Annotated in this window: 35 protein-coding genes (2 of these 35 cut by a window edge); 25 read left to right on the plus strand and 10 right to left on the minus strand. The window is 47.7% G+C overall.

Features of this window, described 5'->3' with window-relative positions:
* From clpX to F453_RS15870, 4 genes are all read left to right on the plus strand, one after another.
* Positions 1-1,001, plus strand: partial view of an ATP-dependent Clp protease ATP-binding subunit ClpX gene (clpX, locus tag F453_RS0108505; protein WP_018967640.1) — the 3' portion only. Its footprint begins 232 nt before the window's first position; the window shows 1,001 of its 1,233 coding nt (coding positions 233-1,233); the start codon falls outside the window, past its left edge; the stop codon is at positions 999-1,001.
* 120 nt (positions 1,002-1,121) lie between these two features.
* Positions 1,122-3,299 (plus strand): DNA helicase RecQ, encoded by a 2,178-nt coding sequence (gene recQ, locus F453_RS0108510; RefSeq protein WP_018967641.1) that lies wholly within the window; start codon positions 1,122-1,124, stop codon positions 3,297-3,299.
* A 560-nt stretch (positions 3,300-3,859) separates the two neighbouring features.
* Complete coding sequence (locus F453_RS0108515) at positions 3,860-6,556, plus strand: fimbrillin family protein (RefSeq protein ID WP_018967642.1); 2,697 nt, start codon at positions 3,860-3,862, stop codon at positions 6,554-6,556.
* A 13-nt stretch (positions 6,557-6,569) separates the two neighbouring features.
* Positions 6,570-6,716 carry a hypothetical protein gene (locus F453_RS15870; protein WP_169333985.1) on the plus strand — a complete coding sequence of 49 codons (147 nt, stop codon included), beginning with the start codon at positions 6,570-6,572 and terminating at the stop codon, positions 6,714-6,716.
* A 229-nt stretch (positions 6,717-6,945) separates the two neighbouring features.
* On the opposite strand, the gene F453_RS16235 is transcribed toward F453_RS15870, so the two are convergent.
* Both F453_RS16235 and F453_RS0108525 read right to left on the minus strand, forming a co-directional pair.
* The gene (locus F453_RS16235; RefSeq protein ID WP_081619147.1) at positions 6,946-7,173 is read right to left on the minus strand and encodes a hypothetical protein; all 228 of its coding nucleotides are present in this window, start codon (positions 7,171-7,173) and stop codon (positions 6,946-6,948) included.
* 362 nt (positions 7,174-7,535) lie between these two features.
* Positions 7,536-9,119 (minus strand): HNH endonuclease signature motif containing protein, encoded by a 1,584-nt coding sequence (locus tag F453_RS0108525; RefSeq protein WP_018967644.1) that lies wholly within the window; start codon positions 9,117-9,119, stop codon positions 7,536-7,538.
* 423 nt (positions 9,120-9,542) lie between these two features.
* Between F453_RS0108525 and guaB the strand changes: the two genes are divergently transcribed.
* The 7 genes from guaB (at position 9,543) to F453_RS0108565 (ending at position 19,754) form a co-directional block, all read left to right on the plus strand.
* Entirely contained in the window at positions 9,543-11,027 is a 1,485-nt protein-coding gene (guaB, locus tag F453_RS0108535; RefSeq protein ID WP_009237358.1) for an IMP dehydrogenase, read from the plus strand.
* Between the two features lie 103 nt (positions 11,028-11,130).
* Positions 11,131-12,555, plus strand: a complete 1,425-nt coding sequence (locus F453_RS0108540) for a peptidylprolyl isomerase (protein ID WP_018967646.1) — start codon at positions 11,131-11,133, stop codon at positions 12,553-12,555.
* 30 nt (positions 12,556-12,585) lie between these two features.
* Positions 12,586-14,037: a peptidylprolyl isomerase gene (locus F453_RS0108545; RefSeq protein ID WP_025789978.1), complete on the plus strand. Its 1,452-nt coding sequence runs from the start codon at positions 12,586-12,588 to the stop codon at positions 14,035-14,037.
* Positions 14,034-15,920: an OstA-like protein gene (locus tag F453_RS0108550; protein ID WP_026292525.1), complete on the plus strand. Its 1,887-nt coding sequence runs from the start codon at positions 14,034-14,036 to the stop codon at positions 15,918-15,920. Before F453_RS0108545 ends, F453_RS0108550 begins: the two co-directional genes overlap by 4 nt.
* A gap of 137 nt (positions 15,921-16,057) precedes the next feature.
* Entirely contained in the window at positions 16,058-16,366 is a 309-nt protein-coding gene (locus F453_RS0108555) for a membrane protein (protein ID WP_025789977.1), read from the plus strand.
* A gap of 86 nt (positions 16,367-16,452) precedes the next feature.
* Positions 16,453-18,273, plus strand: coding sequence for a DNA mismatch repair endonuclease MutL (mutL, locus tag F453_RS0108560; RefSeq protein WP_018967650.1), 1,821 nt, complete (start codon positions 16,453-16,455; stop codon positions 18,271-18,273).
* 329 nt (positions 18,274-18,602) lie between these two features.
* Positions 18,603-19,754: an OmpA family protein gene (locus F453_RS0108565; protein ID WP_018967651.1), complete on the plus strand. Its 1,152-nt coding sequence runs from the start codon at positions 18,603-18,605 to the stop codon at positions 19,752-19,754.
* A gap of 263 nt (positions 19,755-20,017) precedes the next feature.
* Here the strand turns inward: F453_RS0108565 and F453_RS0108570 are convergent, their stop codons facing one another.
* Positions 20,018-20,569: a hypothetical protein gene (locus F453_RS0108570; RefSeq protein WP_018967652.1), complete on the minus strand. Its 552-nt coding sequence runs from the start codon at positions 20,567-20,569 to the stop codon at positions 20,018-20,020.
* A 915-nt stretch (positions 20,570-21,484) separates the two neighbouring features.
* Between F453_RS0108570 and F453_RS0108575 the strand changes: the two genes are divergently transcribed.
* Complete coding sequence (locus F453_RS0108575; protein ID WP_018967653.1) at positions 21,485-23,797, plus strand: TonB-dependent receptor; 2,313 nt, start codon at positions 21,485-21,487, stop codon at positions 23,795-23,797.
* A 61-nt stretch (positions 23,798-23,858) separates the two neighbouring features.
* A complete protein-coding gene (locus F453_RS0108580) occupies positions 23,859-25,100 on the plus strand; it encodes a DUF4374 domain-containing protein (RefSeq protein WP_025789976.1) in 1,242 nt (413 codons plus the stop codon).
* A gap of 332 nt (positions 25,101-25,432) precedes the next feature.
* Here F453_RS0108580 and F453_RS0108590 read toward each other — a convergent pair whose 3' ends face one another.
* Genes F453_RS0108590 through F453_RS0108610 form a run of 5 tightly spaced genes read right to left on the minus strand, consistent with a single transcriptional unit; the run spans position 25,433 to position 34,939 of the window.
* Entirely contained in the window at positions 25,433-26,878 is a 1,446-nt protein-coding gene (locus F453_RS0108590; RefSeq protein ID WP_018967656.1) for a sialate O-acetylesterase, read from the minus strand.
* Complete coding sequence (locus F453_RS0108595; RefSeq protein ID WP_018967657.1) at positions 26,875-28,554, minus strand: glycoside hydrolase family 26 protein; 1,680 nt, start codon at positions 28,552-28,554, stop codon at positions 26,875-26,877. The genes F453_RS0108590 and F453_RS0108595 overlap by 4 nt, the downstream gene beginning before the upstream one ends.
* A 15-nt stretch (positions 28,555-28,569) precedes the next feature.
* Positions 28,570-29,856, minus strand: a complete 1,287-nt coding sequence (locus F453_RS0108600) for a glycan-binding surface protein (RefSeq protein ID WP_018967658.1) — start codon at positions 29,854-29,856, stop codon at positions 28,570-28,572.
* Positions 29,857-29,878: 22 nt separating this feature from the next.
* The gene (locus tag F453_RS0108605) at positions 29,879-31,636 is read right to left on the minus strand and encodes a RagB/SusD family nutrient uptake outer membrane protein (protein ID WP_018967659.1); all 1,758 of its coding nucleotides are present in this window, start codon (positions 31,634-31,636) and stop codon (positions 29,879-29,881) included.
* An 18-nt stretch (positions 31,637-31,654) separates the two neighbouring features.
* Positions 31,655-34,939, minus strand: a complete 3,285-nt coding sequence (locus tag F453_RS0108610) for a SusC/RagA family TonB-linked outer membrane protein (RefSeq protein WP_026292526.1) — start codon at positions 34,937-34,939, stop codon at positions 31,655-31,657.
* Between the two features lie 687 nt (positions 34,940-35,626).
* Here F453_RS0108610 and F453_RS0108615 point away from each other — a divergent pair.
* The 12 genes from F453_RS0108615 (at position 35,627) to lipA (ending at position 55,308) form a co-directional block, all read left to right on the plus strand.
* Positions 35,627-36,841, plus strand: a complete 1,215-nt coding sequence (locus F453_RS0108615) for a TlpA disulfide reductase family protein (protein WP_018967661.1) — start codon at positions 35,627-35,629, stop codon at positions 36,839-36,841.
* Between the two features lie 1,536 nt (positions 36,842-38,377).
* Positions 38,378-38,995, plus strand: coding sequence for a fumarylacetoacetate hydrolase family protein (locus F453_RS0108620; protein ID WP_018967662.1), 618 nt, complete (start codon positions 38,378-38,380; stop codon positions 38,993-38,995).
* Positions 38,996-39,204: 209 nt separating this feature from the next.
* Positions 39,205-42,756 carry a type IX secretion system sortase PorU gene (gene porU, locus F453_RS0108625; RefSeq protein WP_026292527.1) on the plus strand — a complete coding sequence of 1,184 codons (3,552 nt, stop codon included), beginning with the start codon at positions 39,205-39,207 and terminating at the stop codon, positions 42,754-42,756.
* A gap of 212 nt (positions 42,757-42,968) precedes the next feature.
* Positions 42,969-44,156 (plus strand): type IX secretion system outer membrane channel protein PorV, encoded by a 1,188-nt coding sequence (porV, locus tag F453_RS0108630; protein ID WP_018967664.1) that lies wholly within the window; start codon positions 42,969-42,971, stop codon positions 44,154-44,156.
* Between the two features lie 280 nt (positions 44,157-44,436).
* The gene (gene ispF / locus F453_RS0108635; protein WP_018967665.1) at positions 44,437-44,916 is read left to right on the plus strand and encodes a 2-C-methyl-D-erythritol 2,4-cyclodiphosphate synthase; all 480 of its coding nucleotides are present in this window, start codon (positions 44,437-44,439) and stop codon (positions 44,914-44,916) included.
* Between the two features lie 376 nt (positions 44,917-45,292).
* A complete protein-coding gene (locus tag F453_RS0108640) occupies positions 45,293-46,213 on the plus strand; it encodes an NAD kinase (RefSeq protein WP_009237331.1) in 921 nt (306 codons plus the stop codon).
* A gap of 131 nt (positions 46,214-46,344) precedes the next feature.
* Positions 46,345-48,027, plus strand: coding sequence for an ABC transporter ATP-binding protein (locus F453_RS0108645; protein WP_018967666.1), 1,683 nt, complete (start codon positions 46,345-46,347; stop codon positions 48,025-48,027).
* 21 nt (positions 48,028-48,048) lie between these two features.
* Positions 48,049-49,002, plus strand: a complete 954-nt coding sequence (locus tag F453_RS0108650) for a hypothetical protein (RefSeq protein WP_018967667.1) — start codon at positions 48,049-48,051, stop codon at positions 49,000-49,002.
* Entirely contained in the window at positions 48,980-51,124 is a 2,145-nt protein-coding gene (locus F453_RS0108655; RefSeq protein WP_018967668.1) for a hypothetical protein, read from the plus strand. Before F453_RS0108650 ends, F453_RS0108655 begins: the two co-directional genes overlap by 23 nt.
* A 237-nt stretch (positions 51,125-51,361) precedes the next feature.
* Positions 51,362-51,745 (plus strand): VOC family protein, encoded by a 384-nt coding sequence (locus tag F453_RS0108660; protein ID WP_018967669.1) that lies wholly within the window; start codon positions 51,362-51,364, stop codon positions 51,743-51,745.
* A gap of 908 nt (positions 51,746-52,653) precedes the next feature.
* On the plus strand, positions 52,654-54,126 hold the full coding sequence (locus F453_RS0108675) for a PepSY-associated TM helix domain-containing protein (protein ID WP_025789974.1): 1,473 nt from the start codon (positions 52,654-52,656) through the stop codon (positions 54,124-54,126).
* A gap of 261 nt (positions 54,127-54,387) precedes the next feature.
* Positions 54,388-55,308, plus strand: a complete 921-nt coding sequence (gene lipA, locus F453_RS0108680) for a lipoyl synthase (RefSeq protein WP_018967673.1) — start codon at positions 54,388-54,390, stop codon at positions 55,306-55,308.
* 341 nt (positions 55,309-55,649) lie between these two features.
* On the opposite strand, the gene F453_RS0108685 is transcribed toward lipA, so the two are convergent.
* Together F453_RS0108685 and pyrH are read right to left on the minus strand one after the other, a co-directional pair.
* A complete protein-coding gene (locus tag F453_RS0108685; RefSeq protein WP_018967674.1) occupies positions 55,650-56,948 on the minus strand; it encodes a DNA recombination protein RmuC in 1,299 nt (432 codons plus the stop codon).
* A 290-nt stretch (positions 56,949-57,238) separates the two neighbouring features.
* Positions 57,239-57,671, minus strand: partial view of a UMP kinase gene (gene pyrH, locus F453_RS0108690; protein WP_025789973.1) — the 3' portion only. 272 nt of this gene lie beyond the right edge of the window; only the last 433 of its 705 coding nucleotides appear in the window; its start codon lies beyond the right edge, outside the window; its stop codon occupies positions 57,239-57,241.

Here is a 57,671-nt window from a genome sequence, read left to right on the forward strand (position 1 = left end):
AAGACGAGGCCAAACGCTACCTTTCGGTGTCGGTTTACAACCATTATAAACGCTTAGAACAGCCCATAGGCGACGATGGCGTGGAGATAGAGAAAAGTAACATCATCATGGTGGGTAGCACCGGAACGGGAAAAACCCTCATGGCGCGAACCATCGCCAAACTTCTTGATGTGCCTTTTACCATCGTAGACGCAACGGTGTTTACCGAAGCGGGATATGTGGGCGAAGATGTTGAGAGCATACTTAGCCGACTTTTGCAGGTTGCCGATTACAATGTGGCTGCCGCCGAACGAGGTATCGTCTTCGTAGACGAGATTGACAAGATTGCCCGAAAGAGCGATAACCCCAGCATAACACGTGACGTGAGTGGCGAAGGCGTGCAACAGGGATTGCTAAAGTTGCTCGAAGGAACCACGGTTAATGTTCCGCCAAAGGGTGGACGTAAGCACCCCGACCAGGATTACATACATGTAGACACGCGTAACATATTGTTTATCTGTGGCGGAGCATTCGATGGCATCGAGCGGAAGATTGCGCAACGCCTCAATACGCATGTGGTGGGCTACAATTCGGTGCAGAACGTGCGCAAGATAGATAAGGGCGACTTGATGAAATACATTCTTCCGCAAGACCTCAAGTCGTTTGGGCTGATACCCGAAATCATTGGTCGTTTGCCCGTGCTTACCTATCTTAACCCGCTAGACCGTGAAGCCTTGCGTCGAATATTGGTAGAACCAAAGAATTCTATCATCAAACAGTACGAGAAACTGTTTAAAATGGACGACATCAAGCTGAGTTTCGCGACCGAAACGCTAGACTACATCGTGGATAAAGCCGTTGAATACAAGTTGGGTGCACGCGGATTGCGCTCCATTGTCGAAGCAGTGATGATGGATGCCATGTTCGAAGTGCCGTCTAAGAAGGTGAAAAGCTTCGACGTGACCTTGCAATATGCCAGAGAACAACTAGACAAGTCGGGCCTGCAAGAACAGGCTAGCTGAACGATAGGGCTGTGAACGGACGGCATTGGAATATAAAATTCCTCACGCACACAATGTCGTCCGCTCACAAAACCCACCGTGAAAGCCAATAATCTCACATCTGTGAAACCTAGACCATTTATGACTAAGGACGTTAATCTTACAGAACCGCTCAAACAATATTTTGGTTTCGACTCGTTCAAGGGCGACCAAGAGGCCATTATCCGCAACCTTCTTGCGGGTAACGACACCTTTGTGCTGATGCCAACAGGTGGTGGTAAAAGCCTGTGTTATCAGCTGCCGTCGCTGTTGATGGAAGGAACAGCCATCGTTATTTCGCCACTCATCGCGCTAATGAAAAACCAAGTGGATGTGATGAACGGCATGAGCGAAGACGGATGCACAGCACATTATCTCAACTCGTCGCTCAACAAGGCCGCCATTCAGCAGGTAATCAACGACGTTAAGCGTGGCGCAACGAAGCTTTTATATGTTGCTCCCGAATCGTTGGGTAAAGATGAGAATGTGGAATTTCTGCAATCGATAAAGGTTTCGTTCTATGCCGTAGACGAAGCGCATTGTATCTCGGAGTGGGGACACGACTTCCGCCCCGAGTATCGTAATATCCGACCCACCATTTCGCGTATCGGACAAGCGCCAGTGATAGCCCTTACGGCGACGGCCACCGATAAAGTGCGCTCCGACATTAAGAAAAACTTGGGCATTGGCGAAGCTTTGGAGTTCAAAAGCTCGTTTAATCGTCCCAACCTCTACTACGAAGTACGCTCAAAAACGCAAGAGGTAGACCGCAATATCATCATGTTTATCAAGCAGCATGCGGGTAAAAGCGGCATTATCTATTGTCTTTCGCGCAAGAAGGTAGAAGAGTTGTCGGCCATATTAAAGGCCAACAACATCAAGGCCGAGCCTTATCACGCAGGCTTAGACAGTGCTACGCGCTCGCAAACGCAAGACGATTTCCTGATGGAGCGTATCGATGTGATTGTGGCCACCATCGCTTTCGGCATGGGAATAGATAAGCCCGACGTGCGCTTCGTTATCCATTACGACATCCCGAAAAGTCTCGAAGGATATTACCAAGAGACGGGTAGGGCTGGCCGAGATGGTGGAGAGGGGCTCTGCATCACGTTCTATTCCAATAAAGACCTGCAAAAGCTGGAGAAGTTTATGGAAGGGAAACCCGTGTCTGAACAAGACATTGGGCGGCAGCTGCTGCTAGAAACGGCCGCTTACGCAGAGTCGTCGGTGTGCAGGCGCAAGATGTTGCTTCACTATTTTGGCGAAGAATACACCGAAGACAACTGTCATAACTGCGACAACTGTTTGCATCCCAAAACCAAGAGAGAGGCAAAAGAGGCTTTGCTCATTGTGCTTAAGGCCGTGATGGCCGTAAAAGAAAACTTCAGAAGCGATTATATTATCGACTTTGTGAAGGGTAGGGCAACCGATGATTTGGTGTCGCACAAACATAACGAGCTGGAAGAATTCGGTGCGGGAGAAGATGAAGACGATAAGATTTGGAATCCCATCATCCATCAGGCGCTTATCGCTGGCTATCTGAAAAAAGACGTAGAGAACTATGGCTTACTGAAAGTGACTGCTGCAGGGCGACGTTTTATCAAGCAACCGCAATCGTTTATGATTGTAGAAGATACCGATTTTGATGATGATTTCGATGAAGAGGCACGTGACAGCTGTGGTTCCACCCTCGACCCGGAACTTTATCTCATGCTTAAACAGCTACGTAAAGACGTGGCCGAAAAACACAACGTGCCGCCATACGTCATCTTCCAAGATGTGTCGATAGAGCAAATGGCCGTGGCTTATCCCATAACGCTCGAAGAATTGCAGAATATTCCTGGTGTGGGTGTTGGCAAGGCCAAACGCTATGGCGATGCTTTCTGTGAGCTGATCAAGAAACATTGCGAAGATAACCAAATAGAAAGACCCGAAGAATTAAGAGTAAGAACCGTAGTCAAAAAATCTATGAACAAGGTAAAAATCATTCAAAGCATCGACAGGCAAATAGCTCTCGATGACATTGCAAACGCCCTAAACCTTGGTTTCGACGACCTGTTGGGCGAGATTGAAACCATTGTGAACAGCGGAACGAAACTAAATATCGACTATTTCCTTGATGAGGTGATGGACGAAGACCGCGTAGACGACATCTACGACTATTTTAGGACGAGCGAAACAGACGACCTTGAGACGGCTGCCGAAGAACTAGGCGGAGACTATACCGAAGAGGAGATAAGGCTGGTACGCGTCAAATTCCTTTCGGAAATGGCGAATTAAGCTCGGGAAATATCGTTATGTCCTTGTCGATTTCTAGTAATCGATTGAGGGCTAAACGCCTTTCGTTGATTGTTTTATAATCTTTAAAGCGGCCTGTTTTTAGCTTTTACGGCACAATAGGCCTTTCATATTGTTGCTGCCACTCGTTAGTAGTATACTATCGTCCCATCGATAGCGTCGCTACCAACGAGTGGCAGTTGCTGTATTAACGCCTTAGTATTCCCCAATGGAAATGTAACTTTATTGTGTGGGGAAAAGAACAAATTAAAACTGGATGTGTAAATAAATCAAACTATTTATACAATAAAGGTGGGAAAAGTAAGAAAAGATTTTCCTGTATTATTAAAAATGATTAATTTTGCACCCGATTATGTATGGTAATACAATATTGAGCTGAGTAGGTATGGCTCAATCAGGTAACATAACAGGATAAGAATAATTCTTTATTATTAAAAATTAGAGTAGGATAATAAGTGCATGTTTACCTGTATGTTGTTTGCTTATAACTGGTAATTATATATTTATTACAAAAACGTACTTAGTAGGTACTTATTCAGGAAATGAACAAATTTAGAAAGTTGTTGGTATGGGCGTTTGCTTGTACCGTAGTTTGGGGAATAGTAGGTTGTGCCGATGATGTGGCCAACAGCAACCAAACGCAGAATGGAGACATAAAAGTGGACTTCCAAGTGTCGAGTGCGCAAGAAGAAATGTTGCTGAATACGCAAGCTTCAGTTACTCGTGCCGCCGTACAGGAAAAGCCATATAACAGCGAATTGGAGTTGCAAGACTTTGCCCCACGTGTGCACAAGGCTGATCCACACAATGGTCCTGACGTATATTTAATTGAATCTACTGTAGAAGGAATCGATCCGACGATGCCTGAGACAAGCACTCGTGGCAACGTGGTGACAGAAATTAAGCAATCGTTTTCTACATTGGGATATCGTGGAGATAGCCCAAACACGATTTCAAAAACGCCTAATTATTTTTATAATGAGGAGACTTTGAAGACTGGCGCATTGGTAAAGCCTATATATTGGGCTTGGAATCAACGCTATGCCCGTTTCTATGGCGTTTATCCACAAGTAAAAAATGGTGATCAAAGTCTTGTTTTGTCACCTCAAAATCATGAGGGTACGCCTTATGTAGACTTTACGGCTAACACCGATATAAAGCAACAAGTGGATTTGATGACAGCCTATTCGGGTGATGTTGTTTATGAAGCTCAAGGTGTGGCACCAAATTCCAGCCTCAAGTTTTATCATGCACTTACGGCAATTTCTTTCTCTGTGGGGAATAACCTTTCTTATCCCGACAAGATAAAGAAGATTGAAATAAAGAACGCCATTAGCAAAGGCCGTTTTGTTATGCAAACGGCTGCCAATGGAACGGGTTCAAAATGGGAGGAACTTTCCGAGCGTAAAACCTTTACACTTGGCGATATTGATGTTCAAACAAAGAATGTACCTGGACAACGAATCGTGGGTGATGGCACCGATAACTACACGTTCTTGATGATCCCACAGAAATTGGATAATGTGGAAGTTGTGATTACTTTGGAACAAGGTAAACAAATCACCGTAAAATTAAGTGGAGAGTGGAAGCAAGGAACCAGCAAAGTTTATCGCATTTCGAATACAGAGAGTGGCTGGGAATATACACTTTTGACAGATAGTCCTGCTGCAGCTGACGCTTCTGCTACTGCTTCAGGCAATTATGGTATAATTAGCTTCCGCAAAGACCGTGCAGGAGGAAGACAAGCTGTTAAGTGGAAGGTCGTTGGATATAGTACTGATGGTGGAGCAACTTTTAGCGCGACAAAGCCAGCTTGGTTAACTTCATTGAGTAAAACAGAAGGAGATGGTGGCGAATTTAGAGAAACGGGTAATGCTAAATTCGATAAGAACAAAACTGTCTTTGACTTGCAAGGGCTTATACTTAGCATGCAGGAAGAGCCTCAAAGGGGTACGTCGACCGACCCATACGACCTTTCGACGCATGATGTGAATGGTGTTTCTACCAGTAAGAATACGGCCAACTGTTATGTTATTAGTGCACAAGGATATTATAAGCTACCCTTGGTATATGGTAATGGCATCAAAGATGGACAAGCCAATACTAAAGCTTATAATCCAGGTATAACAGGAACAAAGGTTTTGAGTAGTTTTGTTGACCATAAGGGACAAAGTATAACTTCTCCATACATAACAACCAGCAATGGCGGTAAGTACACTGCCACCGAGGCAAAAGTTGTATGGGCTGATACGGATGGGTTAGTTGTTGACCCTAAAATCTCTAACGGTTATCTTACCTTTCGAGTTCCTAACACCTTCCAGAATGGAAATGCTGTGGTGGCTGTTCTTGATGATGGTAACCAAATCTTGTGGAGTTGGCACCTATGGTTTGCTCCTGCCTTTGTGTTAGACCCTATTACCGTAAAGAATAAGCAAGGTATATCTTATACTTTCCCCTTCGAGAACATTGGATATAAGTATACAAAGTACAGCGGCCCTGCCAAACAGCAGCGCTCTGTAATAGTGAAAGTTGAACAAGAGGTAAAGAACAAGGGCGTAAAAGCAACCGCTACATTCACCATTACGCAAAATGGAGCGGGCGCAGAGCGTTTTGGTCGCTCTATGCTTTATCAGTTTGGACGTAAGGATCCCTTCCCTGCAACAGACGAGTCGATGCCTGTTGGCTCAATAAGAAGAAATCCTAACAAGAGAATAACAAATATCTCTATATGCAATACAATATTGAATCCGAACTTGTTCTATACCAATCATCCCGATGACACTGATTGGAATAATAACTTCTCATACGTTAATTTGTGGTCGGCTGCTAATAAGGTTAAGACTCTTAACGATGATAAGGTTGTTAAAACGATTTACGACCCAAGTCCAGTAGGATTTGTTGTTCCTGCATCAAATGCCTATACAGGTTTTACTACTTCTGGCGGTAGGGCTACAACTGTGAGCAATTTTAATGTAACAGGTAGTTGGAACAATGGCTGGAACTTTAAAGCAGAGCAAGGCCAATCCATCTATTTCTCTCAAACAGGATGGATAGGATCGAGTGATGGCGCACTTTATACAAGTGCTTACGGATATTATTGGGTGGCTGTTCCTTCTTCTTATGATCCAGATAAAACAAGTCATGCTTTGCAAGTATTGTCAGGTGTAGTAGATCCAACTACAACACCTTACCAAAAGGCAAATGCTTTCGCGGTTCGTCCAATGAAAGAAGTAAACTAATAAAATGTGTACAATGATGAAAAAGATATATATTGCACCCAAGATAGAGAACTATTGTATGATGCAAGAGACACCTCTACTTGCGGCCAGTCCGAAGGTTGGCAACCCTCCTGTTGTTGTTCCGCCGACAGAAGACGGTGAAGAAGAGTATGAAGGATAAATAAAGAAACCGAGCTTATGCATCCAAGCGTAAGCTCGGTTTTTTACATCACAAACGCGAATTTAGGATAAGAGCCGTTTGCTATGTAAATTATCGCGTAGCGCTAGTTGGCGAGATAGCTGTTTGTTTTTGATCTAATCTTGCTCAATAAAGCATCGTATCTTATCCCGAATTCACGTAACGTTTGATACTAGTTTGGCACGATCTAGGCGGTTCATTTCACAGCCTATCACCGCCACCAACTCACCCTTCCTGTCTCCAAACGCCATCTTTCATTCCCCACCAGATAAGCCCTTGTAGTGAGCTTTTTAAGCTTCCGCCTTGTTACAGTTAAGTTGGACTCCTGTTCCAGATAAGTTGGAACAATGTTCCAATTCAACTGGAACAGCATTCCAGATAACATGGAACAGCGGTCCAAAACATATTTAACACGACGGTTAATGTAAAAATGCGTCATCAGAGTTTAGAAGGCGCATTCCCGAAACGATGAAAATGCGAACGACGGAATGGCTAATTGGCAAGTTTGGGATAAGAAACCATGCCCTCAGAACAAGATTGGACAGGTAAAGTAATAGCTATCTTGCCAACAAGCGCTACGCAACAGAAAGCATAACGATTGTGTTTTATCTCGAACTCGCGTATCTTATGTATAGCAAAACAGGGGTTTTGAAGATAAAGAATAAGGGTATAGAAACGCGTTCTATACCCTTATTTGTTATCTTTTGATGTGCAACTAAAGTGCTGCTTGCCATTTGCAATATGCCGAACTACATTTGTAGAGCGGTTTATCGCGAACTGTTTGAAAAGCTATGTCAATCTTTATTTCACCACAACTTTTTTCTTGCCGACAATATAAATGCCTTTGGGCAGACCTGTTAAGGCTTCGTCTTGCAGCACCTTGGCACGCAACAAACGGCCGTCGATAGAATAGACGTTTACCCATTTCGTGTCTACTTGTGGCAGATTACGAATGTCTGTCGTAGCAGAAGAAACGTATAGCTGTATGGGTTGTTGCTTGTTCGTCTGCATATAGCATCCAAAACGTGGTTGTTTGTCGTTGTAATTAATCATGCGCTCAGCTGCTTTCTTGTTGCTAATAACAACATTGCCCCCATTGTCTATGCTTATTTGCCATTGAGCACTGGCTGCCGTTGCATCTTTTGCATTGTTCAGCGCGTTCTTTGGACCTGTATAAGCCATGTACATTTTCTCAGTGGCGTCAAACCAAGTGTAGCTTCCAGCCAATTCGCCAAGTGTCAATGTGTATGGCTTTCCATTGGTATTCACTTCTGTTGTGATGGTATTTCCTGCAATCTCTACCTTAACAGCCGTTCTAAAAGCTTTGTTTGTTGCGCTCAAAGCCATCTTAGCCGCTTCGTTAACGAAGAGATAGTACTTGCCCGCTTGGAAATCGCTTGTTGATGTAACTTTGTGGAATACCATTGCACCTGTTGGTGGCGTGGTGTTGTTTCCAGGGTTATCAGGGCTTTTGGGGTCGTTAGGCTTGTTGGGTTCGTCGGGCTTATTGGGATCGTTAGGATTGTTTGGCTTTCCATTTTTTCCAGGAACAACATAGTTGGCATAATCAAATGCCATGTTGGTTTGGGTTCCCCATACGTATTGTTCCAGTCCGGGGTAGTCCACATACGGGTTCCTGTTCAATTGCAACTTATATACGGCGTTGTTTCTGTCCACTTCTTTTTTGCTCACGGGGTCTTTGTCGGCCCAACGAATAAACATGTCCAAAGCCCATTTAGCCAGTCCTGGGTAACTACTCTGTGCGTATACGCCGCCGCTCCAACTGCCAACCCTGTCTTCGTAGCGTGTGGCCATATAGAAGTAAGCCCGTGCCAAGTCGCCCTTATATTCGTCGGCAGGTTCGAAAACGGTGCCGTTGTAGCCTGGTGTGGTACTCTTTCCCAACTTGCTAAATCCGTTGGCCGACTGGTATTGTTCGCCTTTGGTTTCTCCAAGAGGAACGTTACCGCGCCTGTTGTTAACGTATCCGTCTGAGGGAAACACTTGGAATAGGTCGCTCCTCATGGGGCTAGCCTTGCCAAACCAGCTTTGAGGCGTGGTGTGTTCGCGGTTATATACGTCGCCCTCTCTCGCGTAGTTGCCCGCCCTGTCTTTTTTAGGGTCGTATTTTGTTATGTTCGAGTAGATGTCCCAGATAGTTCCGTCGGGTCGAAGGTCGGTTGTTTCGTATGCCGTCCATAGTCCGTTATAGCCCAGATCCTTTGTGCCTGTGGATATAATCTTGCTTAGGGCAGTCTTTAAGGCCTGTCCCTTTTGTCCGTTAGCATTTTGGTAGTATGTTCCCGAACCATTAGAGCCTTGCGCCCAAGCACCAACCGACATGGCTAGGGCCAACAATGTGTGTGTAAATCTTACTCTTTTCATATTGCTTATGTTTTTAGATATTTAGTGTTTGCAAATATAGTGAAAAATTGTCAATGGTAGAACGTCAGGCATACTTATTTCTATTAAATTTCGTAGGAGCTTCATGTCAACAACTGTTCATGGTAAGTGCGTTTCCTCGCCATGGCCATACGTAATCAAGCTTGATATTGCTCATATGGCTTAACGAAAACGTTCTTTTCTCGTTCCTCGAAAAGTGCGTTTCCTCGCCATGGCCATACGCAAGCAAGCTTGGTATGGCTCATTTGGCTTAACGAAAACGTTCCAAAATCACAAGCATTTTAGATGATGAATCAACGCTATTTTATCGAACAGGCCTTAATAAATAAGAAAAACGCGTAAACCATCAGCTTTGTGGAAAATTATTGCTAAATTTGCATGCAATAAATTTCTAAATCCTCCACTATGTCATCATTTGTTGCAGATAAAATCGTGATGGACGGTCTTACATACGACGACGTCCTGCTCATACCCGCTTACTCCGACGTGCTGCCTAAGACAGTAACGCTGAAAACAAAGTTCTCTCGTAACATCGAATTGAACATCCCTTTCGTTACGGCAGCTATGGATACGGTAACCGAAGCGGCAATGGCCATCGCCATAGCACGCGAAGGTGGTATCGGCGTTATTCATAAAAACATGTCTATAGAAGAGCAAGCGCACGAAGTGGCCGTGGTAAAACGAGCCGAAAACGGAATGATTTACGATCCCGTTACCATTCGTAAGGGACGTACCGTGAAAGATGCGCTCGCCATGATGCACGACTATCACATCGGCGGCATTCCTGTTGTTGACGACGATAACCGTCTTGTGGGCATCGTTACCAATAGGGACTTGCGTTTCGAACATCGTCTAGACAAGAAGATTGATGAGGTGATGACTAGCGAAAACCTTGTGGTGACGCACCAACAAACCGACTTGGCCGCCGCTGCACAGATATTGCAAGAAAACAAAATTGAGAAATTGCCCGTGGTGGATGCCAACAATCGCATCGTGGGACTTATTACATATAAGGACATTACCAAGGCAAAGGATAAGCCCATGGCCTGCAAAGACGAGAAAGGACGATTGCGCGTGGCTGCGGGAGTAGGTGTTACGGCCGACACTTTGGACCGTATGAAGGCCCTTGTAGAGGCAGGTGCCGACGCCATCGTTATCGATACGGCGCACGGACACTCAAAATACGTAGTGGAAAAGCTTGTCGAGGCTAAACGTGCATTCCCCAATGTAGACATCGTTGTGGGTAATGTGGCCACGGGCGAAGCTGCTAAGCTGCTGGTGGAGCATGGTGCTGATGCCGTAAAGGTGGGCATTGGGCCTGGTTCTATCTGCACAACGCGTGTGGTGGCAGGTGTGGGTGTTCCCCAACTGAGTGCCATTTACAGCGTATTTGATGCGCTTAAAGGTACGGGCGTGCCACTTATCGCCGATGGCGGACTGCGCTATTCGGGCGACGTGGTTAAGGCCTTGGCAGCCGGTGGTAGTTCGGTAATGATTGGATCGCTGGTTGCTGGTACGGAAGAAAGCCCTGGCGAAACCATCATCTTTAACGGACGAAAGTTCAAGACCTATCGTGGTATGGGCTCGATGGAGGCCATGGAGCAGAAAAATGGTTCGAAAGACCGCTATTTCCAAGGAGATACTTTGGAGGCAAAGAAGCTTGTTCCCGAGGGTATCGCAGGCCGAGTGCCTTACAAAGGCACGGTGCAGGAGGTGATTTATCAGCTCATTGGCGGTTTGCGTTCGGGTATGGGCTACTGCGGGGCCAATGATATTGTTTCCCTTCACAATGCCAAGTTCACCCGCATCACCAACGCGGGCGTGTTGGAGAGTCATCCGCACGACATCACCATCACGAGCGAGGCACCTAATTATAGCCGTCCCGAATAGCTCCATCACATATATATAATATGGTGTAACTTCTCGCCGTGTGCGGCGTTTGTACCTATAACGCCCCCTCGGCGAGAAGTTTTCGCCACTTAACCTGTAACTAATGAGACGTAGAGCCTTGTCTGTGGCATTGCTGTTTTGTGCTTTCGTGGCACACGCCCAAGACGACCCCACCATTATGACCATTAACGGACGGCCAATAAGTCGTTCGGAATTCGAGTATTCGTATAATAAGAACAACACCGACAATGTGGTTGATAAGAAGACGGTGGCACAGTATGTAGACCTCTTCGTGAACTATAAGCTCAAGGTTGAGGCTGCTTTGGCTGCCCGATTGGATACCACACAGGCATTTCGTAGCGAGTTCGCCGATTATCGCGACCAGCAGGTGAGACCCTCGTTCGTTACCAGCGACGATATGGAAAAAGCTGCTCGGCAGTTGTATGACGATACTCGCCAACGCGTTGACGGACAAGGTGGGCTGATAAGGGTGGCTCACATCATGCTGATGTTGCCCCAGAAAGCACCGAAAGAGGCGCAAAATCGTGCCGAATTGCGAATCGACTCTATCTATAACGCCCTTAAACGTGGGGCAGACTTTGCCGCTTTGGCCAAAAAATTGTCTGACGATAAGGGCTCGGCACAACAAGGTGGCGAACTGCCTTGGTTGCAAAAGGGACAGACGCTGAAAGAGTTTGAAGACGCCGCTTTTGCTCTTAAGCCAGGAGAGATAAGCAAACCCGTGCTTTCGCCTGCGGGCTATCATGTCATAAAGTTGATAGAGCGTCGCATGTTTTTGCCCTACGACTCGGTAAAGGCTGATATCCTAGCCTATATCGAGCAATCGGGCATGCGCGAGCAGATTATCGACAACAAGCTGAATGAGCTGGCTAAGGCTTCGGGTACAACCCGAACGACGGCCGATGTGTTGCAAGAACGCAAGGTGCAATTGGAAGCAAAAGACCCTGCACTGAAATATCTTATCCAAGAATATCACGACGGGCTATTGCTTTATGAAGTAAGTAACCGCGCCGTTTGGGAAAAAGCGGCGAAAGACGAAGAAGGTTTGCGCTACTATTTCAGTAAAAATAAGAAGCGCTATGCATGGGACGAACCACGATTTAAGGGTATAGCCTGCTATGCAAAGACAAAGGCCGACTTTAAGGCGGTGAAGAAATTGGTGAAGAAATTTCCTTTTAGCGAATGGAATGAAGCCCTAAGGAAGGCCTTCAACAACGATTCTACGATCCGAATAAAGGTTGAACGCGGGATGTTTAAGCCTGGCGACAACTCTTTGGTGGATCGAGATGCCTTTAAAAGAACCGTCTCCATAGAGATGAGTCCTGAATTCCCCATTGTCGGCGTGATAGGAAAGAAACTGAAAGCACCCAAAGAAATGGACGATGTTCGTGCCCTTGTGGTGGCCGATTTCCAAGAGACATTGGAAAAAGAATGGGTGAAAGACTTGCGAAAACAATATAAGGTGGAAGTGAACGAGGCGGTGCTCAAAACCGTGAACAAACACTAAACGCCCTCATAACGACATATATAAACAACGATGAGAACCAAAATGAAGATATTCTGCGGCTTGTCAGCAATGATTCTGACCGCCGCCATTTCTGCCAACGCTAAGCAAGGGTTGGCCAAAAAGGTTGCTGCGAATGACAGTACCGCAGCTGCCAAGCCCGTGAAAACCGAACCTGTCGTGCCTGAAGCAAGTGTAGTAGACGAAGTGATATGGGTGGTGGGCGACGAACCCATACTAAAATCTGACGTAGAGGCCGCTCGCTTGCAGGCCGAAAATGAAGGACACAAGTTTAAAGGCAACCCCGACTGCTCTATTCCCGAACAGTTGGCGGTGCAAAAACTATTCCTTCATCAAGCCGCCATCGACAGTTTGGAGGTAAGTGAGTCGGAAATATCGCAAGGTATTGAAGAGCAAATAAACTATTGGATACAAATGGTGGGTTCGAAAGAGAAGTTAGAAGAGTATCGCAAACAAACCATTACGGAGATGCGGCAGTCTATGCACGACGATTATAAGAATAATCGCCTCATCGCCATGATGAAAGAGAAGCTTGTGAGCGATGTGAAAGTGTCGCCCGCCGATGTGCGTAAGTTCTTCAAAGACTTGCCCGCCGATAGCATTCCTATGGTGCCCACGATGGTAGAAGTGGAGATTATTACCCAAAATCCCAAGGTTAAGACCGAGGAAGTGAACCGAGTGAAAGACCAGTTGCGTGAATATACCGACCGTGTAACCAAGGGTGAGACCACCTTTGCTACGCTTGCGCGTCTCTATTCGGAAGATCCAGGTTCGGCAAGACAAGGTGGAGAGCTTGGTTTTACGGGTAGGGCGGCGTTGGATCCTGCCTTCGCAGCCGTGGCCTTTAACCTTACTGACCCCAATAAGATCTCAAAGATCGTAGAAACGGAGTTCGGTTACCACATCATTCAGCTTATCGACAAGCGTGGCGACAAAGTTAATGTGCGCCATATCTTGCTGAAACCGAACGTCTCACAAGACGACATCGACCGCTCGAAAGCACGGTTAGACTCGATTGCCAGCGACATTAAGGGCGGTAAATTCTCGTTTGAAGAGGGCGCAACATTTATTTCCGACGACAAAGACACTAAAAATAACCACGGATTGATGGCCTATACCGACCGCGAAACGCGTGCTCTGTCGTCTAAATTCCGTATGGGCGACCTGCCAACAGAAGTGGCTCGTGAAGTGGAAGGCATGAAAGTGGGCGACATTTCCAAACCTTTCCAAATGACGAACGCACGTGGAAAGACTGTGGTTGCCATCATTAAGCTGAAGAATAGGGTAGAGGGGCATCGTGCAACCATAACCGAAGACTTCCAAGTGATGAAAAACGTGGTGCTGGCTAAGGAACGGGAGAAGAAGCTACACGAATGGGTTGTGAATAAGATAAAGCAAACCTATGTTCGTATGGGCGACCGTTATAAGGACTGCGACTTTGAATATCAGGGATGGATTAAATGAGATTAAAACCAATATCGACATCTAATGGCGGTAGGCATAGTGGCGTCTTGTGGGCGTTACTATGCCTTTTTGTACTCTGTCTGCTACCCGCGATTGCTCAGAAAAAAGTGAAAACCGCAGCAAAGACCGATGACCGCGTGTATCTGGTGCACTCAGACGAGTTGCGTTACGACCAATTCGGCCCTGTTCCCGATGCTCAAATTGTGAAAGGGAAGGTGCAATTCATGCACAAAGGAGCGCGAATGTGGTGCGATAGTGCATACTTTTACCAGCAAACAAACTCGTTTCGCGCCTTTGGTCACGTGCGAATGGTGCAGGGCGACACGCTCTCGCTCACCTGCGAACGGGCTTTTTACGATGGTCAGGCACAGATGATGGAGGCTCGTCAGAATGTTTGGCTCAAACATCGGGGGCAAACGCTCAACACCGATAGCCTTAATTACGACCGCCTTTACAATAATGCCTACTTCTTTGAGGGTGGTACGCTCACCGACAAAAACCAAAAGTTGGTGGCCGATTGGGGGCAATATAATACCCAAACACGCGAAGCCGTGTTCTATTATAATGTGAAAATGATTGAGGGCGATCGCGTTATTACCACCGATACCTTGCACTACAATACGCAAAATTCGATGGCCCACGTGCTTGGCCCATCGAAAATAACCTCTAAAAATGGTGAGATAGAAACGCGCGACGGCTACTTCGACACCAAATCCAGTAAGTCGAAACTCTTCGGTCGCTCAACTGTCAACGACAAAGACAAGACCATTACGGGCGACAGTCTTTATTACGATGACAAGACGGGACAAAGTGAAGGCTATGGCGACGTGGTGTATGTTGACAAGAAAAATAAGAACAGCCTGCTTTGCCAACACTTTAATTACAACGAGAAAACGGGCTTGGGCTGGGCTACAGGTAAGCTTTTGGCCAAGGATTACTCGCAGAAAGACACGCTTTATGTGCATGCCGACTCTGTGAAGCTTTTCACTTACAATATCAATACCGATTCGGTTTATCGCCTCGCGCATTGTTTTAGGCATGTGCGCGCTTATAGAACAGATGTTCAGGCCGTATGCGATTCGATGGTGGCAAACTCTAAAGATTCGTGCCTCACCATGTATCGCGACCCCATTGTGTGGAATGCCAACCGACAATTGTTGGGTGAGGTGATTAAGGTATACATGCAAGACAGCACCGTACGCGAAGCGCACGTTTTGGGGCAAGCGCTCTCTATCGAGCAAATGCCCGACTCAGTGCACTTCAATCAGTTGTCGTCTAGAGATATGTTTGCCTATTTTGTTGATGGCAATGTTCGTCGAAACGACGCTGTGAGCAACGTGCGCTCTATCTATTATTCGGTAGACGACAAGGACAGCACCCTTATCGGGCTTAACTATCTCGAAACCGACACCATGCGAATGTACATATCGGCACAGCGAAAACTGCAAAAAATATGGACTTGTCGCTTCGAGGCCACACTCTATCCGATGACCCAAATACCTCCTGGGAAAGAAAAGTTGGAGTCGTTTGGGTGGTTCGATTATGTGCGACCGCTTAGTAAAGACGACCTATACGAATGGCGACCGAAGGCTGCTGGAACTGAATTGAAGAAGGTTCAACCGCGTGTGTTGCCCAAACAACGGCTTGACGACGATGAGAATAATAAGGTGGACGCCCACTCTGACACTGGGCAAGCGACAGGTGAAACCACCGAGCAAACAGCCACGAACGGAGAACATGTCACTGATTCCACAGCAACAAGGGTCAAAACGGCAGTTGTGGCGAGTGGAAAGACTACCGCAAAAACTGACAGTAGCTCTTCAACGACAAAGAAAACAAGTGTCAAGAGTGGTGGCGTGGCAACCAAACGAAAGGCTAAGTAAATCACAACCACTATGTGTAGGGTAGTCTTCTCTGGCATACTTGTTAAACGAAATGTGCCTGTTTTGCTGCTTACTTTCAACGCTTTCAGGCAATTTGGCCTGCCATTATAGGTTTATCACGAACAAATAATGCACCTATGGGAATGTTTTCAATGCGTAAACCGCGCAGGTTTCATCACGAATACATCTACGCCGACGACCGAAAAAAACGGTTGGAAGCCATAGAGCAACGGGCAAAAGCAGAGCTGGGAATGGCCGAAAAGGCCGAGGGCCAGGACATTTTACCACGAGATGCCGACCGATTTAGGGGCGCATTCACCCCGCCCAACAGCCATTTGCATCGTCGTGGTCAGTCGTATGGTGTGGGTTTTGGTAGTCGGGTGTTCTTATTCGTGGTCATATTCCTATTCATGGGCTATATCCTGTTCAGGCTGCTTTTGGGCTAGACGCCTTTCCTCTTTGGCTATTTCCCTGTTCATATTTTGCAGTTTGGCCCATGTAAACACACCATATATATAAGGAGAAACAATCAATGAGCGACGTAATACAACTTTTACCCGATTCGGTGGCTAACCAAATAGCAGCTGGCGAGGTGATACAAAGGCCAGCTTCTATCATTAAGGAACTGGTGGAAAATGCCGTCGACGCTGGTGCAACACGCATCGACGTGAACGTTATCGATGCCGGTAAAACTTCGGTACAAGTTATCGACAACGGTCGTGGTATGTCTGAAACCGATGCACGCCTGGCTTTCGAACGCCACGCAACGTCTAAGATACGTCAGGCATCCGACCTTTTTGCCCTTAGTACTATGGGTTTCCGGGGCGAGGCCTTAGCTTCTATTGCCGCTGTGGCACAAGTGGAACTCAAAACACGTCTTGCCAGCGAAGAGATTGGTACGTCATTGTCTATCGCAGGCTCACAGTTCACGGGTCAAGAACCTTGCGCCTGCCCTGTGGGAAGTAACTTTGTTATCGAAAATCTCTTTTATAACATCCCTGCGAGACGTAAGTTCCTCAAGTCTAACGCCACCGAACTGAACAACATCATCACAGCTTTCGAACGTATCGCTTTGGTATATCCCGACATTGCCTTCACGCTCCGCAGCAATGGGACCGAAGTGTTCAACCTGCCTTCGGTCGTTCTTAAACAGCGTATTGTTGATGTTTTCGGCAAACGTATCAGTCAAGACCTACTCTCGTTTAATGTAGAAACGTCCATTTGCAAGATACATGGGTTCGTAGGTAAACCCGAATCGGCTCGCAAGAAAGGGGCGCATCAGTATTTCTTTGTCAACGGTCGCTACATGAAGCACCCCTATTTCAGCAAGGCCGTGATGCTACCTTTCGAACGTTTGATTCCACAAGGCGAGCAAGTTCCTTACTTCATCTACTTTGAAGTGAACCCCGAAGACATCGATGTGAACATCCATCCCACGAAGACCGAAATAAAATTCGAGAACGAACAGGCCGTGTGGCAAATTCTTTCGGCATCTGTACGCGAGGCAGTGGGGCTGTTTAACGATGTGCCTACTATCGATTTTGATACCGAAGGACGACCCGACATCCCCGTATACAATCCCAACGAAAACGCTCCTGCACCTAAGGTGAACTACAATCCGCATTATAATCCCTTCGACGACACGCCACAGTCAACCTTGCAAAGTAAGAATAACAGCCGATGGGAGGACCTCTATGCGGGCTTGCAGAGCAGTGAAGAACCCGATTTGGGTCTTTTCCCCGATACTGATAAGGAGCAAGAAGGAGCGGCTAGTCGAATGATTGAAGACAAATCACCCGCCCATTACCAGTATAAAGGCCGCTATGTGATGACCGCCGTTAAGTCGGGGTTGCTCGTTATCGATCAACATCGTGCCCATGTACGCATTCTTTTCGAGCAGTATCTTCGTCAGGTGGCTCAGCGTTCGGGTACATCTCAGAAGGTTTTGTTTCCCGAAGTGGTTCAATTCACGGCCAGCGAAGACCTCGTGGCGCAGAAAATTATGCCTGATTTGCAAGGTTTGGGTTTTGAACTTACCGACCTTGGCGCCCGAAACTATGCCGTAAACGCTATCCCTGCAGGGCTCGAGGGCATCAATCCCATCGCGATGATACGCGACATGGTTGCTACGGCCATGGAAAAAGGAGCGGGATTGCACGACGACGTCAACCAAGCTCTTGCCCTAAGTCTTGCTCGTAATGCCGCCATACCTTATGGGCAAGTGCTGGGCAACGATGAGATGGAGAGTCTTGTGAATGCCCTTTTTGCCTGCCAAAACGTTAACTATACCCCTAATGGTCAGAAAATATTGGCCATTATGGCACAGACCGACTTGGAGCAGCTTTTCGGTTAAGACCGTGAAGTACGAATCAATTAAACGGCAAAGAACCCAAACGTGGGATTTCTAGAACATGCTTTAAGAAGTAATATCATCCTAATTATCACGCCTTTGACAAGTTTATGCAGTTAGATGCAGGCTTGTCAAAGGCGATTTTTTAATATTCTAGAAAACATTTTTGCAGATTTGAGATAAATCAAGATTACAATATAAAGTTAGTTAAAATGCGCGTTTTCGGTGCTTGTCATGAAAAAATAAAGAAAATAATCACTAACTTTGCAATGTATTTAGGTAGGTACAGAATTATAGAGAGAAGATATTTTTGCTTATTAATAAAATTAGTTATGAAAAAATTATTGATTGTATTAGCGCTTGTTGGTGTTTCGACAACATCGATGGCGCAGGATTCGGACCCCGTACTAAAGTATAGCGTGGCTACGAACTCCTTCTGGAGTAACTGGTTCATTCAAGTAGGTGGCGAATGGAACGCATGGTATTCAGACCAAGAACATGGTAAGGATCTCCCCGTTAGCCCTTTCAAGAAATTTCGTTCTAGCCCTAGCGCAGCCATTGCCGTAGGTAAATGGTTTACGCCTGGTATAGGTTTGCGTACCAAACTGCAAGGTATTTGGGGCAAATCTGTTATTGACGAGAACAGCCGTTCTAACAAATATTGGAACTTGAATGAACATGTTCTGTTGAATGTAAGCAACATGGTGTTGGGTTATAACCCCAACCGTGTATGGAATCTCATTCCTTTCTTTGGTGGTGGTTTGGGCCGCACGATGACCCACGACCTCTATGCGATGAACCTCAGTGTAGGTGTGCTTAACACTTTCCGCGTTTGCGATAAGATGGCTATTCACCTCGAGCTTGGTTGGAACCGCTTCGAAGAAGACATGGACGGCTATCAAGGCAATACAGTTGCAAGTCCTCACGTGAACCGTGGTTGGGAAGACAAGGATAACTTGTTGTATGCCGAGCTTGGTCTTACTTTCAACTTGGGTAAGTCTACTTGGAACAAGACTCCCGACGTAGATGCTTTGAAGGCTCTTTCGCAAGCCCAAATGGACGCTCTTAACGCACAGCTGAACGACGCAGCTTCTGAAAACGCTCGTCTGAAGAATATGTTGGCTAACCAACAGCCTGCTGAAACGAAGACTATAAGGGAATTTGTTACCACGCCGGTTTCTGTATTCTTCAACATCAACAAGACCAACATTGCTTCGCAAAAAGACCTTGTTAACGTTCAGGCCGTTGCTAAGTACGCTAAGGAAAATAACTCCAACATCAACGTTGTGGGTTATGCAGACAGCGCTACTGGTTCGGCAAATGTTAACCAAGTACTTTCTGACAAGCGTGCTGAAACTGTTGCCAACGAATTGGTTAAGATGGGTGTAAGCCGCGACAGAATTTCGACCGTTGGTAAGGGTGGTGTAGACGACCTGTCGCCCATCTCGTTCAACCGTCGTGCTACTGTTCAGATTGCTGAATAATCCAGAATAGAGAGTTTATTTGCTGACTAATGTCGGCAACAAGAAACAATACAAAAGGGGATGTGCCTTAGCGGTACATCCCCTTTCGTTTTGTTCTGCCGTTTCTGGCCTGTATGGTTCGGCTAATCTTAGCTTTGCGCTTGGTCATCGTTTTCAAATCTTTCCTCCTGATTCGCGAGGTTTGCAGCTGCTGAAGAACAAGCAGAAATGGTTGGCAATATTTGCTATATGTTGCTGTATGCCGTGTCATTGTTTCTTTGGGGCTACCTATCCTCCTCACTTCTTACCAACGAATCTACCTTTATTACAGGTAAGTACAGCGTGTCAGGCGAATTGCTGATGCGTAATTTACCTTGTTCAAAGTATAAAAGCTTTGCCCTTTTTAGATAGTTAATCAAGCGATTATGATTGTATATCCGTTGTTGGCCATAGCTTAAAATCAATATGCTGTCGGGTTTGAGGTAATCGCTTATTGGGATATGATCGTTATTAAGAAGGTGTGAAACCTCTGAAAATAAGTAGACCTTTTTCCCATCAATCTCTAAAAACTCAGTAGGCGTAAAGTCTTTTAGCTCCTTATCAAGTCCTTTATATAGTGGACCGATGAGAAAACCAGGGTGTTTGCCGTCCTCGTTGAACAGTTTTTGGGTTGATAGCAACAAGAAGCTATTGCATTCTTTATGCTCTGCAATGTAGGCTTTTATAGCTGTATAGCAATCTCGCCTTACCTGATAATCCCTCTTTTGTGTGCAGCCTACTGTCGCTAATGCAAGTATAATCGATAGCGCGACTGCTAATATCTTGTTGTTCTCCATCTTTATTTATTTTTGTTCTTTCATGATAAGCCAAGCAATGGCAGGCTATTCCCGTTGTCGTAAGGTCTCAAACTTGCTAACCTAGTGATGCAACGAAATGCAATAACGTTATACGGACATGACAAAAGTACGAATAAAAAACGAAAACGAAAACTGTATTGGGAAGATGTACAGCCTCATGTTATGTCAAACAAAAATAGCAAAAGAAGTCTGTCGCTGTTTGTTGAAAGGCGAATAGCTTTTGATATTACAAGTAGTTCTTTATTCTTGTCTGTTGCATAATTGTTTGAAGACATGCCATAAAGGCATTAGGAGCTATGGCATTTATTAGCGCAACGACTGTATGAACTGATATCATGAGCGTTTGATGATATGAAAATGCAACCCATTAAATAAGCCCTAAACCTGAGCTTTATAACATCGCGTATTGTTCCAACTATGATGTAAGGCGTTTCCTTCTAAGAAATTCGGTCGTTCCATGTTAGCTGGAACAGGGTTACATGCGACATGGAACAGCAGTGCCACATAGGTGTAACGCACAGCTTTCTTAAATATTGGCTCTTAAGAACTTGTATGTCGGATTGCAAATGCTTTTGTTTCTTGCGATATAGAGGCGCTAAAAACACATGCTTAATACCAAAAGGTTGTGAGAAGAGATAATGTGCGCGCTGTAATTACCTATTGTTGGGTATTGTGAAAAAAAACAATTTGCTCTAATTTTGTAGCTGTTTTCTAAAACCAATAATGGTATAAATACGGTGAGCACACTCCATATAACGAATGCAGAGACATCCTAACGCGTGTGCAAACAAAAAGGTAAGAGGAAAAATGATGTTTCTTTTCTATGAAATAGCAAAGGTGATACAGTTAGAGTGTGTGTTGCACAGAGCAGTGCGCTTGGTGTGTGTCGTATCAATGCTTGTGTTAGGTAGTGCTGTGGCTGCGCAAAGTGTGGTGGTTTATGGTACAATAATCGACGGCCGAAGCCACGAACCGCTTATGGGCGCATACATAGAGGCATTGGGTACGAAAGCTAATGCCGTAAGTGATGCCATTGGCCATTATCGAATAATGGTTGAAAACAATGCCAATGTTCGTCTGCGAACTACCTACGTGGGGTATGGCGAACTGGTGAAATTGGTGAAGGCCAACGGAAAAGACAGCGTAAAGCTTGACTTGACATTGATGCCCGACGAGCATACGCTGCACGATGTAACGGTGACGGCACGCAGCGAAGCCAGGAAAATACGCGAGAGTGCCATGCCCGTGTCTGTTATTTCGCAACGCCAATTACAAGGGACGGCAACCAACATCAACGATGTGTTGGCACGTACTGTGGGCGTGACAGTACGAAACACGGGCGGAATGGGTAGCGCATCGCGCATATCGGTAAGAGGGTTGGAAGGTAAGCGCATGGGACTTTTCGTTGACGAAACGCCATTGGCACAGATAGGAAACTTCGTTGCTTTGAACGATATTCCCACAAGCATGATTGAACGTATAGAGGTTTATAAGGGCATCGTGCCATATAAGTTTGGCGGTTCGGCCTTGGGTGGTGCCGTCAATGTGGTAACCAAGGAATATCCACCCGTATATCTTGATGTGGCTTATGAGATTAGCTCGTTCAACACGCATCAGCTTTCCACCGTATTGAAGCGCACCAATGCTCGAACGGGGTTGCAATTTGGTGTGGGTGGTGTGCTCACACATTCGGATAACGATTATACGATGCGTTTAGAAAACCTCAATGGGCGTGTGGTGAAGCGCGACCACGACAAGTTTGACAAGGCCATGGGAGGCTTTTCGCTCAAAGCTACTAAATGGTGGTTCGACGAAATAAAAACAGAATTAATCTTTACGCGTACCAAACAGCAGATACAAGGTATCGACATGCCTGTGAAAGAAGCCTATAACGAGTCGAAAAGCTTGGTGAGCGCATTGAAGTTGAAACGCGAAAACTTCTTCGTTGATGGCTTAGACTTCGACCTCGACGCTGGATATGTGTGGGGATGGTATGGCATGCACGACACGGCCATGCACCGATACGATTGGGATGGCACGCAGTTGCCGCCCGTTTCGGGTTACGGTGGAGAGCAGGGAAACCATCCCACCGATGGGAAAAATCGTTCGCAAGACTTTATTGCCAAATTAAACATGGGCTATACGCTCAACGAGCACCATGCGCTGAACCTCAACGTGTATGAAAACTATACGCGGCTGGCTCCCAAAGACACGTTGATGGACCGTGTCTTGAACTATCATGCCAACTTTCCCAGTAACATGAATAACCTCACTGTTGGCTTTTCGCACGACCTAACGCTCTTCGGCGGGCGCTTCCAAAATGCTCTCACCCTTAAAGCTTTCTTCTATTCGTCGCATTCTAGGGCCATAGAGGTGTTTGGAGTAAGTGATCCCGAACCCGTTTCGGTGGCCAAAAGCTACATGGGATTTAGTGATGCCATGCGCTATAAGTTTACGCCCTACCTGATGCTTAAGGCTTCGTTCAATTCGGAAGTACGCATCCCCACTAGCGAAGAGCTGATAGGTAATGGATATTCGATATTGCCGTCGCCTACACTTAAGCCCGAACGAACCACAGGTACAAACCTTGGATTGCTTTATAGGTGGCAAAGTGATGCAGGACAAGTTGTGGAATGCGAGCTGAACGGCTTTTACAACGTGTTGCATGACATGGTGCGCTTTACGCCCGACATCATCCCCACAATGGCCCGATACCGCAATTTTGGCAACGTGCGAACGGTGGGCGTGGAGCTAGACTGTAAGGCCGACGTGCTGCCATGGGCTTATCTCTATGCCAACGGCACGTGGCAAGACTTGCGCGACACGCGTCGAATGTTGCCCGATACGCAGGTAGACAATCCCACATATAACAAGCGCATACCCAATGTGCCCTATCTGATGGGTAATTTTGGTGTAGAGCTGCACAAAGAAAACCTCTTTGGTGGGAAGGGACAAAACACCCGACTGCTCTTCGACGCTTCATACGTACATCAATATTTCTACGATTTTGAGATGAGCATATACCAAGACCGTAAAATTCCTACATCGTTCACTATGGATGCAGGCTTGGAACACAGCTTCGGTAACGGCAGATGGACTTTGACTTTCAAGTTAAAGAACATCACGGATAGGTGGGTGGTGAGCGAACTTAACCGCCCTCTGCCTGGTCGAACATTGGCCTTTAAGGTGCGGTATGTGTTGAAATAATATGTAAGGAACTTAATTAACGGATAAAATACATTATTATAACCATTAAAAGCATTAGATTATGAAATTGAAGCATTTATGTATGGCCATCGTCGCAATGGCTGCATTCACCGCTTGTAGCGATGACAACAACGAGCAACCAAAGCCGCAACCGGACGAAGGAGTTGGTAAATTTGAAGGTATTGTCTTTGCTACGTCGATACCAAATGCCGATGGCAGTTCTGGTGCAGCGTACCTTCAAGGCATACCAAAGCTTACAACCAACCCCGTTGATAACTCGAAAGGCCTCCCAACGGGCTTTGGAACAACACCAATAGTTGCACCTAGCGGGAGCGTTTATTCGCTACCCGATTACATGGGGAATAGTAGAGCTGCTATCGTGCGCTATGTGCCCAATGCCAAAGGCGAGTTGGTGGAGAAAGGAAAGCTGCAGATCTCTGCCGGAGCACAGGCTTGCAATGTGGTAGAAGTGAACGCCGAGAAGGCATACGTTAGCTGTCAAGGCACGGGAAAGATTGTGGTGTTCAACCCGACGACGATGAAGCAGGTTAAGGAAATAGACCTTAACAGCTATGCACAGAAAGGATTGAACGTTGCACCTGCCACCATGATTGTGCGCGATGCAGACTTGTTTGTAGGTCTCTCTCAGCGCGATGCAAATTGGATGCCCATAAAGGCTAGTGCCGAACTTGTTGTTATTGACACCAAGACCGATGAGGTGAAGAAGCATATTACGAATACCACGCTGGGATTGAGCACGGCAACAAGGCCTATCGACCCCAAATCGATCTTCATGGACGAGAACAAGGATATCTATATCAACTGTATCGGAGGCTTTGGAATGAATCCTCAACTTCCTGGAGGTATCATAAGGATAAAGAACGGTTCGACAGATATCGACCCAGACTATTCGTTTAAGTTTAACGAAGTGAAGGTAGAAGGCTTGGAGGGTGGCTACGGAACATTTTTGGGAACGGTTTGTTACATGGCTAAGGGTAAGCTTTACGCATATATTAATGCACCACAGCTAGACCCTAACGCGAAAAATCCCTATCTCACAATTGCCTACTGCCCCGTGGAAATAGACCTCTATAACAAGACGATAACAAAGATTGAGGGTGTGGGATACTCTAATCCTCACGCTTGCGCTGTGGCTAAGTATGGCGATAAGGTGGTATTTGGAGTGACGAATAAAACTCAAAGCGGCTTCTTTAGTTACGACCCTGCAACAAAGAAAGCGGAAGGGCCAATACTGAAGGTTACAGGCAACCCCTTGTTCTTTTATAACTATGGTGTCAAGTAGGCGCACTTGTGCCTAAAACATAGGCGGGTTGCTGCGTATATGGTAACCGCTTGCTGCGAATAAGCGAAACTGTTGGGCTGTTGGCAAGTCAATGGCACGGCGGTTTCGCTTTGCTTTTCTATGGAGGTTGTTACGCGGTTAAGTTGCATCTTACGCGCGCGCGTATATATATAAGGTGTAGATGGGGATGGGGAGAAGATGAAAATGAGTGGCAAGTGAAAACGTTTAGTCCCCAAAAACAACATTTGCAGAAAACGAAAAGGCAATGAAAGGTAGACCGTTAGATAGAGTTGTAGCTCCTCTTTTGTCTACCTTTCATCGTTTTGAGGTGGTTACCAATTATCCGTTCTGAATGGGATAAGAGGCAACGCGGCTTGATTTTTGACGTTGCCCAGTAAGAAGTTGCGGTAACAATAGCGCACGGCTACGGGCTTGGGCACGGCTTTTGAGGTGAGCCTAAACTTGTTGTGGCGAACGTATGTGGCATCGGCGGGATAGAAAATGCGGTCTGCACCTGCCATCTCAAACCCCTCGTAGTTGGCCTGGGGCACAATGCCTGTGTAGGTGTCTTTAAGATGTATCACGCAGGTATCACCCTTTATCTCCATCCTTTCGAACGTAGGATGCTTGTACATCACGCCCTCGTAGCCATAATAACGTGCCAAAGCAGTGAGCGCAAGACGTTCACCGATGGGGCGTTTTTGGCTTGGATGTATCTGCCTAACTTCGTAGGGATACACCAAATCATTGGTACTTACCATGGCACAGTTCGGAATTTCGAGGCTGGCCTTGTATTGCTGTTCGCGTATGAAGGCTGCGCTGGTACCCATTTCGCCCTCATAACGGTGGGGAGCAATTTCCACTAAGAGCATCGGCATGTTGGCTGAGAAGTGCTTGCGCCATTGTTGCGCCAGTAGCTTTAACCGCTCGCCGTAGGTGGTGGGGTTATGGTCTACATTGGCGCAACCTTGATAATAGAGCACGCCACGCACACCATAGTTGACGATGGGTTGGAAAGTACCGTTGCCCCAAAGCAGTGGGCGCAGCCATTCGGTGGAATATTTGCGCGCGATAAGTGTCGAATCGGTGGGCTCGTCGGTGTGTTTGTGCAGGTTATCAGCATTTAACCAACTCTCAACCATTGTTCCTCCCTTGTTGGCTAGCACCAAACCCACTGGCATTTGCAACACTTGCGCGAGTCGTTGGGCGAAGAAAAAGCCCACGGCCGAGCAGTCGCTTACGGTCTTTGGGTTCATATCCACCCATTGGCAAGGTGTATCTTCGAGCGGAACGCTACTCATTCGGGCAGGAATTTTTACGTAACGCACACCGCGCATGTTGGCCGACGCCCATACGGCTTCCTGATATCCCTCTACGGGACATTCGTTAAAGCCGCGCACAGGCATCTCCATGTTGCTCTGTCCAGCGCAAACCCACACCTCGCCAGCAAGAATGTTGTTGATGGTTATTGGTTGCCCGTCGCTGAAAGTGATGCTATGTGGCTTAAAACTACCGCCTGGCGCACGCACAATGATGCGCCAACGACCCTTAGAATCACTGTCTACAACTAGCTTATTGGGGTTCCACGAGGGCACAACGGTAATTTGTGTGTTGGGTTTGGCCAATCCCCAAAAGGCGAAGTCGCTCAATTGTTGTATCACCATACCATCCGAAAGGATGTGGGGAAGCCTGATGCGTGCCTGCAAGGGTAGGGCGATGAGGGGCAGCAAGAGCGCCCACAGCACGCGCAAACGATGGAAAATCGCGGTCTGTCTCATCGCGTAATGACTTCGGGAGCACTGATAGCCGACTTCCACCAAGCATCGGTGGCATGCACAACGCCACCTCCTGGATACCACGGCATGAAGAAACTCCATTTGGCATCGGCGCTCCATTGGGCTGAAATCTCGGCAACGGTGCCACATTCGGTAAGTGCAATCATCTTTGTGGGATAGCGATAAGCCAGCTCGTTAAAGCGTTGTACGGCCGTTTGGGCAGATACTGGCTTGCCGTCTTGTCCGTACATGTCAGTGCCGATGATGTCAACGTATTTGTCGCCAGGATACCAATCGGGGTCGTTCTTTTCGGAAGTCCACACCCAGATAAGGTTGTTCACGCCGCGTTGCTTGAAAAAGTCGAACATGGTGTGCCACAATTTACGATAGTTTTCGGCTGTTCCATTGCCCCACCAGAACCACTTTCCTGCCGCTTCGTGTAGCGGACGCCACAGCACAGGGATGCCTGCGCGCTGCAATTGTAGCAGATAAGGCACAATCTTCTCTAAGTCGGATTTCATGAAGCGGTTAGCCCATGTGCCGTCGGTAACGGCATCGTTGAGGGTAAACTCGTTCTTGGCAGCGTAGAATTCGTACTTCACAGTGCCGGCTGCCTCAACGGTAACACCCGTAACGGTGTAGTCGTGGCCGCCAATTATCAGTCCATTGGCGCGCATTTCGGTAAGCGTGGTCTGGTCGAGCGTCATCGAATAGCTGTCGCCACTGATGTTGAAGTAGTCCCAGTTCTTGCCTTTCTCGTCTACGAAGCCCGCCCATTTGCTGTTCTTAATTGAGCCTTGGGCGTTGGCTTTTACGTTGGTGATTTTCACAACAAGCTTACTTCCAACCGAGGCTTTGGCCAAAATGGCTTTTGTGGCTTGTGTTGTGAGTTGTATATGACCGCTCCAGTCGGCCGGCATGTCCTTGTTTGGACCGCCGTAAAGCACTACAGGCACTGTGGAAGCGTATGGATTGGACGTGGGAACATTCCAATGCCAGCCTATTGTGACTATTCCGCCAGCGTCGTGCCATGTCTTTACGGGCGCGATGTTGGCATAATCAATCCATCCCCCAGGGCTAGTAGACTGCAAGTGGATGTAATCGTAGCCGTTGATGGCGGGATATTTGCCCGTGAGCGCATGCACTTGGTTAGACACGGTGGTGTTCCAAGCCACCTCGGCCATCGCTCCCGAGAATATTTTCTGCCCGTAGTTGGCCACCAATTTTTGGTATAAAGCCTTCGTTTCGGCCGTTGCATTGGCGTTGGCTAGCGTAGCGGTGATTTGTTGCGACTGCGCTTTGAGGGTGGCTTTTACTTGTGGGGCAGGCGTCTTATTGGGTCCACTAACCACGCCTTCAGGTATAACCAGCTCGTAACTCTCGCCTCGAGCGATGTTGGCCATTAGCAAAAGCTTGTTAGACGAGCCGATAACGTTGGCGCTAACCACAGGTTGGCCGTTAAGCGTGATACGTTCGTATTGCGACGACGCAAAGAAAATATTCTTGTCGTAGGTAACGATGATGGAGTCGAGACCCGCTTTGATGTTGTCTTGTGGGCTTACACTGACGAACGCGGGAGCGTCTACGGATTGTATGTTGTGTTCTACATTGTCGTTGCAAGCCGTTGCCGACAGCGACAGAGCTGTGAAAACGGCCAGGTATATCTTATTTCGTTTCATTGTAATCGATTTTAATTATTTGGCAGGCACAAGCCTAACGTTGTCTATATGCAGTTCGGGTTCGCAGTCGGTTCCCTCTACGCCACCGCTCCAAAGAAAGAAGGTGAAGCCCGTGAGTCGGTCTTTGGTAAGGGGCGAGCTGGCCGTTTGTCCGTCGCCTGTTTTATTAAAGGCCGAGAGTGGCATGCTTACTGTCACCCATTTGTCGCCCGTGTTGTAGCTTCCAGTGGCTTGCCAGGGTATCCATAATCCGCGTGGTAGGCCTTTATTGCCGTAATATTGGCTGTTGGCATTGGTATATGTCACGTCGGCATTGCCTGTAAAGATGGCTTGTAGGGCCGAAGCGCTCCACGTGTTGTTAGCTGGCACACGGCATTCGAATTTCAACACGAGGTCGGCTATGCTGCAAGTGTCGAGCATGGCCGCAATGGCGGGGATGCTAGAGATCTCTGGGAAGTTGTTAGCAGGTTCGGGCCAGTAGTTCATCGCGAAGTTATCTTCGGCCCAAGTAGCACCTACCTTGCCCAACATCTTTACGCCTCCAAAGTACAGGTAGCTGCCATCGATACCCCCCGAGCGTATGTTTCCTGCACGCCAACCATGTCCTTTGGTCATTCCGCCATGCGAACCGTCGAAGTCGAAGATGATGTTGCGCGTATCTTTATATACGAAGTCAGACTTGCCTTTGCCGTAAACCGACTGCACAATCACGCGTCCTGCGGTGGCACCTGTGGGCATTGTGAAGGTGATACTGTTCTTTGTGATGCTCTTGATGTCTGTAACGGGCACTGCACCATCGTTAAAAAGAACTTGCAAGGGCTTGTAGGGGTCTTGTATAAAGTAGTCGCCCGTGATGGTAACTTCCTCTCCTGCGGGTGCATACTCGCAGCTCATGGTCATCACCGAGGGTGGTGGCACAATCACATGAAAGGCATGTGTGGTGGTATCTCCATCTCCATTTACCATATATATCTTATCGGTTACGGCTGAGGGGATTTCTCCGGGGATGTCTACAAGCAGCGTGTTGTCGGTGATAAAGCTAGAATTGAGCACCGCTTCCTTATCGTTGAAGAACATACGGCGAACACTTCGCAGGTTGCTACCCACCAAGCAGATAGTGCGTTGCATGTAACTTTGAGTTATTATCGAGTCGGCACTCTCGGGCAAGCGTATGTATTGCACCTGTGGAGAACCGCCCGTGGGTTCGTATTTGTCGGGTTGGTCGCTGCATGCGGTAAGGGCTAAGGTTGCCAAGGCAAGCGATGCGGCGAGCGAACGCAACGTTATGATGGAACGTTTCATTGTATGATGTATTTTAAGCGGGTTAATATGAGTATGTTGAACGTACGTCTACGTGTACGGCTTCGTTCAGAAGATTGCCGTTGAACACCACATCCTGACTTGGGAAGGGTAGCGTAAAACTCTGAGGAGTTACGTTAGGAGCCTGTGCATCGGGATTGTATCGCATGTCGGTGGTGTTTACGTTCCATGCGCCACTTTTGTAATAGTTCTCGTAGAGGGTGTTAAGACCGAAGAAGGCAGCGCGCTTTTGAGCTTTAAGTTCGGCTATGCTACCTGCCATGTCGTAGTAGCTGCGACGCACGAAGTCGTACCAGCGGTCACCTTCCATCGCCAATTCCAGTCGGCGTTCTTTCCAAACGTCTTCCCAAGAGATGCTTGTGGGGCGCGATGCCGACTTCACCGCCCTGCTGCGAACCTTATAAAAGGCGTCGATAGCCGTGGCGTCGGTGGTCGATGTGCCGTTACCTATCACGGCTTCGGCATACACCAAGTACACGTCTGAGAGTCTAAGTACGGGTGTTGGCAGACTGCTGTGCATGTTTGAGGCCGAAATTCCGTCTACGGCGTATGTCTTATGGTCGTACGCGTTGCCATAAAGGTGCTTCACGCAGTTGGCTCCCGTTGCGCTTTGTAGCTTGCCTGGGCCACCGCTGCCATAGTTGTCGGCATCGTAAATAAATTGCAAATAGTTGAAGCCCTTGCGTCCCTTGTTGTCTGTTTTGTCGGTCCAGAAGTAGTCGTAGAAGTCGCCTGCCATCATCATTGTAGCCTTTCTGCGGGTGTCTACCTCGCTTCTGCTCTCGGGATTTTCGGTTGGCGATACGCCGAAAGCCTCTTGCAAGTCTACCGACGGACCGTTATATCCGCCCCAGCAGTCGCCAAATTCGTCGAAACCCACCATGGCCAAGTCGCTTTGCAGGGTGTTTTGCACGGTCCAGATGCTGGTGTCGGCCGTCCACATCCATGCGAAAAGGAATTCTCTGTTCATAGCGTTTTGCAGACGGAAGGCATCTGCATAGTTTGTCATCAGCGTGCGTCCGCTGTTGTCTATCACGTCTTTGGCATACGTTGCGGCCTTTTTCAGGTCGTCAGCGTTGCGTTGTCCGTTACCATTAGCATTCACACCACTTTTGGCTAGATACACCTTGGCGAGCAATCCCTCTGCGGCGTAATAGTCAATACGGCCTGGCGAACCATTGTGAGGCAACAGTTGCATGGCCTTTTCAAGTGTAAGGATGATGTATTCGTACACATCGGCCTTCTTCACACGGCTTACATTGCTATACGATCCGTCAGCTAACATGGCCGAGTTGTCGTGAATGATGGGCACGTCGCCAAACGAACGCACCAAAAAGAAGTAGGCCATAGCCTTCCATGCCAGACATTCGCCCATGCATTGGTTCTTTATAGCTTGCGATGCCGTGGCGTTTTTGAGGTTATTGTACACGGTGTTTGCGTGTCCGATAACCGACCACAGCGAGTAAGACATGTTCATCAAGTCGCCATCGGTGCTGTTAACGGTGAGCGTTAAGTAAGGGCTAGAACCCCAATAGTAATTGCCCGACATCACTTCGCCCACCTTAATGAAGCCGCGTTGGAAGTCGTACCAAGGCGAGTTATACAGATAGTTCACGCCCTGCAGGCATTGGTTGTCGTCCTTATAGAACGTACCAGCGTTGTAAGAGTCTTCTGCTGGCCTATCCAGAAAGTCGTTGCATGATGTTGCAAGCGCGCCCGTTGCCAAGGCAAAGGCCATATATAGATATTTCAAACGTTTCATCTTAAAGAAGGTTTATTGTTAGAAGGTGAGGTTAAGGCCAAACGAATAGGTGGTTGGCGATGGATAGCGGCCGTTGTCTAGCCCATAAGTGTACCCATTGATGTCTGCCGTGCTGGCACCAATCTCGGGATCATAGCCATCATAACCCGTTATCGTGAGCAGGTTTTGGATGTTAACATACACGCGAAGATTATCTATACCCCACTTCGAAATCCACTTCTTGGGCAGCGTGTAGCCCAAGGCGATGTTCTTCAAGCGGATATACGAGCCGTCTTCTATATAGCGGTCGCTAATCACGTCGTTGTCGTTGGGGTCGGTAATAGTGGCTCGGGGAATGTTGGTTTCAGGGTTAGCCACGCGTATGTTGCTGGCATCGGTGTACCAATAACTGCCTGGTGCGTAGGTTTTCGATGGGTCGATGGGCTCCAATCGGGCACGTTTCGTTACGTCTTTAAGCTGATTACTCCACAAGCTATTCATGTGGGTGAGCTTCATCTTCATGTAGTTGTACACCTTGTTTCCGTATGTTCCGTTAACGAATACGTTGAGGTCGAAGTTCTTATAGCGGAAGGTATTGGTCCATCCGAAGGTGAACTTGGGCATGGGCGACCCGATATTGGTCTTGTCGTAGTCGTCGATAACGCCGTCGGGCTTACCCTCTGGACCGCTGATATCTTTGAATTTCAGGTCGCCAATCCATGGGGTTGTGTTGCGGTCGAAGCTCTTTCCGTCGGCAGGATACTTCGAAGTCTTGGGCGAAGTCTCAAGGTCGGCCAAGTCTTTATACACACCATCGGTAACAAAACCATAAAAACTGTACAGTGATTCGCCTACGTTCGACACGCTAACCACATCGTTCCACTGACCGTAACCCACGATAGCGGCATTCTTCGTGCCCGAAAGAGCCACCAATTTGTTTTTATTCCACGATATTTGGAATTCTGAATCCCATTGGAAAGCACCCGTCAAGGGATGCGCACTCACAGTAAGTTCGAAGCCAGTGTTACGTATAGTGCCGTAGTTTCCGTATGGAGCGGCCAACACCGAGGAAACATTGCCCGATGTTCCCATGTAAGAGGGAAGTTGAAGAGGCATCAACATGTCGCGCGACTCTTTGCGATACCAGTCCAAGGTGAAGTTAATGCGATCGTTAAGCACGCCTAAATCCAGTCCCACGTTCCATTGTTCTTGGCTCTCCCACTGCACGTCTAGGTTGGGAATGTTGTCTGGGCGATAGGCCTTACCTAGCAAAGTGGGCATTGCCTTCATCAATGTTCCCCACTTATACGAACCAATATTGGCGTTACCCGTTTGTCCCCAGCCAGCACGCAGCTTACCATTACTCACGTATTTGGCCACAGGGCTCTTTACAAAGAAAGGCTCGTTGGTGAAGCGCCACGATGCGGCGAACGAATGGAAACCTGCCCAACGCTTGTTAGGACCAAAGTTTGAACTACCGTCGTAGCGGTAAGTGTAGGTGGCGTTATAGCGGTCGTTGAAGGCGTAAGTTAGTCGGGTGAAGAACGAAGCCATAGCCGAACTGCCGAATCCAATGCCAATAGCGGGCGTGCCTGCACCCAATGCGGGGTTGTTAACGGTGTTTGCGGGCAGGTCGGTGTTCTCTGTTCGGTTGTAGTCATACGAACTTTCCCACATCTCTTGACCAAGCATGGCCGAGAACGAGTGCTTGCCTAAGGTATTGGCGTATGTTACATAGTTCTTCAATTGCCAAAAGGTGGCCGACGACTTTTGCACCGATGCCGAGTTCTTTGTGCGTTTCCACGTACCCAAATCCACAGTGGGCATAAACCGCCGACCACGATCTGAGCTGAGGTCGTAGCCCACTTCGGCATGCCAAACCAAATGTTTGATGGGCGTTATCTCGAAGAAAAGGTTGCCGTTTAGTTTGCGCCTGTTCAGCAATATCTCGTTGAGCATGGCCATGGCGATGGGGTTGGGGTTGGTAAAACCTTCTTTCGACACCGACGAGTAACCGCCGTTGATGTTATATATCTGTATGTCGGGCGGTGTGGTGAGCGAGTAGTTGATGATACCCGCATCGCTATCGGCCAGTTTCAGGTTGTCGTTGGTGTTCGAGAAGTTCACGCTCATGCCCAGTTTCATCCACGATTTAAGTTGCGCATCGAGGTTAGCGCGCATGCCCAGTCGGTCGAATTTGCTGCCGATAAGCGTTCCTTCTTGCGACATGTAGTTGCCCGACACGTAGTATTGCACCTTTTCAGATCCGCCTTGAGCTGATATTTGGTGCGAGTGTTGCAGTGCGGTGCGGAAGATGGCGTCTTGCCAGTTGGTGCCTTTACCCAATAACGAGGGGTCTGCAAAGTGCTTGTCGGCATCCGCTGGGTTTATTTGGCCCGTTGTTACAAAGTCATTATAGTAATCGGCAAACTCTCTTAGGTCCATCACTTGCAGTCTTTTGCCCTGTCTGCTCCATGCGGCCATGCCGTCGTAGGTGAACTTGGCCTCGCCAGCCTTACCTCGGCGCGTGGTGATAAGCACAACGCCGTTTGCCCCTTGGGCACCATATATGGCTGTGGCCGATGCGTCTTTAAGTATCTCCATCGACACAATGTCGTTGGGATTGATGGTAGACAGGGGCGAAACGGTTGACACCTTGCCGTTGCCTAGTGCGTCGCCGAGTCCCAAAGAGGAGCCACTGGCACCGCTACCTTGTACGATTACGCCGTCGATAACATACAGCGGTTCGGCGTTAGCATTGATGGTGGCCTGTCCGCGCACACGAATGCTCGACGAAGTGCCAGGTGCGCCCGACGTGCTAATGGCCGTTACGCCCGCTGCGCGCCCTTGCAGGGTTTGATCTAAGGATGTTACGATAGAGCCGCGAAGTTTCTTTTCGTCCATCGTAACCGATGCGCCCGACACGTCGCTCTTCTTCATCACGCCGTATCCAACCACAACCACCTCGTTCAGCGTGTTGTTGTCTTCGCTCAGTACGATGTTTAACGGACCTTGCCCACTGGCTTTCACTTCCTTGGAAGCATATCCTATGTATGATATTTCCAAGGTTGCGCCCTGTGGTGCATCGAGAGAAAAGTTGCCGTCTAGGTCGGTGACGATGGCGTTGGTGGTGCCTTTCACCTTTACCGTAGCACCGATAATCGACTCGCGACCATCGGTAACGCGTCCCGTTATCTTACGTGTCTGTTGTGTGGCAGGCGTAACGCTGCTCGTTATGTCTGCAAACACCATTGGCGAATGCCCTAACATCGTTAGTGTGAGGCATCCCGCAAGCAATGTTACTTTGCTGTGATTGAAATCCATTGTTATTGGGGTTAGATTGATTGTGCTATTATAATAATGTCGAAAGGTCTGGAAATTACAGCTCCCAGGAGGCTGGATGGTAGTCGTAGCACTTTGCTTTGGGTATCTGTGTACGTTTTGTTTTCTTGTTGTTTTTCGAAAAGTGCGTTTTGCTTTTCCACTTCACTAGAAGCTCCGTGCCGACGATTTTCAATTCTCGCAGTGGCAAAACTTAAGCAAGTTTGGTGTTATTAATCGGTCTTAACGCATCTATTCGGCTTCTGATTGTTGTTTGGTTGGGCCCTTTGCCCACGTCTTCTCATTTCATTTCATTTTCTGATGCAAAGATAGTTATTAATGTCGTTGCAGGCTAACACTATTTTATTATTTGCTAATACTATGTTGCTCAAATTGCAAAAACATGGGTAAAACATCTCGAGAGGTGCGAAGAGAAGCAAGAAAAGCTCTGTTTCAACTAGCCGTATCTTTCTCTATTTCTGACCTTTATCTATGCCTTACGCCACTTTCTTCTTTGCAACTAATGCTATTGTTACATATTTTATGTTGGTAAGTTGCCCTTAGGCGTAATGCAAAAAAAACAAAAACAATTTTCGTTTTTCTTCTTTTTTCAGTAAGTTTGCACATTATATGGTGTGCTAATTGGTAGCGACCGCTTTTTGAACACAATCTCCAAAACATATAAGTGACATGAAAACTCATATCAAGACATTAACCATTGCCGCCCTAGGCCTTATATATACTGCTCTCGGGCATGCGCAAAAGTTCAGTATTTCTGGTAAATTTCCTGGTCTAACGAATGGTGCTGTCGTAGAATTGGAAACCGAAATGCAAGGCAACACCGTAAGCTTAGTTCGCACAAAGGTAGTTAACGGCGCGTTCAAACTTGTGGGGCAGGTGAAAAGCCCCACTGTGGCGCGCGTTAAAATCAATGATAAGGCAAGTTATGCAGAGAATGAAGAGCCTCGTGAGCATAGCGTCAATCTGGTGGTTGAGAATGTTCCCATCATCATAGACGCTGTTCAATATGACAGTATCCCATTGGATACCGACTTGGAACATCCGTCTGCCGAACTGGAAAAGCATGTGCGCGTAAAGGGTGGACACGAGCAAGCGAATTATCAAAAGTGGCGCGATATGGTGCGACAAGCCGAGATTAACGCTTGGTATAGCGAACAAGCGTGGTTGAATTATGCATACGAGCACCCCAAGGCCACTTCCGAACCCGCCACCGAAAACAGTCTTAAAGCTCTTGCGCGTAAAGATAAGGTAGAGCTTAAACGCCTCAATCGTGAGTTTGTTGAGGCTCATCCCAACACCGCCATTGCTTTAAAGTTGCAGCGAGAGAGCATGACGGAGGTGTTTGTAAACACCCGTGCAGAGCTGGAGAAACTGATCGAGCGATTTAAGAACAATGCCGACAGGCAGGGTTATGCCAGCTTTAAGCTGTTCGTGCAGTCGTTGATGAAGTACACCAAGGGTAAGGAAGCTGTAGATTTTGTAGTGTTCGAACCCGATGGTAAGCAGTCGAAGCTGCTTGCTTCCTTGTCGAAAGACAAATATAACATTGTCGATTTCTGGGCATCGTGGTGTGGTCCGTGTCGCGTTGCCATACCTGGCATAAAGGCTTTGTACGAGAAATGGAAAGAGAAGATTAACATCGTGAGTGTGTCGCTCGATCGCAATGATGCCGATTGGCAAAAGGCCATGACCGAAGAAGCCATGCCTTGGAAGCAGCTTTTGGTGTCGCCCATGTCTATGCGCACGCTTAAAGACGACTATCGCATACTTGGCATCCCCGAATTATTGGTGGTTACGCCCGACGGCAAGATAATATATGCCACTGGCGAACCTGCAGATGCACACGATTTTATTGAGAAATTGTGTACAGAAGAGGAAAAGTAACCGATCTAAAACAATGGTTATAATGCCTGCCCGTATGAAATAAAGGCGAGCAGGCATCACGCAGAGGCGCACAAGGGGCGGTTGAAATACCGCGATTGAGATATAGCAAGGCGCATTATGCATGTAGAAAACGGAAGGCGCGATGTTGGTATGAGCATCTATATAATTGAGTATGCAATTGCCCCACGCTCCCTTTTCTCGGTGCATAATGCGTTTTTTGTGCATAGGTTTCTCGCCCTTTTATCATTTGCAGCGTGTCTTTGCGTGTTGGAAAACAAATAAACGATACGCGAGTTTGGGACAAGAGAAACTCGCGTATGCCAACTACCGCGTAGCGGTTGGTCTGTTGGTAGGGCAGGGTTGCGAACGAAGTGAGCTACCCTGTCTTGCAGATGGAATAACAAAACAAGGCCGAAGGTCTTGGTCTTTTTACATTTAGCGCATCTGCCGTCTAGTCGATAGGCGGATATGAGGGCAAATACTATTGATGAATGTCATCGTTTTTATCCATTGGTTTACCTAAAACAGATAGCTCAGCCGTAAAAAGACCAAGGCCTTCGGCCTAGCTTTTCTCACGTACGACTTAGGCAGGGTAGGTCGCTTTCGCTCCCAACCCTGCCCTACCAACGAACCAACCGCTACGCGGTAGTTGGTGAGATAGCCATTCGTTTTTTATCTAATCTTGCTCAAAAAGCATCGTATCTTATTCCGAACTTGTAAAAAATTGCTAACCCCAAATCTAAAGATTGTCTTTCAATTTGTTAATTTTGCGGTTTATTTTTACAAAACACCCCCTGCGTTTCCATCCCTTCCAGAAGAGTAAGAGTTTATCTTAATAGGCATTGGAACGTAATAATCTACCTTGATTTCATATTTCTAAAATTCTGTACTACCAATAAGTAGCCCCACAAACATCACCTTCCCATTTGCTACTGCTCTGTTCTTGTACACTGCTTTCAGGTCTTATGGCTGGTTACAATTAAGATGTAACTCTGTTCCAACTTATATGGAATGGTGTTCCAACTTATATGGAACAGTGTTCCAGCTAATGTGTAATGGTGTTACAAACGATATGTAACACGACGTAATGCATTAAAGCTTAATTTGCTAGCTTAGTTAATGCGATGCATGGATAACGCTTTCGCCCGCGATAATGCCAATGAAGACCTATGCGCAACATTCTTTCCCGCCACTCATTACCCAAGTAACCCTAATTCGTTCACTTTTTACTATGTCGTATTACTTTTCCAATCAATTAGTACGGCTTTTGTGCGAAGTATATCAGCTATAGTCAAAAACAAGTCGCGCGACAATCGATTATTTGCCAGCGAAGGGATGGTTGATGGGGAAAAAGGGCGCTCATAATGTTAAAAAACAGACCGAAAAAATTACATTTCAGTTGTCGAGCTTCCCCTTGTTAGGCTTTTACACGTCTCCTTTACACCGGCTTTTGTCAAAATAGGCTGTGCCTAAGGACTGCCGTTTACATTATTTTTCGTATTTTTGTAGGGTAAAAAGATTGAGACAAAACAGCAAATGAAGATATTCGCCATAGGAATGAACTACGCCCAACACAATAAAGAGTTGGACGGAACGTTATATAAGCCAGAAACACCAGTAGTGTTTACCAAGGCCGATTCGGCATTACTAAAAGACCGCAAGCCGTTTTTCGTGCCCGATTTTATGGGGCGCATCGACTACGAAGCAGAGTTGGTGGTGCGCATTTCGCGACTGGGCAAGTGCATCTCACAACGCTTTGCCCACCGATATTACGATGCCGTGACGGTGGGTATCGACTTCACCGCGCGCGACTTACAGCAAAAACTGCGTGCCGAAGGTTTGCCATGGGAACTGTGCAAGGGGTTTGATGGATCTGCCGCCTTGGGTGATTGGTTGCCCATTGAGCGGTTTAGAAGTGTGGATGCACTGCATTTTCACCTCGACCAAAATGGGAAGACGGTGCAAGAGGGTTGCACGAGCGACTTACTTTTTAAGGTAGACGAACTCATTGCTTACATCAGCCGCTTCTTTACGCTAAAAACGGGCGACCTGATTTATACCGGAACGCCCGCTGGAGCCGGACCTGTTGCCATCGGCGACCACCTCGAAGGTTATCTAGAAGACCAAAAGGTGTTGGAGGTGAGGTGTAAGTAGGGGAGTGGATTTTGAGGAGTTAAGGAGTAAAGTTTCAGGAGTTAAGGAGTTATGGAGTTAAGGAGTTAAGCCAAATGCTTTGTCGCTGTGTGCCTAATGTCCTTGTCAACCGGTCTACTCGTGAGCTTGTCAACTCGAATAACAAGGCATATCACTCCCCTCTCCCTTTGGAGAGGGGGCGGGGGTGAGGCCGATTTCTAAGTGCTTTTATGTCAAAATACATACGTTCAGCCATATCATTGCTTTTCCTCATGGCATCTTTTGCCATGCAGGCGCAGCGTTTTTTCAACCTCACTTATGACCAAGTGCGGGTAGATAGCATATTGCCCCACTTCGGATATGCCATCCCCCTAACAGGAAACTACCAAGATTCGATCTACACGGTAAGTATTGTTTACCCCGAGTTTGCCGAGATGACGCGGGCAGACATTGTCAACTACAACGCCAATTGGGGTAAACAGCTGCCCGAAATGCCGCTGTTGGATCAACGGGTAGTGCTCGACCGCAAGCAAGCCATACTGAATATAGGCTTCTGCCCATTGGTTTTCCGCAACAACCGCTATCAAATGCTGGTGGGTTTTATGCTCAAAGTAGAGGCCAAAGCCCTGAAACGAACGCACAGAAAAACCTTGGCCGTAACACGCGCCACACCAAAGGCAGGACGATATGCCGACAACTCGGTACTAGCCACAAGGCGATGGGCCAAGATACGCGTGCCAGCAAGCGGTGTGTATCAGATAACCGAGAACCTCATTAAGCAAGCGGGCTTTAACGATATCAATAAGGTGAAGGTGTATGGCTATGGTGGAAATCTGCAAAACGAACGCCTAGACGGTGTCGAACTGCAAGCCAAAGACGACCTTAAAGAGGTTCCTACGTGCCTTATAGGTGGCAAAAGACTGTTTTATGCCAAAGGTCCTGTAAGTTGGTCGAGTGTCTCTGCCACGGTGCGCACCCGCAATCCATATTCCGATTACGGCTATTACTTCCTCACGCAGAGTGATGGCGAGCCGCTTCGAGTGGACGAGAGCGCGTTCTTAAACGCCTTTTACCCCTCTGCCGACGACTATCACAGTCTGCACGAAGTGGATAATTTCTCGTGGTATCCTGGTGGAAGAAACCTCTTCGAGAATACGCCCATAAGTCGGGGAACGAAGAAAAGCTACACCATCGATGCCCCCGTGGCCGATGTGGGTGGAAGTATTACGGTGTCGCTTTCGGCTGGAACCGCCACGCGAGCCAACATCAGCCTTAACGGCGAACGGCTGGGCGAGATAAACGTATCGATACCTACCCAATACGATAAGGGTAACAAAGCCGATTTTTATGCTAATATCGTGCGGTTCGCGGCCAAGAATGAGGTGACAATCGAAGTGACCGAAGGCGGTCCGGCACGGCTCGACTTCATCTCAATTGCCACAAGCAAGCCCCGAAGCGCACCCGACTTGTACGCTGCCACCATACCCGCACCGCAGTATGTGCACAATATCACCTCCCAAAACCTGCACGCACATGGGGCGGCAGACATGGTGATAGTGATACCAACATCGCAAAAGCTGCGTCAAGAAGCCGAAAGGCTAAAAGTCTTTCACGAAAAACACGATGGCATGCGTGTGCGTATCGTGCCGGCCGACGAGCTGTATAACGAGTTTGCTAGTGGTACACCCGACGCCAATGCCTATCGCAGATACCTCAAAATGTTATATGATAGGGCTGAGAACGAGGCCAATCAGCCTAAGTATTTACTGCTCTTTGGCGACTGCGCATGGGATAACCGCATGAAAACGGCCGACTGGCGCACTGCGTCTGTCGACGATTACCTGCTCTGTTTCGAAAGCGAGGACTCGTTTAACGAAATAACCTGCTATGTAGACGATGGCTTTTTCACTCTGCTCGACGATGGTGAAGGTGTTAACCTTGAAAGAAGTGACCTGCAAGATGTGGCTGTTGGTCGTTTCCCCGTTGTGCATTCCGACGACGCACGCACAATGGTAGACAAGACCATTGCATACGCCCAGAATGCCAATGCAGGTGCATGGCAGAACACCATCATGTTTATGGGCGACGACGGAAACCAAAACTTGCACATGAGCGATGCCAACAGAATGGCCGACAGTGTAGCGGTAGAGCATCCACAATACCTGATTAAGAAGGTGATGTGGGACATGTTTAAGCGCGAAGCCAGTGCAACGGGCCACTCTTATCCCGAAGTAACAAACATCATCAAGCAACAACAGGCAGCTGGCGCTTTGGTTATGAACTACGTAGGACATGGTCGTACCGACCAAATTTCTCACGAATCGGTGTTGCGCCTCAATGATTTTAAGGCTTTTTCCAATGCCAATCTGCCCCTTTGGATAACCGCATCGTGCGACATTATGCCTTTCGATGGGGCCGTTCCCACCATTGGCGAGGCTGCCGTATTGAACAAAAACGGAGGCGCGGTGGCTTTCTTCGGTACCACGCGAACTGTCTATGCCTATTACAACCAACGCATAAACATGGCCTATCTGCATTTTCTGTTCAGTGAAAATGGGGGTAAACCCATGACATTTGGCGAGGCGCAACGCCTTGCCAAGAACTATATGATAACCGATGGACAGGACCAAACCACCAACAAACTTCAATATTCGCTGTTGGGCGACCCTGCATTGGCTATCAATAAACCCACTGCACGTGTGGTGGTAGACAGCATTAACGGCACGCCCGTGCAAGCTGCAACGCTCCCTGCACTTACGGCCGGCAAGGTAAACAGCATTGTGGGGCATATCGAAGGGCATGCCAACTTTGCAGGAGTGGTAACTGCGACCGTGCGCGACCGTAAGCAACGCCTCGTGGGTAGGCTGAACAACGAGTCGAAAGACGATGGTGCCGACACGCCTTTTACCTATACCGACCGCCTTAACACCATCTTTAACGGGGCCGACAGCGTGCGCAATGGTAAGTTCAAGTTAAACTTCGCCGTACCGCGCGATGTGGATAACGACAGCGGAACGGGTCTTGTAACCCTCTACGCCGTAAACAAAGACCGCACCATAAGGGCGCATGGATATAGCGAACGTTTTACCATCGGTGGCGGAGCGTTAGGGGCCAACGACTCTATTGGTCCTTCCATCTACTGTTATCTCAATTCTACCTCGTTCACAAATGGGGGTAACGTAACGCCACAACCACTCTTCGTGGCCAAGATTTCGGATAAAGATGGACTGAACGCAGCGGGCAGTGGCATTGGGCACGATATGCAATTGGTTATCGATGGCAACATGAACAAGACCTATAACCTGAACGACCACTTCGCGTTCGACTTTGGTTCGTACACCGCAGGTACGGTAATGTTCAACATTCCCACGCTATCGCCTGGCAAACATAAGCTTCAATTTAGGGCCAGCGACGTGCAAAACAACACGTCGCAAGTAACGCTCGACTTTAACGTGGTGGGTGGATTGATGGCCGACAACATTTGGATAGACGCCACCGACAACCCCGCACGCACCTCAACCACCTTCATCGTGAGCCACGACATGGGTAACACGCCCATAGATGTTACGATTGAGGTGTTTGACATGACAGGAAAACTATTGTGGGCAGGTGAAGAACGAGGCGCGCAAACTGTGGGTAACTACACCCGAACATGGGATTTGGTGTGCACAGATGGGCATGTTCTCTCGGCGGGTGTTTACCTTTATCGGGCCAAAGTGGCTGCGCAAGGCTCTTCTAAGACATCAAAAGCACGCAAACTTATTGTGCAAGGCAAGCGATAAACGGGGATGGAGGGTGAAACAACAAAGCATGTATGCGCAAGAAATTGTATGTGTTTCGACCCCTCTTGACAATAAACCCCGCAATGTTACGTTTATAAAGCGAACAAAGAAACAAACGTTTTGTTAAGCGTAATGTGCAACGCCAAGTCTGTCGAAGCAGTCTTGTCAACTCGTTAAGTCGTAAACTTGTCAACTAAATAAAGAATAAATAAATGACCACATTTAAACGTATAGCCCTTGTCTGCACGCTCGCCATATCGGCAACAACAGCTTGGGCCGACGACAAAAAAGAAATATTCAACCCCGTAAGAAGCTCGGTGACCTCGCAAACCATTGCCCCCGATGCCCGCTCGGCAGGTTTGGGCGACGTTGGAGCAGCAACGGATGCCGACGTTTATTCGCAGTTTTGGAACCCCGCCAAATATCCTTTCGCCATCTCGAGGGCTGGTGTGGGACTGAGTTATACGCCTTGGTTGCGCCAATTGGTTAACGATATAGGCCTGGCTTACATGTCGGGCTACTACCGTATAGGCGATTATGCCGCCATATCGGCAGGCATCCGTTACTTCTCTTTGGGTGAAGTGTCAACCTACGACGGAAGTGGTGGCTCGGGTTCAGCACCAACACTCACCATCCGACCTTACGAAATGTCGGCCGATGTGGCATATTCGTTGATGTTAAGTGAGAAGTTCTCTATCGCCGCAGGTGTGCGTTGGATATACTCCGACCTAACTTACAGCTACACCGACAATACTACTCCAGGTTCGGCTTTTGCTGCCGACCTCGGCTTGTACTACCAAAACTACGTTAATATCGGACAACGCGAATGCCAATTGGGTATCGGTATGAACATATCTAATATTGGTAGCAAGATTACTATGGGCGAAGATGCCAACAGCGAGTTCATCCCCACCAACCTCCGTTTGGGTGCTTCGCTGATGATTCCCATAGACGAATACAATCGTTTCACTATCGCCGCCGATGCCAACAAATTGTTGGTGCCCACTTATCCACATCAAAACGAGGGTGAATCGACCGAAGATTACCAACGCCGTGTTCAAAAAGATTATTACGATGTGTCGTCTATCGGTGGCATATTTAAGAGCTTTGGCGACGCGCCAGGTGGATTTAAGGAAGAATTAGAAGAGATAAACCTAAGCGTGGGAGCAGAATATGTGTACCATGATCAGTTTAGTGTGCGTGCTGGATATCATCACGAAAGCGCCAATAAGGGAAATAGAAAGTACTTTACGGTGGGTGCAGGTTTCAAGATGAGTGCCTTTACACTCGACGCTGGTTATGTTATCGCCACGGCCAAGAGCAATCCGCTGGACCAAACCATGCGTTTTTCGCTCACGTTTGACATGGACGGGTTGAAAGATTTGTTTAAACGCAGGTAAGTTATTGAGTTTTTTTAGTTGGTGAGTTATTGAGTTTCTGAGGTTGTAAATTTCGGAGTTTGCGAGTTAATAGGCTTAAAAACTCACCCATTCAAAACCTTATAAACTAAACATCTCAATAACTTACCAACTAAAAAACTCGAAAACTTACCCTCTAAGAACTCATCAATTCACAACCTCATCAACTAAAAAGCTCAATAACTCACTCACTCATAACTTACCAACTCATAACCTCATCAACTAAAAAACTCAATAACTCACCCACTCACAACCTCAAAATATGAATTACAGGATAGGTTTCGGATACGACGTACACCGCTTGGTGGAAGGTAGGGAACTATGGTTGGGCGGCATACGCATAGATCATACCGTGGGTTTGCTAGGCCATAGCGATGCAGATGTTCTGATACACGCCATCTGCGACGCACTTTTGGGAGCGGCAAACATGCGTGACATTGGCTTCCATTTTCCCGATACGGCCAACGAAACATTAAATATGGATAGTAAGGTGATACTCGAAAAGACCGTAGCACTTATCGCCACGAAGGGTTATCGTGTAGGTAATATAGACGCTACGGTATGTGCCGAGCAACCTAAAATCAATCCCCACATACCCGCCATGCAACAATGTATGGCCCAGTTGATGGGTGTAGACCCCGACGCAGTATCTATCAAAGCCACCACTTCTGAACGGATGGGCTTTGTTGGACGACAAGAAGGCATGGCCGCATACGCCACAGCATTGATCGAGAAGGTGTAAATGGGGTAAGGGCGAGGCTCGTTTGCTCTCTGCCAAGTGGTTTTCTGCATGCTGTCTTTAATGTCTTTTGCTGTTTGTTCGTGTAGACTTGCGTTGTTAGGCATCACTTGCCCGCAGGTGTTATACGTGTTTCCCATCGGTGGAAATATGCCTATAAGAAACTGATTGCAGAAATTACGCCTCTTCCAACCATCATTTCTTGTTGCCCTTTTTTCGCATCATTTACATATTTTACAGGATAAATGCCGTGCTCTCGCCTTTTTTGCTTACTTTTGCAAGAAAGGAATTGCACCGGTCTTGACGGCAAAATGTTCGCCCAAAGCAATGCCGAACCGCGCCCAAAGACCACGAGAATAAAGTATTAAACGTACATGCCATGCCCAGCCATCCCATAAAGATAGCCATCTTTGGCAACGAATGTCAGCACCACAACGAGCAAGCCATCGCCCGTGTAGTGCGATGTTTGGCGCAGCGCAACGCCGAAACATACGTCGATAAGCCGTTTCTCAACTTTCTTCGGCGAAACAGCAACCTGCCCACATACCCCCTAACGCCTTTCACGGGCAACGATTTCGATGCCCAACTAGCCCTCTCGTTGGGGGGCGATGGTACGTTTTTGAAAGCCGCAGGTAGGGTAGGGCACAAGCAAATACCCATCGTGGGCATCAATATGGGCCGTTTAGGGTTTCTTGCGGGCATACCTGCAAGCGAGGCCGAAGATGCTTTAAACGACATCTTCGATGGTAACTATAAGATAGAAGAACATGCCGTGATGATGGTGGAAGCAGGAAACGAATCCTTTGGAGGAAACCCTTTCGCCGTGAACGACATTGCTATACTGAAGCGCGATGATGCTTCGATGATAACAATAGGTGTGTGTGTAGACGGTGAACGCCTTGTAACCTATCAGGCCGACGGACTTATCGTGGCCACGCAAGCAGGTTCTACGGCCTATAACCTTTCCAATGGCGGTCCGATAGTTGTGCCAGGAACCAACGCCCTTTGTCTTACTGCTGTGGCACCGCATAGCTTGAACGTGCGACCCATCGTGTTGCCGGGTAACGTTGAATTGCATTTGCGCGTAGAAAGTAGGTCGCACAACTACCTCATTGCTATCGACGGACGAAGCACCAAGCTTGTGCAAGGCACGGAAATACGTATCAGCAAAGCGCCATACGTGGTGAAAATGGTTCGACGAAACAGCCAAACCTACTTTGCAACGTTGAGAAACAAGATGATGTGGGGCGCTGATAACCGCAACCACGACACACAAGGCGACGCCTCGGAAGAGCCCTGATGCCCTCTGTCTGAACCTTTCGAGCACCCAAAAGAGTAGGCTCCAAACGCGAGCCCAATGATAAAGTACGAACGAAAAAGCCTGCATCGGTTGGTAACCACGCAAGCTTCATTCTCCCAAAATATTTAGAAATGCGATTAAAATCACTGCTTAGAATACCCGATAACAAATACTCGGCCAAGACCATCCTTCAATGGTTGTGGTTGGCATGGAATGGCAATAGGCTTCAAGCGATGATCAATGCCTCTATCGGCGTGTTGCAAGTGATCGTGAGTTTGGCGCAGGTGTGGGCCGTGAAGCGTGCCATCGACGTGGCTTCGGGACAGCTTCCCGGCTCCATTTATTGGGCCGTGGGCGTGATGGGACTATTTATCCTGGCCGATTTTTCACTCTCGATAGCCAGCACTTGGGTAAGAAACCTCTTGGGAATAAAGGCGCAGAACCGCATGCAACAGCGTATGCTCGACCGGCTTCTTAAATCGCAATGGCACGGACGCGAAACTTTTCACTCGGGCGACGTACTTAACCGACTTGAACAAGACGTGAATCAAGTGGTTACTTTCCTAACCGAAACCATCCCGTCATCGCTCTCTGTGTTTGCCATGTTTGTGGGTGCGTTCTGCTATCTCTTTGCCATGGACCACGTTTTGGCTGTAGTTATCGTAGCCATACTACCTATATTCGTGCTGGCTAGTCGTACTTACGTGGGCCAGATGCGACGATTGACCCGCAAAGTACGCGATTCTGACAGCAAAGTACAAAGCGTTTTGCAGGAAACCATTCAGAACCGCATGCTCATTAAAACGCTTGAAAGCGACAACATGATGGTGAACAAGCTGGGCGAAACCCAAAGCGAACTGCGCCAACACGTGGTGCGTCGAACGCTTTTCTCCGTCTTTTCTACCGTTGTTCTTAACTTCGGCTTTGCCCTTGGCTATCTAGTGGCCTTCCTTTGGGCTGCTATTCGGTTGGCCGACCATACGCTGACGTTTGGTGGTATGACTGCTTTCTTACAGCTAGTGAACCGTATTCAGAACCCTGCACGTAACCTAACGAAGCTAGCTCCTGCCTTTGTGGCGGTGTTTACAGCGGCCGAACGACTGATGGAACTTGAAGAAAATCCGCTTGAACAGCAAGGAGAGCCCGAATATATAGATGCTCCTTGTGGGCTGAGGTTTAACGACGTGACCTTCGCTTATAGCGACCGAGAGCGCAATATCGTGCAAAACCTAAGCTTCGACTTTAAGCCTGGCAGCTGCACAGCCGTGCTTGGCGAAACGGGTGCAGGCAAAACCACCCTCATCCGTATGCTTTTGGCGCTGGTTTCGCCCTCCCAAGGCAGCGTGCACATATATAACAACGATGGTGTTTCGCGAGAACTTACGCCCCTGATGCGTTGTAATTTCGTCTATGTTCCGCAAGGAAACACCCTCATGAGCGGAACAATCCGCGACAATTTACGTCTAGGCAACATCGCCGCCACCGACGAAGAGATGATTGCTGCACTGCATAAGAGTTGCGCCGACTTTGTGATGGAACTGCCACATGGGCTAGATACGATATGTAGTGAGGCTGGTGGCGGACTAAGTGAAGGGCAGGCGCAGCGCATAGGCATTGCTCGCGCACTGCTAAGAGACCGTAGTATTATGCTTTTTGATGAGGCCACCAGTGCCCTAGATCCTGATACCGAACGCCAATTGCTAAGCAACATCTTAGCGTCGCGCGATAAAACCATTATCTTTATCACCCATCGACTGGCCGTGGTAGACTATTCCGACCAAACACTTCGGTTGGAAAGGCTGGAAGCAAACTAAACCAATGAGGCAGCAATTCGCATGAACGCAGCATCCACACAACGCCCTAAACGTGCCCCGCACATGCCCTTTGCCCTGCTCGTGGCATTGGTTTTGCTCCTTGGTGCATGCTCTGGCCAACGACAAAAACCCGTTCGTGCCCTTTATTATTGGAGCACCACCTTTGTGAACGACAGTTTGAAACGCCAATTCTACAAGGCGCATAACGTGCAAAGGCTATACATACGCTATTTTGATGTGGTGAAGAAAAACGGCCAAGAACCATTACCCAACGCCACCATCACCTTCAACGACTCTGTACCACAGGGCATCGAGGTGGTGCCCACCGTGTTTATCACCAACGATTGCATGCGCCAGCCACCCCAGTTTGCCAAACAATTGTGGCAGCGCATACGCCAAATGAACGAAACCCACGGCGTGAAGAACGTGAAAGAGATACAAATTGACTGTGATTGGAGTAAGCAAACGCAAGACATTTACTTTCAGTTTCTGCGCCAATTGCATCAACTTGTCGCCAAAGAAGGTATTAAACTCTCGGCCACCATTCGTCTTCATCAACTTGGCATGCAAGCTCCACCCGTCGATAAGGGCACATTGATGCTCTATAACACGGGCGATTTTCGGCAGTTGGCTTACCAAAAGCCCATTCTCGACCCAGATGTGGTGCGCCGTTACATTGGTCCACTGCGTTCGTATTCGCTTCCGCTCAACACCGCTTACCCGCTGTTTAGGGTTCGTGCGCTGTTTCGCAACGGCAAGTTTGTTGGATTGATACACACCAAAGACGAATATCCCGTGCTGCCAACCGATACCATTGCCGTGCGCGAAACCACCCTTGCCGACCTGCAAAGCGTGCAACGCCTCATTAACGAGCAACATCCCGAGGCGCACAATGAGATTATTCTTTACGATATTAGCAATCGCAACCTCACCAAATATTCATCCAGCACTTATGAAAAGATTTATAATCCTTAGCCTCACAGCTTGCTTACTGCTTGTTGCCAACAAGGCATGGGCTTGCGCAGGCGGAGATTACGGACACTATGCAGAGGTGTTCAACATCTATTCGCACACCTATACGTACGACAATAGCGAACGCCTGATGCAGTATTGGATAAACTACACGGGCGATCGAACACCGCTAAGCGGCAAGTGGAAAGAAGAACGCTACTACCCATTGAGCTATTTCTTCGAGAAAGATTGTGCCCGATTGTTTGCCGCAGCAAAGAAGAAACACGACGAAGAAATGCTGCTCTACCTGCGCCAGACCATCAAATACAATAAGATTTGTGACGATATGCAAAACCGTTGGGATTATCCCAGCGCCGAAGAGTTGGCTCAACGTCGCAAAACGCTGCTTGGCATTCAACGTGCAGCTAAGGCCTACCGTGGCGAACGCTTAAAGGCGCAGTTCTCCTTATTATATATGCGCGCCAACCTCTTGCTCAAACAATATCAGGCCAACCAAGAATATTGGGTGCTGGTGGCATCTAAATATCCAGCCAGTGTGTTCAAGGATATGATGCACAGCCTGTATGCCAACGCCATTCTCAACCTAGGGCAGTGGCGAAAGGCATGCGACATCTATGCCAAACAAGGCGACTGGGAGAGTGTTGAGTGGGCTATGCGCAACTATCGAAACCCTGCTGGTATCAGGCGCATATACAAAGAAGACCCCAATTCGCCAACCTTGGCCTATCTCTTACAGTATTACGTAAATGGCGGATATGGTTGGGAATATTCGTATAACAGGTACAACGAGGATAGTAATGATTTTTATGCCAACTTGAGAGAGACCGAAGAGTTTGCACAATTTATAGAAACAGAAGTGCTGACCAACCGCAACGTATCGGATAAGGCGATGTGGAAGGCTGCCGAAGCTGTGCTCTATTTCTACGCGAAAAAGTTCGACGTGGCGTATAAATGTGCCCAAGAGGCGCTAAAGCTTAATGGCTCGAAACGTTCGAGACACAGCGCGCGTTGCGTGGCATTCCTTACCTCTACGCGAAGTCGGTCTTTGGACGAGGCATACTCTACCTATCTCGTGGGAGAAATACAATGGCTCATTGCCCGAGCGATAGAAAAAGAGTCTAACAACTATTATGCCGGTGATGCCAGCTATTACCAAACCGTGCTAGACCATGTGATGTACAACTATCTCATACCGCGTTATGAGGTAGAGGGTACAACCAACGAGCGACTTGCTCTCATGGCTTTGCTGGATGGGGCATATAATATTAGAGGAACCGAAGAGGATTCGGAGTTGCCCAACATCCCTTATTCTTTGGATTATGTAAGCGCCCTCGACTCGGTTAGTGCATCGCAGTTGGTAGCCTATTACGAGTATTTAAACTCGAACGTAACCGACCCTTTGCAGCGTCTAGCCCTGATAAAGGCCAACAAAAACGCTGAATACTTCAACGAATTGATCGGAACGGCCTATCTGCGAGAAGGCGAATTTGCCGCCGCCATACCTTACTTAGAGAAGGTTAGTGTGGCTTTTATCAACAAGCGAGGTTATAGCAGCGAAGCCAGAGGAACTGATTTTACCCTCGACAGATGGTTTACACGCAGACCCTATCCCAAGGAAGCGGACACCAAAGCACCACTAACGGAAAACCCCAAACTGAAATATTGTCGCGACATGGTGCAGCTTCAAAGTCGCTATCGCCTTGCCCGAAACAAAGAAATACAAGCCCAGCTGGCCTATACCCTTGCTTCTCGCTACTTCCAAGCGTCCATCTACGGCGACTGTTGGTATCTTACAAGAGATTACCTGAGCCGTTCCGATTCGGTACGTACATACGAGATGGACTTCGTTTCGGAAACCATCACTTATTTGAGGCAAAGCCAAGAGAGCAAAAAGGGCGACTTAAAACTTAAAAGTCTCTTTGCTTTGGCACACGTGGTCTATGCTCCACCCACAGCATTTGTTATGCTTGACCATGGCTCTTGGTTCGAAGGACTGGACGATTACGGACCTGTACTCGTTCTGTATAAAGAGTTGGCCGAGTATGTAAAAACTTTAAAGAAACAGCCCGATTACATTACGCAGTGCGACATACTGCAAGAGTTTATCTCAACAAAGATGAATTAGCTATCGACTCGCCCCGCTTCGTTGTGCAAAAGTAGGCACGAGGCGGGGCGAGTTTCATTTCCATGCTTCATGTTTGGGTATAATCATGGCAGCTATTAATGTGTTCCGTAATATTTAGCGGAGAAAGAGTGCCCAAAAGAAACAAAGTTTTCGTTAGACCACAGGTTAACGCCGAGGCTGGTAAATGGGCTTTCCTACATGCCAACTTTTCAGCTTGTCAACTAAAAAATATAACTTATGAAGATAGACCACATTGCCATTTACGTTTGCAACCTTGAAGGTGCAAGAGACTTTTTTATGCAATATTTCGGTGCAAAGAGCAACGAAGGCTACCATAACAAGCGTACCGACTTCCGTTCTTTCTTCCTGTCTTTCGACGACAACACGCGTTTGGAACTGATGACTAGGCCGCAATTGGCCGACATGGAGAAAGTTCGGGAGCGGACAGGTTATGCACATCTGTCGTTCAGTGTAGGGAGCAAAGAGCGGGTAGACGCACTTACGGCCCAGCTGAAAGCCGATGGGTTTGAAGTGATTGATGGTCCACGAACCACTGGCGACGGCTATTATGAAAGTGCTATTGTGGGCTTTGAGGGTAATTTGATTGAGATTACCATTTAGCGGTTGTCCTCATTGTATTGTGCTCGCCATGTTGTTGATATGGCGGAGGGTTTGTTGGTGTCGTCAACAACATCAAGAAACGGTATGGTCAAAATTTTCTGCAAGGCATTGGGCGTTATGCCTTGGGCTAGCCATGTGGTTGTATCCAAAGCCAATTTTTGTGTTTCATACATCGCGCCCGACACTGAAACTTAGTCCCATTAATACTTCCTTATCCCTTCTTTTTGCATCCCTTGCCATGCTGCCGATAAGTTGTTGTGGTGTACTAGCATATCTTTGGAGGTAAGCTTTATCAATGTTGGTTTTGTTCCAGATTAACTGGAACAACATTCCATCTTACATGGAACAATGTTCCAGATGATGTGGAACAACATTCCAGCTAAGCTGGAACAACACCATTGGATGCGTATGGCACAATGTTAGTGTAATTCGTTGTTTGTCAGGACTTAGTGGCTGGCTCGTACTTTTTCGTGAAACAAACTCCCAACCCTAAGCAAGCGTCCATCGCATGCAGCGTGTTTGTTAGGATAAATCCCATCTACTCATTATTATATACGCGCGCGCGAGGAAGCTGTTTGTTGGCGCGATGAGGCAAGTTGAGGCGTTGTTACGGTTTGCTGCTTCAAGGAAACTTATTCAAACGCGTGCCTCTGGTCTTTGCAATGCTATGTAGCATATATGTACTATGTCTTATTTAGACCGATTTCATTTTGTTAAGTCGGTTGTTTTTCTTATATTTGTATGCGCAAATAAACGATTTTTGCGGCATTCATGACAATGACATGGCCCAACGTTTACCGCGTGTCGTTCGCTGTTGAATTGAACACCGATGTCGCAATAAGCCCTTTGGGGCATCACCATCAACGTGCAAAAACGCACAGATAAAAAATAAACCAAACAACAGAAAGGTGAAAAAGAAAAAATGGATGAAGCACCATCGTTACTTCGGACTGGTGCTGGCTTTCTTCTTATTGATGTTTAGTGTGTCGGGGATTGTGCTTAACCATCCCTCGCTTTTTTCGCATATAAACGTGGGACGCAACCTCCTGCCCAAGCAGTATAGTTATAATAATTGGAACAATGGCTTGTTTCGCGGTACCATTAAATGGCGCGACAAGGTTCTGATTTATGGAAATGCGGGCGTATGGCTAACCGACAGCACAGCCAAGGCATTTATGGACTTTAACAAGGGCATGCCCCATGGGGTGGACAATCGCAACATTCGCGGTATGGCTATCGTGCCCTCGGGTGAGGTTTTCGCAGCAGGACAGTATGGCCTGTTCAAGCTTGACGGGCGGAAAACATGGCAAGCGGTGGAGTTAGGTTTGCTGCACGACGACCGAATATCGGACATTGCTACACGGGGAGATACGCTCGTGGTGACAACGCGGTCGCAAGTGTTCGTCGCTCGTGCACCTTATCGCACCTTTCAGCGCATAGAATTGGCCTTACCTGATGGCGATGCGCCCCGCTTTTCGGTATTTCGCACCATCTGGTGGCTACATAGTGGCGAATTGTTTGGTATTGTGGGCAAACTTATTGTGGATGCCATTGCGCTGGTGCTTATCTTCCTTTGTCTTTCGGGTGTGCTTTATTGGGTGCTGCCCCGTATGGGTAAGAAAGCGCATTCTACCGCAAGACGGTGGCTGTTCTCGTGGCACGACCGTATCGGACGCCTGACAATCGTGCTCACCCTGCTGATCTGCATCACGGGTTGGATGCTTCGTCCGCCCCTGCTTTTGTTGGTGGCTGGTTCCAAGGCGCCTGCAATTCCCTTTACAAAGACCGACAGCGACAACCCTTGGTACGACAAACTGCGGTCGCTTCGCTGGGACGAACGCATGCACGATTGGCTGCTTTATACCTCGGATGGCTTTTACTCGCTCGCCACACTTTCGGCAACACCGAGTAAGTTAGATGTTCAACCGCCTGTGAGTGTAATGGGATTGAACGTGCAGAAGACGGTAGACGGCGATTATTGGTTGCTCGGTTCGTTTAGCGGACTGTTTATTTGGCAGCGTAGTACGGGCATGGTTATCGACTATTTTACGGAGCAACCTGCGCAAGTGGTGCAAGGCCCGCCCGTAGGAGCTAATGCCGTGACAGGCTTCAGCACTGATTTCGGACCCAAAGAATGTGTGGTGAACTATTCGTTAGGCACCGATTTCGCCCCCATGCCCCAATGGATGTCTTCGCTACCGATGTCGCTTCGCAATGTGGCTTTAGAGATACACACGGGGCGTATGTACACATTCCTTGGTCCAACATCGGCCCTTTACGTCTTCATCATTGGCATGGCCATTCTTTGGTGCTTGTGGACGGGATGGAAAATACGCGTGCGAATCAATGAAAAGAAGCGTCAAGCAGATGAAGAGGGCTAGACGATGGGGTAGGGTGATGTGATTAGGCGAACGGGGAGATTTAACCTGTTAGTTTGTCAACTTGTAGCTTCGTTGGTATGCTAGGTCGTTGGTTGACCATCATGTTCGCTTGTAAAGGCATCAAATAACTCCAAATTTCTTTCGTTTTGTCTTTTTCATTCACACGAAAAGCCTTATCTTTGTCGTGCAATTTGCTGTGCCCGTCGATGTTGACGGCATTGCTTTTTGCGCATCATTAACATCAGCCTAAATGCGCATACAATGGAAGAACAATCTAAACGCAAACCTTATCTGAGAAAACCTAAATGGCTTTACACCACGATTGAGGGTGGAGAAAAGTACGGATTTGTAGAGAAAACGCTCGAAGAGAATGGTTTGCACACGATATGTAGTAGTGGGAAATGCCCTAACAAGGGGCATTGCTGGAAGAGCGGAACGGCCACCTTTATGATATTGGGTGACCGTTGCACGCGTGCATGTAGGTTTTGTGCCACGCAAACAGGCCATCCCTTGCCACCCGATCCGCACGAACCGTTGAAGATTGCACGAAGTGTGAAGGCCATGGAGCTAAGGCATTGCGTGATAACTTCGGTTGATCGCGACGATTTAGCAGACAAGGGATCGGCGCATTGGGCTGAAACCATCCGCCGAATACGCGAATATTGTCCGGAGATTATTATCGAAGTGCTTATCCCTGACTATCGTGGGCAGGAGCTGCAAACGGTGTTAGACGCTGCACCCGACATCGTTGGGCATAACCTGGAAACAGTGGAAAGGCTCACACCTGGTGTTCGTCATCGTGCCACTTACCGCAATAGCATGGGTACTTTGCGCGAGATTGCCGAACGAGGCTTTATCGCCAAAACGGGAATAATGGTGGGATTGGGCGAAACGCAAGAAGAAGTGAAAGCCCTATTGCAGGAGGCTTACGACGTGGGATGCCGCATGATAACCATCGGACAGTATCTTCAACCGAGCGAAAATCAATTGGATGTGGTGGAATATGTTCACCCCGACACCTTCTTAGACTATAAGCGGACTGCCGTGCGCATGGGTTACGACAATGCCGAAAGCTCTCCGCTGGTGCGCTCTTCGTATATGGCTGAACAGTCGTTTATAAGTATGCTTGTACGGAAAAAGAAGTTGGAGGGGAAGAATAAGGGTGAAAAGGTGAAGGAGTGAAAAGGTGAAAAGATGGCTAACGCCCTTTAAAAGTGAAAAAGTGAAAGGGTGAAAAGATGGCTAACGCCTTTTAAAGGTGAAAAAGTGAAAAGGTGAAAAGATGGCTGAGGCCTTTTAAAGATGTAAGAGGGAAAGGGTGGTTGATGCCTCGAACTTCTTTGCAACTCATAAACTTACAAACTTATAAACTCAAAAACTCATAGGCATTTGGCTTAACTTCTTAACTCCATAACCCTTAAAGGTGAAAGAGTGAGAAGGTGAAAAGGTGAAAAAATGGCTGACGCCACCTATTCATTTGGCTTAACTCCTTAACTCCATAACTCCTTAACTCCTAGACAATCTCACTCCTCTTCCAATCCTTTAATGCGCTTCTTGGGTGTTACGCCCAATGCGCGAAGGCCATCAATGCGCCTAAGCACATTGCCCTTACCCTCGAATAGTTGACCGCGAGCTTGGCCGAAATTACGTGCAAGGCGTTCCAATTGGCCTTCTAGTTCGGTGAAAGTCTCGGTAAAGCCTGCCACTTTGTCGTAAAGGTCGGCTGCGGTTTTCACTATCTTCTCCACGTTTTTGCTCTGTCTGTCGTATTGCCACAGATTATAGGCCAGCTGTAAGGCCATGAGCAAGTTGCTGGGCGAAATGATAATGATGCGCTTTTGGTAAGCATAGCGACTCAAGTCAGGCTGTTGCTTCATGGCGGCAATATAGCTGTTCTCGTTGGGAACAAACATCAAGACGAACCCAATGGCGTCTTCCACCAGCTTATCGTAGCTTTTTGCAGACAGTTCGTCTACATGTCGGCGTACGCTTTTTGCGTGTTCGGCCAGCAAACGGTCACGTTCGTGCTCGTCGTTTGTGGCTACGGCGTCGGCGTAAGCCGTTAACGACACCTTAGAATCTATCACAACTGACCGTCCTTCGGGAAATCTCACCACCACATCAGGGCGAAACGTAGCGCCATCTTCGGTCTTTACCGTTTCTTGCACAAAGAATTCTTCCCCTCGTTGCAATCCGCTGTTCTCCAAAAGCGTTTCAAGTACCATCTCTCCCCAATCACCTTGCGTCTTGTTTTCACCCTTCAAGGCTCGCGAAAGGTTAGCCGCGTCTTCGCCAATACGCTCCGTTTGCTGCTTCAAGCTGTCAACCGTTTGCTGTTGTTGCTGCTGAAACAGCTTCATTGTACTTTCGAAAGCCTTTTGCAATTCGGTTTTGTTCACCTCGTTTTGTGTCTTACTCTCGTCCACGGCACGTTTAAAGTCTGTAAACTGCTCCTTAATGGGCTTCAAAAGGTCGTCCATCTGCGTGCGGTTAGCCTTTTGCAGTTCCTCTTGTTTGGCTGCCAGTTCCCTCGCGGCTGTGTTTTGCATATCCTTTTTCAGGCTATCCAGCTTTTGTTCCCATCGTTGGTCGCTTTCCTTACGCATCTCTTCGGCGTGTTGGCGTTCCCTCTCAAGGTTTTGGTTAGCCCGTTCCAGGTTGTCGTCAGCTTGGTCGAGCATGCGCTTGGCATACTCGCGCTCTGTTTCCAATTGCTTTTTCAGTTCGTCAATTTGCCGTTCGTACCCCGCCTTCGTATTCTTAAAGAGCACGAAAACAATAGCTACGGCAACGACGATGATAAGTGCAAAAACTATTTCCATGTGGATTTATTTGAGGAGTTAAGGAGTATATTTTGAGAAGTTAAGGAGTTATGGAGTTAAGGAGTTAAGCCAAATGCCTATGAGTTTTTGAGTTTATAAGCTTGTAAGTTTATGAGTTGCAAAGAAGCTCGAGGCATCAACCACCCTTTCCCTCTTACATCTTTAAAGGGCTTTAGCCATCTTTTCACCCTTTCACTTTTTCACTTTTAAAGGGCGTTAGCCATCTTTTCACCTTTTCAATTTTTCACCCTTTCACCTTTAAGGGATTGAGGGTGAGGCTTTTTTATCCTTTAATTATGCACCAATGTTCCGATATTCTCACCGCGCATAACGCGTTCGAGATTACCCACAACATCCATATTAAACACGTAGATGGGCAAATTGTTCTCTTTGCACATCGTAGTTGCGGTGAGATCCATCACCTTCAATCCACGTGTATAAATCTCGTCGTAGGTTATTTCGGTGAACTTCGTGGCTGTTGGATCTTTCTCTGGATCGGCCGTATAGATACCATCTACGCGCGTACCTTTAAGCATCACGTCGGCCTCGATTTCGATTCCACGAAGCGAACTGCCCGTATCTGTGGTGAAATAAGGCGACCCAGTGCCAGCCGAGAAAATGCAGACGTAGCCCGCTTCCATGCTCTCGATGGCTTTCCACTTGCTGTAAAACTCGCCGATAGGTTCCATGCGGATGGCCGTTAGCACCTTCGTTTTCACGCCG

Origin of the sequence: Hoylesella loescheii DSM 19665 = JCM 12249 = ATCC 15930 (assembly GCF_000378085.1) — a bacterium.
GTDB lineage: Bacteria > Bacteroidota > Bacteroidia > Bacteroidales > Bacteroidaceae > Prevotella > Prevotella loescheii.

Excerpts from the sequence above, each read along its gene's own strand:
- recQ (WP_018967641.1), top strand. The coding sequence starts at position 1,122 with ATGACTAAGGACGTTAATCTTACAGAACCGCTCAAACAATATTTTGGT.
- F453_RS0108515 (WP_018967642.1), top strand. The coding sequence starts at position 3,860 with ATGAACAAATTTAGAAAGTTGTTGGTATGGGCGTTTGCTTGTACCGTA.
- F453_RS15870 (WP_169333985.1), top strand. The coding sequence starts at position 6,570 with ATGATGAAAAAGATATATATTGCACCCAAGATAGAGAACTATTGTATG.
- F453_RS16235 (WP_081619147.1), bottom strand. The coding sequence starts at position 7,173 with ATGACGCATTTTTACATTAACCGTCGTGTTAAATATGTTTTGGACCGC.
- F453_RS0108525 (WP_018967644.1), bottom strand. The coding sequence starts at position 9,119 with ATGAAAAGAGTAAGATTTACACACACATTGTTGGCCCTAGCCATGTCG.
- guaB (WP_009237358.1), top strand. The coding sequence starts at position 9,543 with ATGTCATCATTTGTTGCAGATAAAATCGTGATGGACGGTCTTACATAC.
- F453_RS0108540 (WP_018967646.1), top strand. The coding sequence starts at position 11,131 with ATGAGACGTAGAGCCTTGTCTGTGGCATTGCTGTTTTGTGCTTTCGTG.
- F453_RS0108545 (WP_025789978.1), top strand. The coding sequence starts at position 12,586 with ATGAGAACCAAAATGAAGATATTCTGCGGCTTGTCAGCAATGATTCTG.
- F453_RS0108550 (WP_026292525.1), top strand. The coding sequence starts at position 14,034 with ATGAGATTAAAACCAATATCGACATCTAATGGCGGTAGGCATAGTGGC.
- F453_RS0108555 (WP_025789977.1), top strand. The coding sequence starts at position 16,058 with ATGGGAATGTTTTCAATGCGTAAACCGCGCAGGTTTCATCACGAATAC.
- mutL (WP_018967650.1), top strand. The coding sequence starts at position 16,453 with ATGAGCGACGTAATACAACTTTTACCCGATTCGGTGGCTAACCAAATA.
- F453_RS0108565 (WP_018967651.1), top strand. The coding sequence starts at position 18,603 with ATGAAAAAATTATTGATTGTATTAGCGCTTGTTGGTGTTTCGACAACA.
- F453_RS0108570 (WP_018967652.1), bottom strand. The coding sequence starts at position 20,569 with ATGGAGAACAACAAGATATTAGCAGTCGCGCTATCGATTATACTTGCA.
- F453_RS0108575 (WP_018967653.1), top strand. The coding sequence starts at position 21,485 with ATGCTTGTGTTAGGTAGTGCTGTGGCTGCGCAAAGTGTGGTGGTTTAT.
- F453_RS0108580 (WP_025789976.1), top strand. The coding sequence starts at position 23,859 with ATGAAATTGAAGCATTTATGTATGGCCATCGTCGCAATGGCTGCATTC.
- F453_RS0108590 (WP_018967656.1), bottom strand. The coding sequence starts at position 26,878 with ATGAGACAGACCGCGATTTTCCATCGTTTGCGCGTGCTGTGGGCGCTC.
- F453_RS0108595 (WP_018967657.1), bottom strand. The coding sequence starts at position 28,554 with ATGAAACGAAATAAGATATACCTGGCCGTTTTCACAGCTCTGTCGCTG.
- F453_RS0108600 (WP_018967658.1), bottom strand. The coding sequence starts at position 29,856 with ATGAAACGTTCCATCATAACGTTGCGTTCGCTCGCCGCATCGCTTGCC.
- F453_RS0108605 (WP_018967659.1), bottom strand. The coding sequence starts at position 31,636 with ATGAAACGTTTGAAATATCTATATATGGCCTTTGCCTTGGCAACGGGC.
- F453_RS0108610 (WP_026292526.1), bottom strand. The coding sequence starts at position 34,939 with ATGGATTTCAATCACAGCAAAGTAACATTGCTTGCGGGATGCCTCACA.
- F453_RS0108615 (WP_018967661.1), top strand. The coding sequence starts at position 35,627 with ATGAAAACTCATATCAAGACATTAACCATTGCCGCCCTAGGCCTTATA.
- F453_RS0108620 (WP_018967662.1), top strand. The coding sequence starts at position 38,378 with ATGAAGATATTCGCCATAGGAATGAACTACGCCCAACACAATAAAGAG.
- porU (WP_026292527.1), top strand. The coding sequence starts at position 39,205 with ATGTCAAAATACATACGTTCAGCCATATCATTGCTTTTCCTCATGGCA.
- porV (WP_018967664.1), top strand. The coding sequence starts at position 42,969 with ATGACCACATTTAAACGTATAGCCCTTGTCTGCACGCTCGCCATATCG.
- ispF (WP_018967665.1), top strand. The coding sequence starts at position 44,437 with ATGAATTACAGGATAGGTTTCGGATACGACGTACACCGCTTGGTGGAA.
- F453_RS0108640 (WP_009237331.1), top strand. The coding sequence starts at position 45,293 with ATGCCCAGCCATCCCATAAAGATAGCCATCTTTGGCAACGAATGTCAG.
- F453_RS0108645 (WP_018967666.1), top strand. The coding sequence starts at position 46,345 with ATGCGATTAAAATCACTGCTTAGAATACCCGATAACAAATACTCGGCC.
- F453_RS0108650 (WP_018967667.1), top strand. The coding sequence starts at position 48,049 with ATGAACGCAGCATCCACACAACGCCCTAAACGTGCCCCGCACATGCCC.
- F453_RS0108655 (WP_018967668.1), top strand. The coding sequence starts at position 48,980 with ATGAAAAGATTTATAATCCTTAGCCTCACAGCTTGCTTACTGCTTGTT.
- F453_RS0108660 (WP_018967669.1), top strand. The coding sequence starts at position 51,362 with ATGAAGATAGACCACATTGCCATTTACGTTTGCAACCTTGAAGGTGCA.
- lipA (WP_018967673.1), top strand. The coding sequence starts at position 54,388 with ATGGAAGAACAATCTAAACGCAAACCTTATCTGAGAAAACCTAAATGG.
- F453_RS0108685 (WP_018967674.1), bottom strand. The coding sequence starts at position 56,948 with ATGGAAATAGTTTTTGCACTTATCATCGTCGTTGCCGTAGCTATTGTT.